Annotated in this window: 35 protein-coding genes (1 of these 35 running past the window's edge); 12 read left to right on the top strand and 23 right to left on the bottom strand. The window is 33.5% G+C overall.

The genetic code is table 11. The features are described from left to right. From atwA to ACJMML_RS00605, 11 genes are all read right to left on the bottom strand, one after another. A protein-coding gene (gene atwA / locus ACJMML_RS00655; protein ID WP_405305511.1) for a methyl coenzyme M reductase system, component A2 crosses the window boundary here: on the bottom strand, positions 1-1,095 show its 5' portion. It extends 504 nt beyond the left edge of the window; only the first 1,095 of its 1,599 coding nucleotides appear in the window; it begins with the start codon at positions 1,093-1,095; its stop codon lies beyond the left edge, outside the window. Between the two features lie 73 nt (positions 1,096-1,168). Next, a complete protein-coding gene (locus tag ACJMML_RS00650; protein ID WP_405305528.1) occupies positions 1,169-1,879 on the bottom strand; it encodes an MJ0144 family RNA dihydrouridine synthase-like protein in 711 nt (236 codons plus the stop codon). 29 nt (positions 1,880-1,908) lie between these two features. Then, positions 1,909-2,670, bottom strand: coding sequence for a GTP cyclohydrolase III (locus tag ACJMML_RS00645; RefSeq protein WP_405305510.1), 762 nt, complete (start codon positions 2,668-2,670; stop codon positions 1,909-1,911). Positions 2,671-2,690: 20 nt separating this feature from the next. Continuing rightward, entirely contained in the window at positions 2,691-3,596 is a 906-nt protein-coding gene (gene cofD, locus ACJMML_RS00640; RefSeq protein ID WP_405305509.1) for a 2-phospho-L-lactate transferase, read from the bottom strand. An 8-nt stretch (positions 3,597-3,604) separates the two neighbouring features. Continuing rightward, entirely contained in the window at positions 3,605-4,378 is a 774-nt protein-coding gene (locus ACJMML_RS00635) for a coenzyme F420-0:L-glutamate ligase (RefSeq protein WP_405305508.1), read from the bottom strand. A 27-nt stretch (positions 4,379-4,405) separates the two neighbouring features. Beyond that, positions 4,406-5,032, bottom strand: a complete 627-nt coding sequence (locus tag ACJMML_RS00630) for an IMP cyclohydrolase (RefSeq protein ID WP_303738473.1) — start codon at positions 5,030-5,032, stop codon at positions 4,406-4,408. Positions 5,033-5,043: 11 nt separating this feature from the next. Then, on the bottom strand, positions 5,044-5,457 hold the full coding sequence (locus tag ACJMML_RS00625) for an ExbD/TolR family protein (protein WP_405305507.1): 414 nt from the start codon (positions 5,455-5,457) through the stop codon (positions 5,044-5,046). 9 nt (positions 5,458-5,466) lie between these two features. Next, positions 5,467-6,306, bottom strand: coding sequence for a MotA/TolQ/ExbB proton channel family protein (locus tag ACJMML_RS00620; protein ID WP_405305506.1), 840 nt, complete (start codon positions 6,304-6,306; stop codon positions 5,467-5,469). Between the two features lie 91 nt (positions 6,307-6,397). Then, positions 6,398-7,012 (bottom strand): ribonuclease HII, encoded by a 615-nt coding sequence (gene rnhB, locus ACJMML_RS00615; RefSeq protein ID WP_405305505.1) that lies wholly within the window; start codon positions 7,010-7,012, stop codon positions 6,398-6,400. A gap of 46 nt (positions 7,013-7,058) precedes the next feature. Beyond that, on the bottom strand, positions 7,059-8,132 hold the full coding sequence (locus ACJMML_RS00610) for a rod shape-determining protein (RefSeq protein ID WP_405305504.1): 1,074 nt from the start codon (positions 8,130-8,132) through the stop codon (positions 7,059-7,061). After that, complete coding sequence (locus ACJMML_RS00605; RefSeq protein ID WP_405305503.1) at positions 8,129-8,773, bottom strand: hypothetical protein; 645 nt, start codon at positions 8,771-8,773, stop codon at positions 8,129-8,131. Before ACJMML_RS00605 ends, ACJMML_RS00610 begins: the two co-directional genes overlap by 4 nt. A 424-nt stretch (positions 8,774-9,197) precedes the next feature. On the opposite strand from ACJMML_RS00605, the gene ACJMML_RS00600 reads away from it, so the two are divergent. The 4 genes from ACJMML_RS00600 (at position 9,198) to ACJMML_RS00585 (ending at position 12,258) form a co-directional block, all read left to right on the top strand. After that, positions 9,198-9,893, top strand: a complete 696-nt coding sequence (locus ACJMML_RS00600; RefSeq protein ID WP_405305502.1) for an archaetidylserine synthase — start codon at positions 9,198-9,200, stop codon at positions 9,891-9,893. 62 nt (positions 9,894-9,955) lie between these two features. After that, complete coding sequence (locus ACJMML_RS00595; protein WP_405305501.1) at positions 9,956-11,125, top strand: DUF515 domain-containing protein; 1,170 nt, start codon at positions 9,956-9,958, stop codon at positions 11,123-11,125. A 36-nt stretch (positions 11,126-11,161) separates the two neighbouring features. Then, positions 11,162-11,887 carry a sortase gene (locus ACJMML_RS00590; RefSeq protein ID WP_405305500.1) on the top strand — a complete coding sequence of 242 codons (726 nt, stop codon included), beginning with the start codon at positions 11,162-11,164 and terminating at the stop codon, positions 11,885-11,887. Continuing rightward, a complete protein-coding gene (locus ACJMML_RS00585; protein WP_405305499.1) occupies positions 11,887-12,258 on the top strand; it encodes a dihydroneopterin aldolase family protein in 372 nt (123 codons plus the stop codon). Before ACJMML_RS00590 ends, ACJMML_RS00585 begins: the two co-directional genes overlap by 1 nt. Here ACJMML_RS00585 and mfnA read toward each other — a convergent pair. Both mfnA and ppsA read right to left on the bottom strand, forming a co-directional pair. Then, on the bottom strand, positions 12,255-13,412 hold the full coding sequence (gene mfnA / locus ACJMML_RS00580) for a tyrosine decarboxylase MfnA (protein WP_405305498.1): 1,158 nt from the start codon (positions 13,410-13,412) through the stop codon (positions 12,255-12,257). The two genes, ACJMML_RS00585 and mfnA, sit on opposite strands and share 4 nt — an antisense overlap. A 57-nt stretch (positions 13,413-13,469) precedes the next feature. Beyond that, positions 13,470-15,746 (bottom strand): phosphoenolpyruvate synthase, encoded by a 2,277-nt coding sequence (gene ppsA, locus ACJMML_RS00575; RefSeq protein WP_405305497.1) that lies wholly within the window; start codon positions 15,744-15,746, stop codon positions 13,470-13,472. A 417-nt stretch (positions 15,747-16,163) separates the two neighbouring features. Here ppsA and ACJMML_RS00570 point away from each other — a divergent pair, with 417 nt between their 5' ends. Next, entirely contained in the window at positions 16,164-23,000 is a 6,837-nt protein-coding gene (locus ACJMML_RS00570) for an Ig-like domain repeat protein (protein WP_405305496.1), read from the top strand. Between the two features lie 48 nt (positions 23,001-23,048). Further along, complete coding sequence (locus ACJMML_RS00565; protein WP_405305495.1) at positions 23,049-25,553, top strand: hypothetical protein; 2,505 nt, start codon at positions 23,049-23,051, stop codon at positions 25,551-25,553. A 189-nt stretch (positions 25,554-25,742) separates the two neighbouring features. Here ACJMML_RS00565 and ACJMML_RS00560 read toward each other — a convergent pair whose 3' ends face one another. Beyond that, the gene (locus tag ACJMML_RS00560) at positions 25,743-29,765 is read right to left on the bottom strand and encodes a C1 family peptidase (protein WP_405305494.1); all 4,023 of its coding nucleotides are present in this window, start codon (positions 29,763-29,765) and stop codon (positions 25,743-25,745) included. 364 nt (positions 29,766-30,129) lie between these two features. Between ACJMML_RS00560 and ACJMML_RS00555 the strand changes: the two genes are divergently transcribed. After that, on the top strand, positions 30,130-34,266 hold the full coding sequence (locus tag ACJMML_RS00555; RefSeq protein ID WP_405305493.1) for a DUF3344 domain-containing protein: 4,137 nt from the start codon (positions 30,130-30,132) through the stop codon (positions 34,264-34,266). 210 nt (positions 34,267-34,476) lie between these two features. After that, entirely contained in the window at positions 34,477-36,282 is a 1,806-nt protein-coding gene (locus ACJMML_RS00550) for a hypothetical protein (protein ID WP_405305492.1), read from the top strand. A gap of 50 nt (positions 36,283-36,332) precedes the next feature. On the opposite strand, the gene ACJMML_RS00545 is transcribed toward ACJMML_RS00550, so the two are convergent. From ACJMML_RS00545 to ACJMML_RS00520, 6 genes are read right to left on the bottom strand one after another with little or no spacing between them, the layout of a single operon-like run. Next, positions 36,333-36,821 carry a hypothetical protein gene (locus tag ACJMML_RS00545; RefSeq protein ID WP_405265109.1) on the bottom strand — a complete coding sequence of 163 codons (489 nt, stop codon included), beginning with the start codon at positions 36,819-36,821 and terminating at the stop codon, positions 36,333-36,335. 12 nt (positions 36,822-36,833) lie between these two features. Further along, a complete protein-coding gene (locus ACJMML_RS00540) occupies positions 36,834-37,457 on the bottom strand; it encodes an energy-coupling factor ABC transporter permease (protein WP_405305491.1) in 624 nt (207 codons plus the stop codon). Positions 37,458-37,461: 4 nt separating this feature from the next. Continuing rightward, positions 37,462-37,989: a hypothetical protein gene (locus ACJMML_RS00535; RefSeq protein WP_405305490.1), complete on the bottom strand. Its 528-nt coding sequence runs from the start codon at positions 37,987-37,989 to the stop codon at positions 37,462-37,464. Between the two features lie 13 nt (positions 37,990-38,002). Further along, entirely contained in the window at positions 38,003-39,835 is a 1,833-nt protein-coding gene (locus ACJMML_RS00530) for a hypothetical protein (RefSeq protein ID WP_405305489.1), read from the bottom strand. Between the two features lie 19 nt (positions 39,836-39,854). Beyond that, a complete protein-coding gene (locus tag ACJMML_RS00525) occupies positions 39,855-44,354 on the bottom strand; it encodes a C1 family peptidase (protein WP_405305488.1) in 4,500 nt (1,499 codons plus the stop codon). 24 nt (positions 44,355-44,378) lie between these two features. Next, positions 44,379-47,396 (bottom strand): hypothetical protein, encoded by a 3,018-nt coding sequence (locus ACJMML_RS00520; RefSeq protein WP_405305487.1) that lies wholly within the window; start codon positions 47,394-47,396, stop codon positions 44,379-44,381. A 308-nt stretch (positions 47,397-47,704) separates the two neighbouring features. On the opposite strand from ACJMML_RS00520, the gene ACJMML_RS00515 reads away from it, so the two are divergent. After that, positions 47,705-51,733, top strand: a complete 4,029-nt coding sequence (locus ACJMML_RS00515) for an Ig-like domain repeat protein (protein ID WP_405305486.1) — start codon at positions 47,705-47,707, stop codon at positions 51,731-51,733. A gap of 156 nt (positions 51,734-51,889) precedes the next feature. Here ACJMML_RS00515 and rplJ read toward each other — a convergent pair whose 3' ends face one another. After that, positions 51,890-52,372, bottom strand: a complete 483-nt coding sequence (gene rplJ, locus ACJMML_RS00510) for a 50S ribosomal protein L16 (RefSeq protein ID WP_405305485.1) — start codon at positions 52,370-52,372, stop codon at positions 51,890-51,892. A gap of 203 nt (positions 52,373-52,575) precedes the next feature. On the opposite strand from rplJ, the gene ACJMML_RS00505 reads away from it, so the two are divergent. Together ACJMML_RS00505 and ACJMML_RS00500 are read left to right on the top strand one after the other, a co-directional pair. Further along, positions 52,576-52,806 (top strand): KEOPS complex subunit Pcc1, encoded by a 231-nt coding sequence (locus ACJMML_RS00505; protein ID WP_405305484.1) that lies wholly within the window; start codon positions 52,576-52,578, stop codon positions 52,804-52,806. Positions 52,807-52,878: 72 nt separating this feature from the next. Further along, a complete protein-coding gene (locus ACJMML_RS00500; RefSeq protein ID WP_405305483.1) occupies positions 52,879-53,868 on the top strand; it encodes a hypothetical protein in 990 nt (329 codons plus the stop codon). Here the strand turns inward: ACJMML_RS00500 and ACJMML_RS00495 are convergent. Further along, positions 53,845-54,942: a nucleotidyltransferase family protein gene (locus tag ACJMML_RS00495; RefSeq protein ID WP_405305482.1), complete on the bottom strand. Its 1,098-nt coding sequence runs from the start codon at positions 54,940-54,942 to the stop codon at positions 53,845-53,847. The two genes, ACJMML_RS00500 and ACJMML_RS00495, sit on opposite strands and share 24 nt — an antisense overlap. Before the next feature lie 83 nt (positions 54,943-55,025). On the opposite strand from ACJMML_RS00495, the gene ACJMML_RS00490 reads away from it, so the two are divergent. Further along, the gene (locus ACJMML_RS00490; protein ID WP_405305481.1) at positions 55,026-56,282 is read left to right on the top strand and encodes a dihydroorotase; all 1,257 of its coding nucleotides are present in this window, start codon (positions 55,026-55,028) and stop codon (positions 56,280-56,282) included. 45 nt (positions 56,283-56,327) lie between these two features. Here the strand turns inward: ACJMML_RS00490 and ACJMML_RS00485 are convergent, their stop codons facing one another. Further along, positions 56,328-57,563 (bottom strand): 4Fe-4S binding protein, encoded by a 1,236-nt coding sequence (locus ACJMML_RS00485; protein ID WP_405305480.1) that lies wholly within the window; start codon positions 57,561-57,563, stop codon positions 56,328-56,330. Positions 57,564-57,671 lie beyond the last annotated feature (108 nt).

Genomic DNA, 57,671 nt, shown 5'->3' with positions numbered 1-57,671 from the left:
AACAATACGTCCACGGTTGAGAGGACCTCCTTTTGTCATGTCAATCCATTCGTCACCAAGTTTGATGTCAATTTCACCGCTACTTGGCTCAGTTAATCCGATTAGCATTCTTGTGGTAGTTGTCTTACCGGAACCACTTAATCCTACAATTCCAAAAATCTCTTCTTGGTGGATTTTTAGGTTGATTCCGTCAACCGCTTTAACTACACCACGTTCAATAGAGTAATAATGTTTTTTGAGGTCTTTAATTATTATTTCTTCCTCACCAAACTCAGGAATTTCAGGTTTTGCAGGAACAGGAACGGTTTCCATGAAATGGTCTACAACTACATGAGGATCTCCCTCTTCTTTAATTTGACCATCTTCCAACCAAATTACATTGTCTGCAAGTTCTGTCATTACTTCAGGCCAGTGAGATGTGATAAGCATGGTAATATTTTTGTCCTTAACACCTTCTTTCAAGGTATTGTGAAGCTTTACAGCAGTTTGAGGGTCTAATGTACCGGTAGGTTCATCTGCTAAAAACATCATCGGATTTTTAGCCAATTGCCTTGCAAGAACAACTCTTTGTTTTTCCCCACCACTTAAATCACGGGCAATGTGAGTAATCCTGTGGTTCATCTGAACCATTTCCAATAATTCCAAAGCAAAATATAATCCTTCTTCATACTCTACATTATCAGGCACTGCCCTCATTACATTTTCAATTACAGTTTCTTCATCATACAAAGCGAAATTACGTTGTAACATGATGGAAATTCTTCTTTTGATACTTGCAAATAATTTTCTCTCAGCATTAAAGAAATCAACTTCCCTAGCTTCATATGTTCCGCCACAGTTACATTTTTCACCTTCGTGAGATGGGGATTCAACAGCCAAACAATCTGGACAAACAGCAATATTCATTATAATATTACCTGCATCAGGGGTGTATTCCTTTGTTCCCCTAAGCATGTTGATTAAAACAGATTTTCCGCTTCCACTACGTCCCAAAATACCTAAAGTCTCTCCTTCAATAATCTTTAAATTAATATCTTTAAGAACATCAACACCATCAAAAGTTTTTGTAATATTCTTAAGAGTTATAAAATCCATGAAATCACCTATTGATTTAATCTTTATTTTAAACTATTAATAATACTTTCTAATAACAATTGTTTTAAATATTTTAAAAATCAGTAATATTAAAATCCAAATTTCCAGAAATAACTGAACGAGCTATTGAAAATCCGTCAACACCAGTATTAATCATTTTTTCAAGATTTTCCCTACTGTTAACTGAATTATTACCAATAACCTTAATATTAACATTATTAGAAATTTCACTTAAAAGTTCCCAGTCAGCTTCAAAAACACCCTTCTTCATTGCATCAATATGCAAATAGTCAGCGCCGGCATCGTCTATCAACTTTGCAATTTCCAAAGTATCAGTTCCTTCTACGTTTGCCCGAATTTTGACTGATACTTGGCTTTTTACATTATCAACGACTTGAGAAATAAAATTAGATAAATCCGGACGACTCAACATTTCCTGACCACAGCCAATAGCTAATATTTCCTCTTGGCGACAATGACAATTAATTTCAACAATATCCAAATTTTCGATATTGCCTACCTCAATAATTGGCTGTGCGGTTGTTGCCCTCACATTGGCTGAAACTTTTACATCACTGTGAACACTTTTGATTGAATTCACTTCATTTTGAATATGGGTAAAAATCTCATCTAAAGGAAAATCAAATTCTGCCCTTCCTCTCTCGATGATCTTTTTACTTGCTTCAATTGTAGGCGCATCTAAACTGTATCCGCCTAAAGTAGCTACATCAAAACCCAATGGAATAACCTTATTTAAAAAATCAGCGTTAGTTATTCCGGCCATTGGAGCAACTACTCTAATCATAATATCCCTTAATATTCTTTTTCGATTACCCAAGTCCACATTTCATTATTATTAGCTCTGATTTCTTCAAGACCAATATCTGCCATGTAAGCAGCATCTTCAGCATTTTTACCTCTACCTATACCTGCTTTGAGTTTAATGCCGATTTCTTCATCAATTTCAACCATGATATCTTCAATTTCCTTTTCGGACAAACCGTTACATGGAGACATGAAATTATCTCCACCGATGAAGAATAATAATGCTCCTTTTTTAATCAATTTGGTCATTAAATAGTGTTGAGCCTTATTGACCATGAAACTTGTATCAAAAGCGGATTCTATATCTGTTAAAGTTTCTGTAACACTGTTGATGTCAATATGAGCCGCTTGAACAAAACTGTCTTCCTCACTTACCAAACTGTCAACAGCTAAAATTTCTTTTCTTTCACCTGATTGAGCACTTCCTGCTTTTTGAAGTGCAATGGTAGCTAATTTTTGAGCTTCATGAGGAGTTTCAGCAGCACCTACACCCATACTTATAGTAATTGGGTATCTGTTTCTGATAGACCTTTGAATTCTTAAATGGTCCTCTTCATCCAAACCATTTGAAACAGCAAGTAAATTATCGAATCTGGTAAAGAATACTAAACCTTTCTTGTTTCCAAAATGATTATTTAAATCTGCAAATAAACTTGCTTGAAGCATTTGTAAGTCGGATTCAGTTCTTGGTCTTGGAGTTACGGTCCAAGGCCCATAATTGTCAATTTGTATTAATGTCATTTGTATCATTTGATAATCGCCTCTTTCTATTAAGGAATACTATCTATAATAATTTGTGCCAAATTTTTTTTGACGCCTAAATTATTCATTATTGTATTTGTAATTGTTACCTTATTAACTATTTGATTTATTTGTGATTTCAGATTAACATCCTTATCATCAATAACAATATTGTCAAGGAAATCATGGTATAGTGACGCAACACCAATAGCTGAAACATCAATATCCAAAGCTTCCATGAACTTGCTTGCAGGTCCTGAAACAGCACCTGAACCTATAATTGGTGAAACCGCAACGACATAAGTGTCTTTTAGTGCATCACGAACACCTTCAAGAGATAATATTGGTAAAATTGAAGTGATTGGATTGGATGGTCCGATAATTACTGCATCTGAATTTCTAATGGCATCAACAACTCCTTCTGCTGGATTGACATTGGAAAATTTGACATCCAACACTTCAGGTTCTGATTGGTGCTTTATTAAAAAGTCATGGAACTCAAGCTCGCCGATATCGGTGACGATTTTTATTTCAGATTCCTCTTCACTCATAGGAATGATTTTGGATTCGATTCCCATATTCCTGGCCTGGATTTCACATGCCTTTGCAAGGCCATACTTTTCCATCAGTTGGGTTTTCTGTATCTTTGTGGCACGGTCAATATCGCCTATTCTAAGCAGTTCAGGGCAACCCAACTCTTCAAGCCTGTCATGAGTTATGAATGTATCATCCTTAACCCCATACCAGAATTCATCATTTATCATGTCAGACATAGTATACAGTACAGTATCAATGTCTGCTGAGACATAAACTCCGGAAAAGTAATTGTTTTCCAAGGTATTTACAATAATTGTCAAATCCTTAGGATCAACAATTTCCTTAAGCCCTTGCAATAATTTTGGAGTACCAGTTCCTCCAGATAAAACAGTAATCATAATATCAGCTACTTTCTAAATACATCTGCCTCTTTAGGCATTAAAACAGGTTTAATATTTGAATCAACATTTCTCAATATGTCAAAACTGTCAAAGCCACGAATAATAACAACAGGAAGACCTTCATCGGCCTGCCCCATAATAAGAGATGCGGCTGCAGACAGTTCGTCACAGGTTGCAATCTCAGTTGTTTCCAATTCCCTTCCGTACAAATCCTTTTCACCAACACGTTTCCAAATAGGGGATATGCCTGAACAGCCAATTGCAGTACCTATTGCACCAAATCTGAATGCTCTTCCTTGAGTATCAGTTATAATGACTGCAATTTCTTCTCCAAAGTAATCCTCCAAATCTTCTCGAATTTCACGGGCAGATTTATCCGCATCTTTTGGCATTGGAGTGGCAAGACCATCCCCAACATTGGACTCGTCAATACCTGCATTAGCACAGACAAAACCCTGTTTTGTTTCAGTTATGATAAAATTAGGGCCAATGCGTACAACCTCATTAGATTCATTTAAAATGGCTTCAACTAATCTAGGGTCTTTGCCTGAATCATTTGAAAGTTTGATTGCAAAGTCAGACGGCACCAATTCATCTAATTTGATGAAATTTTCTTCAGCCTTTGAAATTAAAGTCTCTGCGATTAAAACAATATCACCATGATTTAAACCGCAACCCTGCTTTTCAACAGCATCTTTAATAATTTGAGAAATGTCACTATTCCCATCAACAATAGGAATATCCTCTAAACCAAACAATTCAATACTCATAATAATCATCTAAAAATACTTAAAAAAAAAGAAAAATTATGGAACATAGACCGCAGTAGTCCATTTTCCATCAAAAACAGCCGCACTGGATGTGACGGGTTTTTCGTAATTTGCAAAAGTACCTTCATCAAAAATATATTTTGCTGCCTCTTCAGAAGTCTTGGCTTCAAAATCGACTTTGTCAGGCACTTGACTGCCGTATGTTGAAATAAATGCTGCTTCACCATATGGCACCTGTTCAACTAATATCTTGTTGTCATTAACAATTCCAATATAACACTCATATTCATCTTCATTGTCGGTTGCAGTTACGGCAGCAGCAATTCTTGGAGTATTATAATCATCTTTTTCATAATCCATAGTAAGTAATGAATATGCCATTGCATCCCTGATATTCATTCCTACACGAATCTTATCCGCTATAACATCTGTTTGAGAACCATTTGATACAACTGCAACATCATTTGCAAAACAGATGCAATTGTAAGAAATATAAGTGCTCTTATAAATATCTTTTTCAAAACCTTCCTTTGGGACAACAGCCACATGGTCATCAAATTTATAGCAATCCCTATTCGGAAATGACCTGCTTGATACCCTGTAGGCTACAAAAGGTTTACCTTCACTATTCATCCCAGTTGATAAAATTCTACCAGTATACATTTTATATCTCCTTAAAGTTCAGGACGTTGTACGGCCACCTCTGGAGGCACACCTGGAGGAGTCTGTATAACAATTTCACCAGGTTTAATGGTAACTTGTCCTTCATCAATAACATTAGCTTGAACACCCACGGCACTGCCCGCTATCGCATCCGACCGATCCTGACCGTTTACAGTAACCTTATGCAGGTTGGCTACTGGCATAACATAATATTCCTGGTCCCCAGAAACATCAGTTACATTAGGTTTCCCGCCGGTATCCTCAACATCATCCGCAGCATCCGCTTGAACATCAGTAGCTGAAAAATTACTTGTAACAACTAAGAAAATCATTATGGTAAAAAGAATATCAATAAAAGGAACTAAATTGATACTTGGTTGTTGATCTAAAAACTTTTTCTTATGTTTTTTTACATCAATTGCCATTTAATCACCTTATTGTCTTAGTTTACTTTCAGTAATCTCAGCATTAACATTACATTTTTCTAAAATAATATTTGCAATACTCTTATCCAACATACTTGGCTTAAAAGAAACCTTTATGTTAGCATAAGGATCAGAAATCAGTCTAGTATTTACAACCCCATCAGCTTCCTGAAGAGCTTCAAGTGCACATTCCACATTGGAATCTACTCTGATTTTTACAACAGCATATCCCCAATTGGTCATTTTTGTAGCAAGTTCAATCTTATCCATTTCAGATTCGATAAGGCCTTGAATATAAGTATATACAGGCAATAGAACAATAGCCACTAAAAGCCCCATAATTGTGGTTGTCAAGGCAACATAAATACCTTCGGCCATTGCAGCAGAATCCGGATGAACTCCCAATGATTTAAAAGTCATCCAAATACCTATAACAGTACCGATTAAACCTAAAAATGGAGCAAGCTCTATAATGGTTTTAATAGTGCTTAAACCTTTAGTCATTTTAGCAACTTCAACAATGAAAATTTGCTCCATACTCTCTTCAACTTCAGTTTTGTTTTTATAACCAATTTTTAAAGTTTCAGAAATAATTCTAGAAATAGGATTTTTAAATCCGTTTATCTGTTTTAAAGCTTCTACAGCGCCGCCCCTTTCCATTGATGCAGTTACAACACCGAATATTTCGGTTGTATCAACTTTACTAATTCTTCTAAGATATGCAATTTTTCTCAATGCAATAATAAGACCATAAATACCAATAAAAAGAATTATATAAGTAATAATTCCACCTTGAGTAAAAATGTCAACTATTCCATCAATTAACGGCATAACATACTCAATAATCATTTTTATCCCTAAATATTTATATTGAAAAAATTGTTTATAAGAATATTTTATTAATTCCTATACTTAAATATTATTTAAAAAAAGATTGATATTATTTCATTTTAGCAACTGTATTCCAGGACCTTCTAACGAAATCCGGCATTTCATCATAAGTATAATTATTTAAGAATTCTTTAGTTTTTGGGTCAGATGGATACCCTGAACCGATTCCGCCAGATTTGATAAATTCCTTGTTAATTTCAGCAATTTGAGCATCCCTTTCAGCTTTTGCAATAATTGATGCTGCACTTACCTGAATATATTTATCATCAGCCTTGTGTTCAGCAATAACGTCAAAGCCTGTATCGTTTCTAAGGTTTTCTTGAAATCTTTCAGCTTTCACATCAACAGCATCAACAATAGCTTTTTGAGGTTTTAATCTTAAAATCAGTTCTTCCATTGCATTTTTTTCAATCTCATTAAGATTAATTCCATCGGCCCTCATCTCATCAATTTCACGGGCGGTAATTACGATAATGTCATATTCAAACATTTTCTTTAATTTGCGAGACAATATAGTGCGGCGATTTGGAGCTAATCTTTTGGAGTCCTTGACACCCATTCTTCCAAGGACTTTTTCCATCTTTTCGGGAACAATAACCCCTGCAATTACCATCGGACCTAAGACAGACCCTCTTCCAGCTTCATCAATACCTAAAATATCCATAAAAATCAGAAAAAATAATAAAAAAAAGAAATGAAATAAAATAAATTTATTTCATAGCCCTAAGACGGACTTCAGGTTCTAATGCAAGAGGTTCAGCAGCAACAATTGCAGTACCTTTTGCTACAACAGTCATAGGATCTTCAGAAATTTCTATTGGTATTCCAATTTCATCGAAAATTCTGTTTTTAATTCCACGAAGTCTTGAAGTTCCACCAACAGCAACGGCATTATTGTAAACGCCCATCATCAATTCTGGAGATAACCTTTCTAAAATCACATTTAATCCGTCCACGATTTGTTGCATAAATGGTTCTACTGCATCTGCAACGAGCATTGAATCAATTACAACTTTTTTAGGCCTATTAGTTTCAAGAGATTTACCGATTACTTCAACACTTAAGTTTTCAAGTTGTTCGGAACAATGTACCATACCAACTTCAATTTTTGCAGCCTCTGCATCATGAATACCAATTGCTACATCATATTTTTCTGCTACAAGTTCAACTATTTTAGTATCGATATCATCTCCACCACATCTAACGGTTTCAATATCATTGATACCACCAAGGGAAATGATTACAATATCAGTTGAACCAGCACCAATATCAACAACCATTGTGCCGTTTGGTTCTGCAATAGGCAAACCTGCACCAATAGCTGCAGCCAATCCTTCGCTAATCACTAAAATGTTTTGAGCACCAGCTTTTCTTCCTATTTCTTCAGCAGCGTTTTTCTCTACTTCAGAAGCATCACCAGGAATACCAATGACGATTCTACCTACAGTTTCACCTTCATTAATACCGATTTGCATTGCTTTAATAAGTAATGCTTGTGCTTGTACAACGTTTTCTATAACTCCTTTTTTCAAAGGTCTTACTGCAAGAATATCTTCAGGAGTTCTACCGAGCATTTTTTTAGCTTCTTCACCAACAGCCAATACTTCTGCAGGATCATCTTTTTTAACTGCAACAACAGATGGAATTTGGTATAAATCAAATTTATCACCTGAAGGCTTTGCAATTACAGTGTTTAAAGTTCCTAAATCAATTCCTAAACTGTTACTAATAACTTTAGTATTTTCAGTTTGTGGTTCTTCCTCTTCATTTCCAAAAATATTCATGATTTATCCTCCGTTACAACGTCTCTAAAATCGATAACGAAAACCTTATTAGATGTAGCTATACTTTGAACTTTATTTACTGCCTCTTTTTCTTCAACAGAGATTAAAACTGTTGATAAAACAACCTCATTCGCATTATAAAATGGTTTGAGGAGAGATTTAATAAAGTTTGGCAATTTAACTTCGTTACTTATATCAATATCTATGAATCCAGTAGTTTGAGATTCCTGTAAGATTGCACAGGAAATCTTTGATTTTTCAATGGTGGACACAATATTCCTAATTACATCATCAGGAGCAACCAATACCATCAAGTTGGGCTCGTTTGATAGATGATTTTTAGAAACCTTGATATATGCTCCGCCCTCTTTTTGGGTTTCAGCTTTAAATTCATTTAATTTAAGAGCATTACCATGAAGCATGATAAAATCAAATTTCTTATCAATCTTACCGCTAGTCAATATAACATGCTCTCTGAACAGTATTTTAATTTGATGATTAGATGCAATGGCCTTATATGCCATATCATCAACCAAATCCACATTACCTGCAATAATACCCCAAGCCTTTTCAATTTCATAGTTTTCACTTGATGTAGCCATTGCAGCTTGTCTGAGCATGCGTATATTATCTTCTATCATTTAACTACTCGCAATATATTGATATAAATTAGTCGTTTAAACAAACAAGAAATATTATTTAAGAATTCGAAATTTAGGAAAGCAACTTCCAAATTCAATACCTAAATAAAGAAATTTATTGATGTTTATAAAGTCTAACAATTAATATTTATTAAAAACATTATTATATATATTTTATCGTTTATTGGACTTTTTTTAAAAAAAATTGGAAAAAACTTGATTTTAACACGAAGGGGCGAAAACAATAACCTTCAAACAAAATAACTATATAATACAAAGTTAATAATTATAAGTGAAAACAATTTTTCAAACTGGATAAAAATAACATATCTACATTAATAAATGAGGATATAAGTAAAAATTAAGTGAATTAGAAGGTAAGATTAATAAGAAATGAAGTAGAAAGTAATACTGGAGTTAAATTATGAGTAGCATGAACACAGAGATGAAAAGTTTTATAGCAATATCTGACATCATATCCCTATTAAATATGAGTTCAGGATTTTTATCAGTCATCAGTTCGATTAATCATAATTTTGAACTTGCTGCAATCCTTATGATTATTGCAATCATATTTGACTCCTCAGATGGTTGGGTAGCACGCAAAACAAATAGACAGGACGATTTAGGCTTCGGGAAAAATATCGATTCCTTATCTGATATCATTTCATTCGGAGTTGCACCTGCAATATTTATTTACAGTTGCATTAACACCACCCCAGGCATATTTCAAGCAATAGTAATCCTCATTAGCTTATTTATTGTAATTTGTGGAGTTTTAAGATTAACCAGATACAATGTAATTGCAGATAAACTGGATACAAAAGGTTTCATAGGATTTCCAATTCCAGGAATCTCATTTGTAATTGCCACATTTTATCTGAGCGGATTGTTCAACCCATACATTGCATTAATACTGAGTGTCATCATTTCATTACTTATGATAAGCAACATCAAATATCCAAAATTCGACAACATCCCAGTGATTGCAATATCAGCGGTTTTGATATTGATTTTGATTCTTCCAATTAACATCATAATCTTCAATATCAACGTGCCTGCATTAATATTACTATTATTCTGTCTTTACTACCTAATAATTAATTTAATTAAAATGTAAGGAATTATTACTCCTATTTAATTAAGTTAACCATCATATAATTGAATTTAGGAGTATTGAAAATGAATACCAAAAAACCACGTGATCCACTTTATCCGAGAGGTTTTAAAGAAACACAGGAATTGAAAAAGCAAATTTCTAGCGAACTTCAAAAACCCTCAAAAAAAGAAGAAAATGAATTAACACCACTAAAAAAGTTAAATCGAAAAATTGGAATCTATCTCTCTCCAAAATCAATCGATATAACTGATGATGAGAAAAAAAGGAAAATTGGCGTGATTATTACAACACTAGTTCTGCTGACATTAATAATCACTGCATATTATTTCATAATTTATGAGCCTAATCAGGAGGCATTGTCCCTTGCAAAGACAACAAAACTAAACGAACTTCATGACCTATATTCAGGAGCATTGGCAACCTCCCCAAATTCATTATTACTTGAAAACCAAATCAATGATGCAAGAGACGCACATGAAGTCGAATCAATAAACGTTTTAACCCCCGCAACAAAAGACTGGAAGGAACATCATAAAAAATCCATAAATCTCCATCAGGACAAATACAATCGGACAATGGCAGTCTATGAAAACGAAAGCAAAAGCACTATCATTCCAACATATGAAGCTATGGAAATTGTGAATGAAAATGACGCGACAATACTTTCGCAGGTCAAGTTTGAAGAACCGAATACCGTTTCAGTTCCAATTCTCGTTTCACGCCTTCAGGCAGGTGCAGGCCTTGTAAAGGAAGGCAGCGTTGTCGACATATATGCAACTTCAAATTCAACATTTGAGAATACTACAAACTCCACTTCTCCTGAAATCAGAGGATGCACAGTAATATCAATAATGAGATATGAAGAAAATGGAGAAATCGATTCGGAATATTCAAAATCCAAAATGACTGTAAGGGGAAACACGACCAACCCCCACGAAAATACAAAGGCATTCTCATCTGATGTCCTGGAAATGATTAAAGGATCAATCATAAATGGATATGATGAAAAGAAAACTTTCAAAATGCTTGAGGATTATGGGGTGAAGCTATCCAATTACGAGAGGGAAATCAACCTGGGCGATTTAGATGCACAGTATATGCTATTAATTGAAACACCCCAGGACAAGGTTAATTTCATATTGAATAATATGGAAAATATTGTCCTGACAATTCCCACTTCAGAGGCTCCCGATTGGATGGTGAAAGAACTCAGCGAAACATATCAAGATTAATATAATATTAATAGTAGATGCGACAAAGTTGATATTATGAACAAACCTAGCATTTCAACAATAGTTATTATTATCTGCCTATTGATAATTGGATTATATGCAATGGGGGAAGTGAATTACTTTTCAACAAAGGTCGCTGTTGAAAAAAGTGTCAATGTTGATTCTCCCAAAATCATAATCCCCTCAATCGGAGTCAATGAGAGAATAAATATGGAATCATTAGATTATGGGGTTTTAAGTGATCCGGCAGAGAATATTCCGACTGAAAGTTCTGTTGCGTTATATGGGCATAGGACACTTCAGGGGTCACCATTTTTAAGACTGAATGAACTGGGCGCAGGAGATACGTTCATGCTTGAATGGCCGGGAATTGGAGAGCTAAAATATAATGTAGTGAATTCAACAATTGTGCCTGCAACATATGACTTTTATCCTGAAGGAGATAATTCTACTTATCTGATTACCTGCGATCCAATCGGCTCAACTGAAAACAGAATGATTGTTCAGGGAGATTTGGTTAGCCAAGGCCCAGTAAATGTACAAATTCTGGAAGACAACCCACAGGAATCAAATGCATGGATAATTACTGCAATATTTTTAGTAGCGGGAATGATATTCAGTTTCTTTTATCCAAAGGACAACAGGATATACATCTTAGCGACAGTGTTAATCATTTCAGCCGTGCTGTTATATTGCTGCATTAATCCAATACCGTCCGGATGGATATATGACAAGATAATATTTTTAAATGGAGGATTATAATGGATGTTGATAAAGAGTACTTTTCAAATATAACAACACGTGAACGTGCCATATTTGAAGGTGCAATCAGTATGGGAGCATTATTCCACCAGTTTGTAGGAACACCTGTAAATAAGAACACAAAAGGAAGCTTGGAAAAGGCCATGGAAGAATCACTAAGCTTACAGCCTGCAATTGAAAAAGTAGAAGTTGAAATCAGATTTGATAAGCTAGAGGAATCAATGACCGAATTTGACTACACTTCACTTACCGGGGACATGCTTGACGTTAAAATCCATACAAAAGTAGATGATATTGTTGCAATAATCAGAATTGAATTTATTGAAGAGCTGAATTATCCTTTAATGTATGTTGAAAGTATTGAAGATTAATATATATCTTCCAAATCTTTCAATAGCTCTTCCAAATGATTTCTTTTAATATGATTCATTAAGACTACCCTGATTGCAACAGGGCATTTGGCAACAGAGACCTTCCAGCCCAAATCTTCTAATTTTCGGGCCAAAACATGGGCATTCATATCCGGATGGTTAAACGCCACAATGTTTAATTCAGGCTCACAAATAATCTCATAACCTAATTTTTTTAATTTTTCTGCAAAAAATTTAGTATTTTCCATCTGATTTTGAGCAAGTTTGGAATATCCTTCCTTTCCAAAATATTTCATTATTGCATAGGTTGCGGCAGATGAAGCGCCCAATCGAGTTCCAACAATAGTGGATTGTGTTTTAACAGTCAGATATGGTGAATCGACCGCCATCACATCAAGATACTCTTCCCGTCTGAAAATGATTCCGCCAGCAGGGATTGGAGCCAAACCCATCTTGTGAGGATCAACAGTTATGGAGCATACCCCCTCAAGTGAAAAATCAAAAACAGGCAAATCATAACCTGCTTGCCTTAAAAACGGAATTGAAAATCCTCCAAAAGCGGCATCAACATGGAAATAAATATTATTTTCCAAAGCAATATTGGAAATCTCTTCAATTGGGTCAATCAATCCCAATTCAGTAGTTCCTGCAATTGCCACGATTGCCACAGTTTTATCAGAAATCACCTCTTTAACAGATTCGACATCTATCTTGTAATTTTCATCGATTTTTGCTTCGACAATCTTTAAATTTAGCATGTCTGCAGCTTTCTTGAATGAAAAATGAGCAGACTCGGGAATGATTATTTCACCATCAGTTATTCCCTTATATTTTCTTGCATGATTTCTTGCAGCCCTCATTGCCATTAAATTAGCTTCAGTTCCGCCAGTAACAATATTGCCGTAAGCTTCATCAAGAGACAATAATTCCCCAATAGATTTGATGACATTATTTTCAATTTGTTTAGTGCCTCTAAAAAGACCTGGATCTCCCAAATTAGTGTCTAAAAATTTGCAAAATACTTCTTTTGCAAAAGGATGTGCCTCAGTACACATTGACCCCAATATTCTGCCATCAGCATAGTTATGGTCCAATTTGTGAAGTTCATCCAATTCATTCAATATATCCTGCTTATCTATTGGCTTATCGTCCATAAAGTAACCTATCTAAGAATAATTAATAAAAATAAAAATAAAAAAAGAATAAAAAGATTATTCTAGACGTTTACGAGCAGCGTCGAGAATAATTTTTTGTTCAGCACGTGCAACAGTTTTTCTCACATCAGCAATAGCATCGGTATTTGATGATACACTTGTAATTCCATATTCAACAAGTTTTTCAACAATGTGAGGTACACTACCTGCTTGACCACAGATACTGCATGTAACACCTGCTTCAGCACATTTTCTAATTGTTCTTTCAATCAGTTTCATTACTGCAGGGTGTTCTTCAGTGTAGTGTTTTGCTACAAACTCGTTGTTTCTGTCAACAGCGAGAGTGTATTGGGTCAAGTCGTTGGTTCCTAAACTTACAAAGTCTATTCCAACTTTAATGTATTCATCAATCATTATTGCAGCTGCTGGAATTTCCACCATCATACCAAAGTCCACATCTTTGTGAGGTTCAAATCCTACTTCAGAACAAAGTGCCTTAGCTTGTTTAAGTTCTTCTGGACTTTGTGATAATGGAATCATAATACCAATGTTTGTGTATCCTTTTTCGTGCAATTTTTTGATTGCTCTGAATTCACATTTAAGGATTTCAGGTTGATCGAGTTCTCTTCTGATTCCTCTCCAACCAAGCATTGGGTTATGTTCTCTAGGTTCGTTTTCACCACCTTCTAATGTGATGAACTCATCGGTTGGTGCATCCAAAGTTCTGTACCATACTGGTTTTGGATAGAAAGCATCAGCTACAATTTGAACATTGTCCGCAATTGTATCAATCAATTCATCTTCCCTTCCATCAGCAATGAATTTACCAGGGTGAACACCAGAGGTTAACATTAAATGTTCAGTTCTTAAAAGTCCAACACCATCTGCACCGGTTGCCGCTGCTTTTTCAGCTGCTTCAGGCATACTTACATTAGCTTTAACTTCAGTTACAGTTATGATAGGAGCTGCTTCAACGGTTCCTGCAACAACAGTTGCCTCTTCTTTAGTTTCAGAAATTCCATCAAATACTAATCCTTTTTTACCGTCTAAGGTAACGCCGGAATTTTCTTCCAATACGGTTGTAGCATCACCGGTTCCTACAACACAAGGAATTCCAAGTTCTCTTGAGATAATTGAAGCGTGACAGGTTACTCCACCTTCATCAGTTACGATACCGCTTGCTCTTCTCATAGCAGGCACCATATCAGGAGTGGTCATTGTTGTAACCATGATGTCTCCATCTTTGATTTTATCCAATTCATCAATGTCCAAGATGATTTTAACTGTACCGGAAGCCATACCTGGGCTTGCTCCAAGACCTCTTACTAAAACATCACCTAAATCAGAGGAAGCATCTCCTGCAACTTCATCAGCATTGCCTAAGGTAGTGATTGGCCTTGCCTGCAATAAGAATAACATGTCTTTTTCAAATGCCCATTCGGTATCCATTGGTTCGCCATAGTGAGCTTGAACCCTTTTACCCATTTCGGTCAATTCAATGAGTTCCTCATCAGACAATACCCTTTCTTTCCTTTTGTCTTCAGGAACATCGACTTTTACACTGGTACCGGCTTCATCATTGGTGTACATTACCTTTTTGTCACTGATTGTAACATTGATGATTTCGTTGTCCTTTTTGTCAACCTGATAGTTATCAGGGGTTACGTCACCTGATACTACTGATTCTCCAAGTCCCCAGGATCCTTCAATTAATGCAATTTCTTCACCAGTGGATGGATTTACAGTAAACATTACTCCTGCCTTATCAGCATTTGCCATTTTTTGAACAACTACTGCAATGTAAACTTTTGAATGTTCAAAGTCATTTTCTTCTCTGTAAAAGATTGCCCTTGCTTCAAATAGTGATGCCCAACATTTTCTGATGTATTCAATTACTTCATCATCACCGGATACATGCAGGAAAGTGTCTTGTTGGCCCGCAAAAGATGCTTCAGGCAAATCTTCAGCAGTTGCGGATGACCTGATTGCTACATCGGTGTCATCTTCGCCAACCCTTTGACAAAGTTCATTATAATATTCACGAATGAATAAAACTAAATCATCTGGAATAGGGGATTCGATAATGAGCGCTTTGATTTCTTCAGCAGCAGCCTGAAGAGCTTTGGTATCGTTGATGTCGATTGCATCAAGGATTTCCATTACCTGATCGTTAATTCCAGCTTCGTCCATGAAATATTTATAAGCTTGTGCAGTTACTACAAAACCTGGTGGTACTGGAATGCCCGCTTGAGTCAATTCACCCAAATTAGCACCTTTTCCACCTGCAATTCCAATATCGGATTTGCTTAACTCCTCAAATTTTTTTACATACATAAAATATAACCTCTTGGTTTGAAAATATCTTACATTGACTAAGTCAATATTATATTTAATTATGATTTTTAATGTTTAAATACTTAAGTAATTGTAAAAAACAAAGGATAATTTGCAAAAAATTGAGTAATAAATTATAAAAAAATACTATTTAAAACAATGCTAAAAATCAACCATACCGCCAATTAACAATAATATATTATTTTAATCTCAAATAAACTAATAATATCCAACCAATATTATAAATAACTGATTTAAACCCCCATTATTAAAAATTAATACTTTAAAGAGTAATACTTAAAAAAGGTTTAAATAAATCATGCCCCTATATATAATAATTGTATTAATAATTTATATTTTTTTATTAATTAAATTAATACAAAATAATTAAAAAATATTACATTTTGGAGGAATGAAATGAATACCAAAGTAAAGAAATCAAGTATAATTCTTATGATTTTACTGATATTCACAATTTCTCTAGGAGCAATATCTGCAGCGGACAGTGATTCAGCCGATGAATCGCTAAACCAAGCAGAAGATATTGGCCTTGAGGAAGCTCAAAGCGATATTGATGAATCACAGGACATACTTACAGCAACTGACGTGAATAAGACATTCACCGATTTCAATACTGACATAACTGACAAGACAGAAGTCGACTTGGAATCCAACTATGTCTATTCAGATGGAGACACAGCATATAAAAACGGATTTGCTATTGATCGTGAGCTAACCATCAATGGTAATGGGCAAACCTTAAATCCGAACGGAAACCTATTGTTCAATATAGGTTCAAGTGGAAAACTAACTTTGAATGATTTGACCATTGTAAACAGCTACACCAGTACCGATGCAATGATTAAGAATAGTGGAAATTTAATTTTAAACAACATCACTTTTACTGTTGAAAGACACATATTATCATCTGCAACCTCTGGAGCTAAATTTATCACAATACAGAACGATGGTGAAATGACTGTAAACAATTCTAATTTTATAAATTCTCTCATTTACAGCGATCATATTTCTTCAACATCAAAACAAATTAATATTTACGGATTAATTTACAACAACAATAAAATAACTATTGAAAACACAGTTTTTGATGGCAATAAGCTTGTCAATCCTTCCGAAAATAAATTAGGAAGAACAATTGACATCTGTGCAGTATTGCACAATACAAACAACATGTTATTAAACAATGTAGTGATAAGCAACACAAATGTCAACTATGTACCTTCCGGAAATCCTCATTTTGAAGGAATAATCTTCAATGAAAAAGGAAAACTGGAAATTAATGGAAGTACAATAAAAAATAATCATATATCTTTCAGTTCAACAAATTCTAACTTTAAAGGCGTAATTTATAGTGAAGCGACAACCAGCGAACTTATTATGTCCAATTCCATAATTGTAGACAATGAAAATACCAATGATGGAACAGGAAAACAAATTGTTGAATACAAAGGAACTGCAGACATCAACAATAACTACTGGGGAACCAACAATCCAAATTTCAATGATTTAGTTACTGGAACTGCACCTGCATCTTATGTTAGTTTAACATTCAACCCTGAAGAAGCAACAGCCGGAGAAGAAAAAACCTTCGACATTGCATTTAAGGTAAATGATGAGACTATCACTACTTTACCTAATTATACTGTTGCCGTAAACTCAAACAAATTAGGACCACAGGATGTTGAAATTAAAAACGGTGTTGGCCAATACAAATACTTGCCAATAATTGCCGGAGAAGATACAATAACCATTAATGGTGAAGAATACACCATTACTGTTAATGCAGGCCCAGCAGGAACTTTCACTGACTTAAATAATTTGATTATTGCAAACGATGAATTAGAATTATACAGAGACTATGTTTACCAATCAAGCGACAGCGCATTGCAGACTGGAATTCCAATCAACAAAAATGTAACCATTAATGGTAACGGCTACACAATTAACAGTACCAATCTTGCAAGACTATTCACTGTTGCAGCAAATTGTAACCTAACTTTAAGAAATGTAACCTTAATAACTGATTTCGTAATAGCTTCCAGTGCTACTTCAAATGGAAATATCCTCAACAAAGGTAACATCACTTTCGAGGATGTTACATTTACAAGTAAAAGAGTGAGTAGGCCAACTGGAGATAATGCACTTGCACCTGCAATACTTAATGATGCTGCGGGCATAATAACCATTAAAAACAGCAGGTTCATTGATTCCATCTCCAATTATACAGGCACATCAACAGTAATGCCATATGGTTTAATATATAACAAGGGAACCATGATAATCCAAGACTCATTATTTGCAAATAACGGAGTTTATTCAAAAGGAAGTTCATTAAGCACACAAAATGGAATTCTCTACAATACCAAAATTTTGAACATGACCAATACAACATTTGAGAATAACTTCATAACCTACGAAGGTACAGGAAATTCGATGATAAACGGTATTGTATATGCTGCTGTTGGAACAATTGCATCAATTGACAACTGTACTTTTAAGGAAAATGTTGTATCAAGCAAATCTATAGGAACCGGAGTAACTTACCTTGCTTTTGGAACCCTATGTATTAAAGGCGGAACAGTAACTGTAACAAATTGTGATTTCATTAAAAACTCCGCTTGGACAGGTTCTGCAATCGCCGCAACACCAACCAGCACACTTACATTCACTTCCGAAAATAACACATTCATAGAAAACAACAACAATTATGAAGGTGCCAATCCTGAAGGAGGCTGCGGTGGTGCGATTTATGTCAACTACAAAGTAATTTTTAACAGCGTAAATGATAAATTCATTAATAACAGCGCAGTTAAGGGCGGAGCAATATATGCAAGAACATATGTTTCAGGCACAACAGCCACACCTGCAGATGTGACCGTTACAAACGCTATTTTCGAAGGAAATACCGCAACTACCGGCTCTGCAATTTACAGATCAGACAAAACAACCGCAAATAACAATTATTGGGGAACAAACAGTCCAGAATTTAATGTTTTAATTAGTGATGGAACTGACAGTTTAACACCTGACAATTATGTGATCATGAAAATTGAAGGTCAGAGTGTTGTTCTTCCTGAATCACAAGCAACATACACCATCAACTTCAAATCTAATGACACAGATGCAATTTGTGAATTACCAGATTATACTGTTGACTTATCTGCAACCAATGCATTATCCGACTATACTGTTACAATCTCAAAAGGTAGTGCATCATTCACTTACTTTGCAACATTGAATGAAATTGAGGACACAATAAAAGCTTCATCAGATTCAGTTGAAAAAGCAAGCTTAGATGTAATCGTTAGTGAAGACCCAACTGCAGAAGGAACATTTAAAGAATTAGACAGATTCATAAGAAAAGCAGATAGCGAACTTGATTTAATTAAAGATTACACTTTCGATGCAATAATCGATGCAGGACTAGAAAATGGAATTGTCATTGATAAAACCTTAACTATTAACGGACACGGATTTAAAATTAACAGTACCGATTTAGCTAAGTTGTTCTCAATAACCTCCACCGGCAATTTAACATTGAAAGATGTAACTATTGTAACCGATTATGCTGCTACCGGAACCTATAGTAGCACTCGTGCGGAAGCCAGCATTAAAAACTTAGGAATCCTTAATTTCGATAATGTTACATTTACACTTAATCAAAATGTGACCAGCACTGCTGGCGCTTTAGCTGCCGGAATATATAACACCAACACATTCAATATCGTTAACAGTAAATTTGTAGACTCAAATGTTTATACAACCACCTCACACTGCCTCGGTTTAATTGATAACAATGGAGGTACCCTGACTGTTGAAAACACTATTTTCAATGGAAATTCATTTATAGACAATTCCACATCATCTTCCCTTTACTTTGATGGATTAATCTATAACATGGGTACATTAACATTTGAAAACGTGAATGTCACAAACAATTACATGGAAACACCATCAAACTCACGTGGACTTATTAGAACATACACAAATAGTAAAAACACAATTAACAACAGTCGTTTCGAAAACAATACACTAAATTCAACCGCCAATAATGCACAGGGAACAGTAATATTTGCTGAAGCTGGAACATTGACCATTACAAACTCCGAATTTATAAACAACACTGGAGCCAGAAGTGGTGGAGCATTATACATTGCCATTAATCCAACTCTTGTTAACAACACTTTTGAGAAAAACGTTGCAACTGAAAGTGGTGGAGCAATATATCTTGCTTCCGGAGCATCTCAACCAGTATTTATAAACAATACATTTAAAGAAAACAAAGCTATGACCGGTGGAGCAATCTATTCCGGATACAGTTTACAATCCAGTAAATCATATAACTTCACTGCAAATACATTTATTGCAAATGAAGCTACCAAAAATGGTGGTGCGGTATATGCTGCTTCAATTGGATCCAATACTTATCCAGTTGAAAACAATGTCTTCATAAACAATAAGGCCGGTGAAAAAGGAGGAGCAATCTACTCCACAGGAACCTTAAAAATAACTAAAACAATATTCCAAGGAAATGAAGCTGGTGAAGGTGCTGTAATCTACACTACTAAAACTACTGTATCCACCATCACATATTCAATATTTGACAACAATGTTGTAAACACCCCTACCGGAACATTGATTTATTATTATGGAAGCTCAACTGCAGATTATAACTATTGGGGAACAAACACCCCTGATTTCGATGCAATTATTGCAGTGAACGGAGGAACAAAAACCATTCCAACAAACATTGTTATAATAACCATTGAGGGAAATGAAATCATATCCAGTAGCGACAATTATATCATCAATTTCAAAGACAATGTAACTGGAGATATAGTGCAGTTACACAATTATGAGGTAAACATAACCTCTGATTTGAATACTGTAACCCCTACATCAGTCGTGATTGCTGATGGAGAAGCTACTTTCACATACAATGCTGAAAATCACGGTACAGATACAATCAGAGTTATGAAAGACAATGTTGAAATCACAAGTTTCGATGTTACCGTTTCATCATCAAAACAAACACCGGAATTTACTATTGTTGCAAATGATGTAAACTACGGAGATGCATTAAACCTAACATTCACAGTAATAGCCGGACCAACCGGAGAAAACATCTACAAATGGACAATCTTCAGCAAAAACGGACTATTACTCGAAACCGGAAATGTAACCGCAGACAACAAAATCATAACCACAAACACCTACAACGCCGGAAACTACACAATTGAAGTAGCACTAACCAACGTTGAAGGATGGAATGATTTAACCGTAAACGACACATTCGAAATCAAAGCATTGCAAAGCGAAATAAAACCGACAGTCACCATCAACGATGATGACACCGTCACAATTGACTTAAACATAACCTCAAACGACCAACCAATCAACGTTGGAGGCGAAATCAGCTTTGAAATAGATACAACATACAATAAAGCAGTTGAAAATGGACAAGCAACCATAACAACAAACAAACTAACTCCTGGAAACTACACAATTGTAATTTCATACACAGGAGATGGAAACTATGCTACAAGCGCAACAGAAATCAAATTCACCATCAAAGAAACAGTTGTTATAGATGATGTATTAAACATCACCCCATCTGACGACAATAAAACCTACACTTACACAATAAAATTGCCTCAAGACGCAACAGGTAACTTAACCGTAAGTGTTGGAAACATAACAGAAAGCAAAAAACTAGAAAATGGTGAAGCAACAATAATTCTTGATGGATTAACCCCTGGAGTACAAGAAGTAACAATTACATACACTGGTGACGACAACTACAAACCGGTTACAAAAATTGATACCATCAATGTCCCAGAGGAACCTAAACAAAACCCAGAATTCACTATTGTTGCAAATGATATAACCTACGGGAATCCATTAAACCTAACATTCACAGTAATAGCCGGACCAACCGGAGAAAACATCTACAAATGGACAATCTTCAGCAAGTTCGGATTATTACTCGAAACCGGAAATGTAACCGCAGACAACAAAATCATAACCACAAACACCTACAACATCGGAAACTACACAATTGAAGTAGCACTAACCAACGTTGAAGGATGGAATGATTTAACCGTAAACGACACATTCGAAATCAAGAATGTTACCGATGCCAGATCTGAAATTCCGGATGATGAAATTAATGTTACCATGAGCATTCCTGAAGGAACAACAAGCCCTAGTTTCAACATCACATTACCTAAAGATGCAAATGGTACCTTCACTGTTTATGTGGATGGTAAAGCATACGAAAAGCAATTGGTGAACGGTAGTGCAATAATTACTGTTGAAAACTTGACTGTTGGAGATCACAATATTTCAACTGCATACAGCGGAGATGACAACTATAAAGGATTTACAACTGAAAATCAAACTGTAAACATACCTAAAGCTGTTATTCCTGGTGGAGATAGTGTATTAAACCCAACTACTCCTGAAGGATCAGATTCCCCATCATACAGCATTAACCTGCCTAGCGATGCTACAGGTAACTTGACCGCAACCGTTGATGGCGTGAACTACACTGCTCCGTTAGTTAACGGTAGTGCAACTGTAACTGTTCCTAAATTAGCTCCGGGCAACCACAACATTACTGTTGCATACACTGGTGATGAAAAATACTCAAGCATTTCTAAAACCTCCACATACACTGTAAAAGAACCAGTTGTTAAAATTACTGAAAATAAGGATGTGACAATGCTATACACTGCAAAAACTCCTTATAAAGTACTCATAACAGTTGACGGTAAAGCAGTTGGTGCAGGAGAAGTTGTAAAAATGACATTCAATGGCAAAACATACAATGTTAACACCGATAAAAACGGTTACGCAACACTCAAGTTACCAGATGTAAAACCTAAGAAAGCAAAATATACAATAACAGCAGAATATAAAGGTGTGAAAGTATCTAACAAAGTAAAAGTGAATAGTATTATAAAAGCTAAAAACAAAAAGGTTAAAAAATCCAAAAAAGTCAACAAAATCAAAGTTACCTTGAAAAAAGTGAACGGCAAATTCCTCAAAGGCAAAAAGCTCACTTTAAAAATCAAAGGTAAAAAGATTAAAGCTAAAACCAACAAGAAAGGTGTTGCAACATTCAAAGTCAAAAAGAATGTTCTCAAAAAACTTAAAGTTGGCAAAAAATACAAATACACTGTAACCTTTGGAAAAGATACTGTAACCAAAAAATTAACCATTAAAAAATAGGGATTGAATTCTCTATTTTTTCTTTTTTTATTTTATCCGAGGATTAGTATGAATAAAAAAATAATATTTGTCCTGATGATTTTTTTTGCACTTATATTTACATGCGGAGCAATATCTGCAGCTGACAATGACACTATAACCTCAGACAATACACAATTAGAAGAATCATCGATGGATTTGAATTCAAATGTTGAAATCAAAACGTTTAAAGATTTGAATGACGAAATAAGCACAAAAACAGAAATAGATTTAGATTCAGATTATATCTACAATTCATCTTCCGACAATGATTATAATGATGGAATAGCCATTGATAAGACTGTAGTCATTAATGGACACGGATTTAAAATCAACAGTACAAACGAATCCCGATTATTTGATGTTAAAACCAATGGTAATCTGACTTTAAACGATCTGGTTTTATTAAGCGATTACGGAAATACCAAAAAAATTGAGGCAAGCTTTAAAAATGCAGGAACCGTGACATTGAATAATGTAACATTCATTACAACACAGACCAAAATTGATGAAGGAAGCTTTTTATCAGCTTCATTCTACAACAGCGGAGTGCTAAATATTTTTGATAGCAAATTCGTTAATTCCACCGTAACAACAAACAGGCAAACATATTTAGGATTAATTTGCAATTTAGGTACTTTAAATATTGAAAATACCATTTTTGATAATAACAAACTCATTGAAAGTTCAAGATACGCAAGCACAATATCTGCAACCAATTTGATATGCAATGAAAAAAGACTAACATTAAATCAGGTCAATGTTACCAATAACTATATGAAGACCCCCGGAACAATACTTGGCCTAATAAGGGGAGTGGAATCTTCATCCAGTGAAATTACCATCAACAATAGTTTATTTAAAAATAATAAGGCAGATGCTACCGATAATAATGTGCAGGGAACAGTAATATGGACCAAAGCGGGAACCCTCAATATCTATAACTCCCAATTCATCAATACAACCGGAGCAGCAAGTGCCGGAGTAATTTACTCACTGATTCCAAATATTTTTATTAACAATACCTTTGAAAAAAATATTGTGGCAGATAGGGGAAACGGAGGAGCAATATACACTCAAGGAGTTTCCACATTCATAAACAATAGATTTGAAGACAATTCTGCATACAATGGTGGAGCAATATATTGCACCGAAGATTTGCAGTCCAGCACTTCCAATTTATTTAAAGGAAATGTATTCATTAATAATAAAGCGAGCAATCAGGGAGGAGCAATATACTCAGCCGGGAATATAGGAAGTAAAACATGCCCAATCGAGGATAATATATTTATAAATAATGAAGCCGGAATGGGTGGAGCAATATTTTTAAGAGGGTCTTGGGCATCCAAATCAATATATGCTACAAAAGGAATATTTGAACAAAATTATGCTCCTCAAGGAGGGTCTGCAATTTATAACTATATGGCAACTGGAAGTTACATTGCAAATATAACTTATTCCATATTTTATGACAATTACAATAATGTAATCAATGCAGGAAGCGGATCCAGTGCGGAATATAATTATTGGGGAACAAATACTCCTGATTTCAGCAAAGCAACAAAAACATTCACTCCGACCCATATTGCAGCAATAACAATTTCCGGAGATGAAAATTTAAAATACCGTGGAGAGTACAGCGTTAATTTCAAGGACAATGTGACAGATGAAACACTCAACAAACTACCGGATTATGCTGTTGATTTAAAGTCCAATTTAAATCCAGTCACACCAAAATCAGTTGTAATCAGCAATGGTGAAGCTACAACTGAATATATCGCTGAAAAAACTGGAAATGACATTATTAAGGTCATGAAAGATGGTGAAGAGTTAGCTAAAATCAACATTAATGTTTTGGATATTGTTAAAACACCATCGTTCAGCATCACTGCAAACGATGTCAATTACGGAGATAAACTAAATCTGAAATTTAGCGTGACTTCCGGTCCCGAAGGCGATGAATTTTATAAATGGTCCATATTTGATGAAAACAATACATTAATCGAAATAGGTTATGTAAAAAACAATCAAATCGAATATAATAAAACTTATTCCGAAGGACGATATTCAATCAGTATTAAGCTGAGCGGTGCTGAAGGCTGGAAAGATTTAGAGGTCAATGATACTTTTGAAATCAAAAAAGTCAATATAGACCCATCAACTAATTCAACAGGAAATGAAAACAATACCCACACACCTGATCAAAGCACAGCAGGAAAACCAACAAATACCCAAACACAAAGCAATAAAAAAGCAACCCCAAAAATAACTGCAAAAAAGAAAACATTTAAAGCAAAAACCAAAGTTAAAAAATATACTATAACTTTAAAAGCAGGCAAAAAACCTGTTAAAAAAGTTCGAGTCATATTAAAAATTAAAGGAAAAACCTATAAAGCTAAAACAAATGCCAAAGGTAAAGCAACCTTTAAGATTAAAAAATTAACTAAAAAAGGCAAATTTAAAGCAGTTATTACTTTTAAAGGCAACAAGAATTACAAACCTGCCACCAAAAAAGTGAAAATTAAAATTAAATAGAGATTAACTATCTCTATTAATTTTTTATTTTTAATGTATCTGAATAGATAATTGAAGACTGATTTTTTACAAAGAGTGCTTTATTTTAAACAGAAATGCCATTATTTTTATGAATTGTTTCTGCAAGACAAAATTATGCTAGCTAAAATTAAAATAAATAAAGATGATGGTTGGTTGAAAAATTGTTTTTTATTTTATTCTGATTGTGTTTTTAACTGTCAATCCTGCATATGTTGTGTAAATTTTATTTTTACCTACTTTCAGATTTTTCAAATTAACTTTTGCAATCCCTTTTTTATTGGTTTTTGCAACATATATTTTGCCGTTGATTTTAAAAGTTATTTTCTTTTTAGATAATGCCTTTTTACCCTGTTTTAGTGTTGCTTTGAATTTGATTTTTTTGGATTTTTTCTTGGAAATGTTCTTTGTGAATAACACTTTTTTCACGATAATCTTATTTGAAACTTTAATACCTCCATAAAAAGCATTCACAGTATATTTTCCAGGTTTTAAGTTAATTTTTAGAGAAGCATAACCTTTACCATTAGTTTCTCCGTAAAATACTTTAGATCCGATTTTGAATTTGACAATTTCTCCAGATCCTGCATTATCCACCTTTACTTTATATACACCATTCTTGTAATACATATTTACATTACTGCCGGACAATCCTGCAATTTTAATAGTGTCTTTGAAATATTCGCCTGTTTGCGGATTGACAATGCTTACAGGATAATTCTTATTGGATTCCAAATCATTTAACTTTAAAGAGATTCTTCCAAAATTATCGGTAGTTACCTTGTAGTTAACTCCGTTGAAATTAATATCAACAGCAGTTCCAGCTAAAGGAACACCATTTTGGGTTAATAAAACCGCCTCATATTTTCCGCCGTTAAGTGAATTTGAACTTAAAATACTTGATTCAACCTTAATCTTCTTATTGTCTGAAATGTCAAAGTAGTTTTCATCACCATAAAAATTGATTGAAACATCATATTTTGCAATATCACCCAATCTTGCAGTTACTGTGGCCCTTCCTTCAAAATTAGTTGTTCCAATGTACTGTTTTCCATCGACAATGAAAAATACCTGGCGATTGACAATCGGATTTTCATAAATGTCCTTTAAGATTATGGAATATGAAACATCCCCTGTCGAATAAACGGTCAAATCATCTGCAATGAGCTTTGTTTTGTTTATTATGATATCAAAGCTGGATTCATATATGCTGCCATAATATGAATCATTGAGACTTGCAGTTAAAATATAATTACCATAAAGCAACTCTTTTAAATCAAGTACTCCTTGACCGCCTGTAAGATTAACTGCATAATTTTCATCATTTATTGTAACATTTAATGTTGCATCGATAACATATGGACTCTCAAATGTGATTTTAACATTGTTCTTATCTTCGATTATTTTAACATCAATGTCGGCATCTATAATTATGATGTTGACAGTATAGTTTGAAATGGCATTTTTATAGGATGCATCAATTTCAAATGACCCCTTATCAGCAAATTTGTAGCTTAGAGTAGCTATACCATTTTCAATGTTTGAAATTATATCCTCACCATCAACATGGAAGGTCAGGTTACCTGACTTCACAATATTTTTAAACTGGTCAGTGACAAATGCAGTTACATTTACCCTATTGAAAGTGTTCTCGACATTTAGGGAAATTATATGCTGGAGCTCATATGAAATTGTAAACGCCTTTATCGCAGCCACCTGTGAAATGTATTCATGACCCTCATTCAATAGGGTGGTATATTCATAATCATACAAGTCGATCCATTCAATGCCATCCTTACTGAAAAATGAAACACCAGTTGTATTTAAATTCTGATTTGCAAAACGGCCTTCTGAAATTGCAAATTCAGCACCGTTTTTATTTGTTAATTTAAATCTTATTTTGAATGAATCGTTAGGCTGTAATGGAATATAATCTCCCAAATTAATTGTAGTGTAACCTGGGTCACATGTGCCTGATTTGGTTAATCTCAAATCATCATTTACATAAATAAACAAATCCCAATCAGTTGTCTTTCTAAAGTATGTTGAAACACCTGCCAACATGTCATATCCTGTTGCATTAAACATGTTTTCAACCCAAATTGTGTTTCTGCCAGTTACAAAATAATCTGTTTTTCCAATATAATCGTACTGATAATTCTTGTCATATTTTGCAGTATCATTAAATACAAATGCATAAGTCATATCAGGAATTCCCACCTCTGCCAATACCTTATCATAGTATGACACATAGAAATAACCATCCTCACCCCAATCAGAGCTCCAGCTGTTTTTAACAATCCAAGCCCCATCACCAGCGGGAGTTGTTAAAAAGTTATCCCTAGAATAGTAGTCATCCCATCCGACAATCGCCACGCCGTGATTTGCATAGGATTGAGCAGGGAAAAAGTATGCATTCTTATCTTCATTGAAGTAATAATATGAAAAGTAAATGCCTGTTGAAACTGCACCATATTTCATTATTGCCTCTTTGATTTGGTCATTGTCAGTATAACTGTCGCGTTTCAAATAAATTATATTCTGAACATGAGTGATTGGATTTAAAAGTGGAGACAACATGCTGTAATCATCATAATAATCATCAAACTCGCTTACTGGACCCAACCAATTTACAAGGTATCCAATGGCCATATTATCATTGCCTCCTCCATTAGTTTCGGTTTTTGCCCATCCATAATTAGAATACAATTGCATCAAATTCTTCATATTCTCTTCAGACAGATCCAATAATTCACCGGATGCCTTTAAAATTGCAGACTCCAAGGAGGCGATAGTTGCAAATGCCCAACAATTTCCACCGCTTTGCTGATCTTTAACTGGAGTGACCATTTGAAAATCCCTCAAATCATATGAAGTTGGAATGAATCCCTGATAATCGTATGTTGAGAAAAATGTTGTACAATTCCCATCACCATTTATTACAAATGTGAAATTGGACTCGAAAAAGTCATTTTCAATCTTTGCATGATTGTCCTGATAAGTATTGAAAAATACTTTTTCATCGGTGTTCAGCATTGAATAAACCGCACCGGCATAATCTGATGCGACATTAGCAATAAAATTGTTGTTTTCAAGTTCAAATAATTTTAAATCATCACCATAAATTGCTCCTCCGTTACGTGCATGATTATTTTTGAATGTGGATTCTATGCAGGTCAATGAATTATACATTGAATAAATGGCACCGCCTTCATAAGCTGCGGTATTATTTTCCAAAAGGCAATTGTTTAATGTGATTTTAGAGTTTAAAGAAGTTATTGCCGCACCGAATGTTGATGAGGAATTATAAATTTCTAAAAGAGAGGCTCTAAGTTCTGATTTTAAAAGGTAAATTGCACCACCCGCATCGTTGATTGAGTATTCATTTGTAAAAATACTGTCTTCAATATTAATTACAGAAGAATACAGTGCTGCAATTGCACCACCATAATTATAAGCAAAATTATCCCTGAATTTAGTCTTTCTGATATTTAAGTTACCATTATTGATATAAATGGCCCCACCATATTCTGCCGTATTGTTAAATAATGTACAATTAATTAATGTTACAGTCGGAGACACTGATTCAGATTTGTAAGCAATTATTGCTCCTCCAAAGGAATTTGTTGCCGAATTTACCAAATCTGTTGCTTCGGAATATGTGGCAATTCCAACTGCATCTTTGAGAATGACATTTCTCGCATAAAAAGTACCTCCTGCAACTTCAACATTGAAATTAGCCAAAGTCACATTCTCAACAATGAATGTCTTTCCATTGGTCACCATCAATATCCCTGTACCTTCATTTCCAGAATAGCTCAATACTGTTTTTTCTGGACTTTCACCAATTAAAGTGATGCCGTTCACAACCCTATCCTGAGATAGATTATACTCCCCATCTGCAAGATATATAGTTGATGACTGAACCAATCTTGAAGGTTCCATTGTATTGTAGGGATTGTCTGCAGATCCATCCCCATCAGTATCTGATGAACTATTAAAATAATAACTTGCACCCTTTAAATCAGATTGCTGTGGCACTGTTAAAACATCTTGAATTTCATGTGATGATTCCAAATAATCAGAGGAACTGTTTACGGCAATATTATCGTGAGCAAAACTCTGTGGAACCATCAAGATGATAAACATGAACAATAAAAATAGGAATACAATTTTACTTTTATAAATTGACAAAATTAAGCCCCCTTAAACATTACTGATAATTATGATTTATAAGTATTAAAAGTTATTTAATACTTTTTTTAAAAAAACAATGGATTTGGTAATACTACAAATAAAATAAGTCAAAAAGTATTACTTAAATTTGAATAAAACACCAATTAAGAGAAAAATTAATTAGTTTAAAAATTAATTACATTAAAAATTTAAAATCAAAATCCTTGATTAATTCAATTATGTACAAAAAATGAATATTATCTAAATTAATCTTCAATTAATCCAAATTACCGGAAAATAATCAATTAATTATTCAATTAAAATATTATATATAGTGTATTACTACAAAGCATATCTCATATAAAATTTGTAGGCGAAAAAAATGAAAAAATACATTTACATAATCTCTTTGATAGTGATACTCATTATATTTTCAGGCATAGCATTCGCACATGAGGACACTTCCAATGAAACATCCATCATAAGTGAAGACATCGTTGATGAAGATATAATCAGTACCCCCAATACATATTACGCTGAAAACTCAGCAAACTTTAACCAATTAAATTCAGAAATTGAAAGTAAAAATGAAGTCACACTAATGAAAAATTACACATACCAATACAAATATGACTCCTCACTAAAAAATGGAATAACAATCAATAAGGATGTTACAATCAACGGAAATAATTTCACAATTGATGGAAACGGCATTAATTCAATATTTAATGTCCAAAATAATGGAAAATTAACTTTAAACAATGTATGCATCATTAATAGTTTTACAGGAGCCTCATCAATAATAAACAATCATGGAACACTGACTTTCAATAATGTTAATTTCACATCCCACAGAAGCATTTCAAAAGCAGACACCGGCCTTTTCAGAGATATTTACAATGCAGGAAACTTAACAATTAAAAACAGTAACTTCATAGATTCAACATTCGAGATTACCTCAAACCAATACACCAACTTAAATGATTTAAAAATCAGAGGATTCATTGATAATGCTGGAGAATTATCAATTGAAAACACCATATTCAACAACAATCAATTTAAACCAACTAACAAACTTGGAAGATCCCATGAAGTGAGCCCTATTTTATTCAATAACAATCCAGGACTTACTTTAATATTGAACAACATCAGTGTCATCAACAATAAAATACAATTCACCTCCTCTGCCCAGGAAGTCTTTAAAGGATTAATCAAACACGAAAACGGTACTTTAATAATAAACAACAGTCTATTTGAAAACAATACCGGATTATTCTCAAACAGTAATTCCGATTGTTTTGGAGTTTTGACAGGAAGTGGAAACAACATCTTAATAGAAAATACAATATTTAAAACTAATGAATTTGAGGATGCTTTAATAACCACATATGCAGATAATTTGACAATTAGGAAATGTGTGTTTGATTCAAATACCCTTGCAAGAAATATTGTCCTCAATAAAGGAACCGGAAATATTAATATAACCCACAACCTATTTCTTGAAAATGATGCGAAAAAAATTATAGAATCCTCAAGTTTCCTAATAAAAATTGATGAGAATTACTGGGGAACTAATGATCCTAATTTCAGAGACATCGCCTCACTTAACTATGAGCCTACATACATAATTTTAAACTTTACAGGACCTGTCGAAGTTGTGAATCCTGAAACAGTTTATACACTTGATTTGAATCATCTAAACAATAATGAATATGTGAATGGAAACATATACGATTACTATATCAATGTACATTCAAATAATCTCAGAACAACAACACCTGTGGATATCACAAACGGAACGGGCCAATATATTTATGCCCCAATTGATATGGGCAGAGATGTTCTTACTGCAGGCAACATCAAGTTAGAAGTAACGGTTGCACAGATTTTTTTAACCGCAAAAATTGAAATCATCAATGAATATACAAATAATGTATTTGCAGGAACTAACAACATAATTGATGCAAAAGTATTCGTTAACCGGGATTTTGGAACATATACAATCAAATTGTTTGCAGATGGCGTGAAAATCGGAGAATATGTCGAACAATTAAGTAGAACACCTAAAGAAATATTTTTTACAGACAATACAATCAGACCAATAACCCCGACAACAGTTGCCGGAGCTGCAAATACCCAAATAAACTACACAGTTCAAGTTTTTGCAAACGATAATCTGATTGGGCGGGAAACAAAATTTACACCATTATTATATAACGGATATCTGGGCAAAGATTATGGTTATCCAATTAATGATATCGAATTTAACTACAATACAACTATAACTGGAGACATCATAATCCAAATACAACCAGATACAGTTTATGCAGGAGCATCAGACACTTCAAAAGACTACGAATGGAGAACAGTCCTGTCAACAGACTCAACATTTACATCAGGATTCTTATATATCCCATACAACTGGGACAAAACCACAAGCGGAGCATATCCTGAATTTAATCTAATATTCAATAATAAAAACATAAACAGCAAAATCATCGGAAAATATCGTGATCAGGCCAACATTGGAGATTACGGCAGATTAGGATATGGAGTGTTGATTTATAATGTTACCGATTGTCTTCAAAACGGTAGAAACACTCTTATACTTGAAAAAGAAAAGGGATTAACAGCAGTTTATCCACCAACATTAATTACCCTGTATAACAAAACAAAAAGCGAATTTTCAAAAAGCATTTTTATTAAAAATGGTGCGGATCTGTTATACAATGCATATAATCTGGCAAACAGGGCTGTAGAATCCAATACAATTTTTAACGTTGAAAACCTTGAAAACATTACTTCCGCAAAAATATACGTTTTTGGAGCAGGCGCAGGCAATGAAGAGGCTGATGCCAGCTTTAACGATAAGATTTATTTAAACATTTGGGAAAACTCAACCGGTACCAACTATCATGGAGCATTTGAAGCAGACGTCTTAAACTTACTTAAAAATAATAATCAATTGAAGTTCATTTCAACTGGAGGAACAATACTTGCCTTGCAGAATATTTTAGTTCTTGAATATCCAATCATTAAAGAGAAAACACGAATTGAAATTAAAACCGAATATGAAAATACTGCGTATGCAGGAACCAATAACACATTGACAGTCAACATTAAAGTAACTGAAAGAGGATTATACACCATTAAACTGCTTACAGACGGCGTTGAAACAACCGCCACAACACAAGAACTGCCTGAATCATGGATAAGGATATTATTAACCGACCCCACAATTTATGCAATCGATAAAACAACTGTTTCCGGTGAAGAAAATAAAAAAATCAATTATACCATACAAATATATAAAAATAATACAGTCATTGAATCCGAATCAATAATTGTTCCTTTACTTTATAACGGATATCTCGGAAAGGATTATGCTTACCCAAGCGATAATCTTGAATTCACATACAATAAAACAATTAGTGGAGACATCTTGATTCAAATTAATGATGATTCAAGTTATATGGGTCTTAAAGACACCTCAAGAATTGACAATTGGGAAATTGAATTACCTCAAAACTCAAAAATCATCAATAGTTTCCTATACATATCATATAATTGGGATAAAACTTCAACAAGAGATTATCCCATATTTGATTTGAAATTCAACGGAAGAAACATTAATGAGAAAATTATTGGCCGATATAAGGACCAATCCAACTTGGGAACAAGCGGAAGATATGGTTATGGTTTAATGATTTATGACGTCAGCGATCTAATTTATGAAGGCCAAAATTCACTAACTCTTAAAAAGGAAAGTGGGTTAACTGCCGTTTATCCTTCAACCTTGATTACATTATACAATACAACAAAAAGCAACAATGTAAAACAGGTATTTATTAAAAATGAAGCGGACTTGCTTTATAACAATTACAATCTGGCCAATAGAATTATCTCTTCCAATGATTTGATCAATATAGATTTAACTAATGTCACCAACTCAACATTATATGTTTTTGCGGCCAGTGCCAATAATGGAGACAGCGACTTAAAAGTGAATGACAATTATTATTCAAACATTTGGGAAAATTATTCAAGCACCAACCACAATGGAATGTTTAAAATTGATTCAACAGACATCTTAAAAGAAGACAACTTAATATCATTCATTTCAACTGGAGGAACCATTCTTGCACTTCAAAAAATCATTGTAACTGAAACATTAAAAGAAGAGCCAACACCAACTGCAGACAATACTCCTGTAACACCTCCACAAAATACAAAAACAGCTCCAAAATTAACTGCAAAAAAGAAAACATATAAATCCAAAACAAAAAATAAAAAATTCACAGCAACACTTAAAAACAATAAAGGAAATGCAATAAAAGGTGCCAAAATCATCTTCAAAATCAAGGGTAAAAAATACACTGCCAAAACCAATAAAAAAGGTATTGCATCCATAAAAATAAAAATTAATAAAAAAGGAAAATACACCATTACTATTTCATATAAAGGAAGTAAACTATACACTTTCAAAACCATCAAAAGCAAATTAATAATCAAAAAATAATGATTCAAAATCATTATTTTATTACTTTTTTAAATATGTGAAAAGTTAATTAAAATATTTTAAAATTACTAATTAAACATTAAACTTGATAATTTTAAAAAATAAGAATTTTTAATAAGTAATAACTAAATAAACTTTATATACTTATTCTTTCAAAGATATAACTGTATTAATTAATCTTAATACGCAACAAAAGGAGATTTAAAAATAATGAATACGAACCTAAAAAAATCATTGATAATCATTTCAATAACATTAATAACACTTATTTTAGCTTCAACTGTTGTTTGCGCCAATGATATAGATTCAAATAACGAAAATATAACTGCAGATGAAATTGAAGTTGAAACAAGCAATGATTGGGATGAATTATATGTGAATAATGAAATAGACGAGTCAGGAGATGGAAGTCAAGATCATCCCTTTAAAACAGTGAAAGAAGCGATTAATTTTGGAAATTCCAAAGAAAATCCTGTGACAATTAATATTCATTCTGGAACATACAAGGAAAAAGAAATGAAAATTACCAACAACATGATTATTCAATCATACGATGGAGAGGTCACATTCGATGCAAACAATAGAGGATGGTTCTTATATTCTACTAATCCTAAAAATAACTTAACTTTAATAGGTTTAATATTCAAAAATGGAATCCGATACGATTATGATGATTCCACACAGGGAGGCGTTGTTAAAACAGAAGGACATATTGATGTTGTAAATTGTACATTCGAACATAATTTCGGCGGAACAGGAGGTGGAATCAATTCACACAATGGGGCAAACATCATTAATTCAACTTTCAGATACAACAAGGCAGAATATAATGGTGCTGGAATTTACGTAATCGATGGACAAACAAATATCATCAATTGTGTATTTCATGATAATTATGCAAAAAGACAAGGCGGAGCCATAAGAATTCAAGGATCCACATATATTGAAAACTCAACATTTTACGACAATACCGCAAGTTTAACAGAAGGTAATGGATACACAGGATTTGCAGGCAACGGAGGAGCAGTTAGAGTAACAGATGGTGATTTAAATATTGAATCATCCATCTTTAAGAATAATTCTGCTCATTTTGCCGGAGGCGCCATATCAGTTGGTGACGATAGCCAATATTCAACAACACATTACCAACTTAACATTAACAATTCCACTTTTGATGGAAACAGTGCAATATTTGGTGCGGGAATTGAAGCTAATGACGGAATAAACATGACAAACAGTGTTTTAACCAATAATTCAGTTCCATACACAGTTAGCGCCAAACATGGTTTGGGTTCTGGAGTATATGTATTAAATGGAGATAGTATTCTAAGTGGAAATACCATTAAAGATAATACAAACTCCTACAACAGTTATTGCCCAACCATTTATTCACATGGTGGAAATGTTGCTGAAGACAATAATGAATGGGGATTAAATGACAACCGCCGTATTGAAACCAATAATGGAAAAACAACCAATGAAATAGCAACACAACCAACCGTTAACAAACCAACCATTAGCATTCAAAGTAATAATGCTAATAAAAATACACAAACATCTGATAATATTCCTATTTCACAGGATTCCCCTAAAGACAATGATGCCAATCAACAAACTACTACAAATGACCACACCAATCAACAGACTTCTGCTAATGATAATTTAATTAATAAAATTACCAAAAGTAGTCTAAGTGGCCAAAATAGTAATTTCACATCAGATACTACAAATCAGAATAGTGAAAATAATCATGATTCCAATAACATGGTAAAAACAAATAATACTAATGAGTTAAATAATGCAAATCCTAAAAATGGTGAAAATACAGATATTGGTGAAAGTTCAGAAAGTCTTAATGTAGAACCTGAACCATATAGTCAATCTTCAAATGCTCATGAAATATCTGCTTTAAAATCTATTACTCAAAACCAATTTACACTACCATCCATAATAGTAATCTTGATTATGGTTTTAGCATTCATTATAGGGTATAAACGGAAACAAAATGAATATTAAACTTAAAATCAACCATCACCAAAAAAAATTAAAAAAAAACTAGATTAATTCTAGTTTTTTTGTTTCATGATAAAAACACCTGCAATCAAACCAATTAAAATACCTATTACCAATCCCACAATCAATGGAGTTGTAAAATCTCCTGAAGAGCTGGCATTTGTGTCGATTGAAAGCAATTTTTCACAATTGGATGTTATTGAACTATTATCATCATCACTGACAATGACCCTATTTTTTAAATCGGGATGTTCATCAAGATACTTGTTTACAGTATCCTGGTAAGATACTGCTAGAATTCTCTTGTTAGGATTTGTTAAAGCATGCTCAAGTTGATGTTCAACATCACCTTCGGATTCAAAATTGTAAACCTTTATATCAAATCCATTATCATCAACAATGGATTTTGCAAGTATTCCACTTGATTTATTTGCCATAATCATTGTATCCTCAGTTAAATCAGCACCATGTGCACTGACGGCTGAAATTCCGACAAATAGAATCAAAAATAAAATTAATAATCCGCAAACTTTCATTTTCATACGATTATCCTCCTATACTTTTTCGATTTCCAAAATATTATTGTTAGTTCTTGAAATAAACTCTAAAATTATAACATTTGCTATACCTTCGATTATACCAATCATCAAATAATATGGCAGCAAACTTCCAAGTAAAACTTCCAAACTTGTGGTATTGGCTAAAACCAAAATTAATATCTGAATTAAGGTAGCTGCAAGAATCCCTGCAACAGTGGATGAAAATACTGCAAATCTTTCATTGATGCTTGAAAATAGTTTATATACAAAATAAACTACACAACTCAAAATTATTCCCATATCCAAAACATTAATTCCCAATGTAGTGATGCCGCCTTCACCAATGCCTAAAGCCTGCACCAATAAAGATAGAAATGATACTAAAATCGCATTAAACGGACCCAATATCAAAACTACAAGAGGAATGATGAAAAAATGCATTGGTATGCCCATTGGAGAAGGAATTGTAACTGAAGTTGCAACAACTGTTATTGCAGTTAAAACTCCAGACAACACCAAGCGCCTTTCCATGTCGGTTTTTTTAGAGACATAATAAAATGAAACAGCAACAATGATTAAGCTTACTACCAGATATACCATAGCTTGTTCAAAAGGTATTAAACCATCAGGAATATGCATTTCCTCACCTAAATTTGAAGTATGCTAAAATAATAGCCAACACTACAATAATGGATGCTACAACGATTAAAACCAATGACGAATTATCACCAGACCCATCAACCTGTGAAACATTAGTATTATTTGCAGTAGCATTTGTTGCATTATTTGTTTGATTTGTTGCATTTACAGTACTGCCGGTTGAATCATCCTCAACAGTTGAGTGATCATCAGATGCATCATAATATTGTTGAGATTGATAATTGGAACTTGAACTTTTACTACTTACCGAACCGGAATCTGAACTTGAATCTGCTTTTTTTGAAGAATCAAAACTACTAGATGTATCTTTATTGTCATTGCCAAAGTTATCACTAGAAAAACCTATGGATGAACTTGAAGAATCGGATGATGATGCTTCTGAAACATCTTCTGTTGTTATCTCATCAGGAGCGTGGCCCCCTTCATGACCAGGATGTGCGAAAACCGGCCCACAGGCAGAGACAATGAACACCAGTGCCAAAAACAGACATAAAAATTTATTTAATCTCATTTTACCACCAACATTATCTAATTTTAATTGTATTTTTTACAGTTGACTTGCCATAACTTGTATAAATAACGAATTTGCCTTTCTTTAATTTTTTGAGAGACAATGTAGCAATTCCTTTTTTATTTGTTTTGACTTTGTATTTCTTGCCTTTAACTTTAAAAGTGACTTTCTTATTTTTAACTACTTTTCCTTTATTGTTTAAAACTTTAGCTGTAAATTTAATTACTTTAGTCTTTTTCTTAGATAAGTCTTTAGTAATAATCAATGGTTTTATGACAATTTTATTTGAAAGGGACATCTTATTACATGTTATTTTAACATCGTATGTTCCCACTTTAAGGTTTACAGCCAATTCAACAAAGCCACCCATATTTGTTTTAAGATTAAGTACCTGCTTATTGACAGCTATTTTAATATTTGCTCCGGAAATGGCATTACCCTCCTGATTATATAAGTAAACCCTATATTTTTCAGATCCTGTGAAATATTTAATTAAACCATTGGATTTTAGCCTATAGCTATTTGCAGTTATGAATCTGGTAGGAACTGCATTGTCTATAGATTTATCATAAGTGTCAGTGGACAATACTCCCGCCAAATTACTTTTACCTGCAGATTCTATTTGAAAAATTATTTCAGCATTTTGATTTCCAATATTGAGTTCTCCAATATCCCATGTCAGCTCATTTGAATTGACAGTTATTTTTCCTTTGGAGGTACTGGATGAAACATATTTTAGGGATTTTGGAATGTTATATCTGTAAATAGTATTCACCGCACTGTCAGGACCGTCATTGTTAATTGTATATGTAACCTTAAACTGATTTCCCACGGTAAATATTCCATCCACAGAATATGTGACTGCACTCATAGTCATGTAAAGCTGAGATTCAGGAACATATAATGAAGCATAATCAGTGAAATTCGTATTATTCTCATTTTGATATTTTACAGTATAAAGATATGTTCCAGAAGTTTCATTTACAATATATTCCAATTGTGCATCCCCTTTTTCATTAGTCAATGCACTTCCAACTAAATTTCCATTGATATAGAATTCAATTTTCTTATTAAAAATTGCTGTATAAAACCCTGGAGCTACCAAATTCGCATTTAATAGGATTTTTTGTTTATAATTGCCTGTAATATCCTGAGTTGTTAAAATTGTTGCATTAACGTTTGAGCTGACCTTGATTATTGATTCCATTTGAGACAATAAAAATTTATTATCTCCTCCAAATTTAACAAGAACAGTGTAATCCTTAATTTCCCTTGGAGTAAATGGAAGGGACGCTACACCACTGGAAGTTGTTTTCACATTTCCATAATTCACTCCATCAACAATGAATGTGAGGTCCTTATTTGAAATTGGAGTGTTATTGGCATCCAACATCGTAGCCACAATATTTGTAGATTTGTTTACAACAGTTGTGGTGTTTTCCAAAATTATATGAGACTCCTTTGGAATATTATTTAAGATTAGTTTCATCTCAGATTTTCCTTCCAATCCTTTCACATCCACCGCCTTTGCAGTAATCCAGTATTCCCCATTGGGTGCATCTGAAGTATCCCATGACACTGACCACCCATCAGCACGATTTGAATCCTGCTTATTGAAATAAACTTTATGAGATTCCATATTTTCGGCTGTAACATTAACATATTTTGCTTCATTGTGCTCATGCACATTTATCTGAAAATTGACATTACCCGAAACTTCACTTCCCGGTGTCAAATTCTCAATTGTAACAATAGGATTTTCCATTCCTTCATGTGCTGAAACAGCACTTATTGAACAGATAATCCCTATTACAACTAATGAGATTAATATATATCTCCTAATCATTTTATCACCAATAACCTCCTTATTTTTTAACTTTGATTACTTTTTTAATTGTATCCTTCAGATAGACAATTTGTAAGCCATATTTTTTATTAACTTTAAGTTTTTTAAGAGCATTTTTCTTGATAGTTACCTTGGCAATGCCTTTTTTATTTGTTTTAGTAGCGTAAGTTTTGCCGTTGAATTTGAATGTGATTTTTTTGCCTTTAAGATATTTTCCGTTTATTTTGCTTAAGGATGCCTTTAAAACTATTTTTTTAGCTGATTTTTTAACGTTATAATTTTTAGATTTTAAAATTGATTTGACTACAATCTTATTTGAGACTTTAACCCCCTCATATTCTGCAGTGACGGTATAAGTTTTAGGGCTTAGATTAATCTTAAATGAGGCAACACCATTTTTGATATTTGCTTTATAAGATCTGCCATCGATTCTTATCAATACAACCCCTTCACTTACAGCATCCCCATTTGAATAGGTCACTTTGACATCATAACTGGATCCATCATCATAATTCATTGAAAATCCATTGGCCTGTAATTTAAATTCATATCCCGCATTGAAAGATAAAGTATTTTCAACAGGAAGATAGTTTTTATCCCCATCATAGCTGTAGGCTAATCTATTTTCACCTAAAATCAGATTGTTAATCTTGAAGACAGCATTGCCTTCATTTATTTGAGAATAATAATTATTGCCATTTATATCAATGAAAACATATCCTGTCAATAGAATTGGAAATTTGAATGTGATTGTAGCTATTTTGCCATAATAAACATTATCGCATTTAACTTCAACTACTGGAATAGCTTTGTTTACCTGAACTCTTAGTTCATTAAAGTATGTGTATCCTTCAATTCCAGTATAATTAACAGTCATTACATGATTTCCAACAGTTAAATTAGACAATGATATGTCAAATTGATTAGAAACTAAATGTTCATCAACATATTGATTCCCATCAACTGAAACTATCAAAATGCCATCGGCATTATCTGAGAAAGTTAATGTAATGTATCTATCATCATGAACATTAATTTCAGATGGCGCACTGATATTTAGAATGACAACCATCTTTCTATCAACGACCAATTCGTGATTCAGTGCAGAACTTCCTATATCTTCAAATCCTGCAAAGGAAACTGAAATATTGTACCTGCCATTGATTAAATTTAAAAGAACTCCAACATTACCCTCTTCATCGGTGATGTTTTCATAAGTAATGTCATTTAATGTGAATTGCACCATCCTTCCACCAATTGGAGTGTTATTTAAAGTAGATACATTGAATAGACAGAAAACTCCTTCATTTGTATAAATAACTCCAACTGGAGCAATTTTAGTTTTATGAGCGTTTCTTTGAAAAGTGAAATTTTTATAGATGGGATTGTAATTCCTATTTTCAAAAGTTACATTAACTTCATAAGTTCCATAATCCAAATCATCAATGAATAAAGTACCTCTTCCAAATGTAGCATTAATTGAATAAGGTTTGCCAGAAACAGAAATGTTCACCATTTCATTAATCATTTTTGAAAATATCACATTAATTGTGACATTGTCTCTTTTTTCATTAAAGTACACATTCATATCAACGGTGGCTTTGGAAATATTGGCCAAACAAGATTTGCTCAATGAATCATCATATTTTAAATCAATGTTATGCTGCCCCACATCTAAAGAAACGGGAATTCTATAGTATGTTTTTCCATTGACATGAACTTTATAGGTAGTGCCGTTCACTGTCAGGAATACATCATCATTTAACAAATCACCATTGATATCCATTAAAGTAATGTTTGCAATCAGATTTTCACCATAAGTGATGCTCTTTACATTGAAAAGAATATTAGCGTCATAAAACCGAATTTCACAACTATCTGACGACAAATTATAATTTTCACCATCAAATATTGCTGAAATCATATAATTTGTCTTATTTTTAAAGAAATGAGTTATATTAGTTACACCATCAGTTACATTAACTGTGTATTGACTTTCTTCAATTGTAAAAATGACCTTACCGGAATTTATCGGATTCCCATATTGGTCACGGACAAATGCTTTAATGTTTGCAGATTCTATTCCCTTATCTGAAACATCCAGCTTCAATGTGGAATTTAAAGTATTGAATATTGTAAATGCCTTAATAGATGCTATTTGAGAACTATATCTATGGTTAAAATCAGAAAAGGAGTAATCATATAAATCAATCCAATTTTCACCATCTTTACTGAAAAAAGATACTCCATAAGAACATGGAATCTTATTAATATATTGGGTTTCAACAATTGGGACATTTGCATAATTATCACAATTGAGTTTGAATACGATTTTAAAGATATCCCCTGGATTTAAATGAATCAAATCGCCTAAATTGATAGTGTGATATCCTGGTAGAGATTTACCACTTTTTGTTAACTTAAATATATCATTGACATAAACTGAAACATCCCAATTAGTTTCTGCATTGAAATATGTTGAAACAGCTGCCAAATATTCATTATCAGTTGCATTGAAGATATTCTGATACCATATTGTATCCATACCTGTAATCAGATAATCAGTTTTTCCCGAAAGGTCATATTGATAATTCTTATCGAATTTCATTGTGTCATTTAAGACAAATGTGTATGAAACTTCATCTTTTCCTACCTGGGCAAATTTTGTATCATAATAAGATACATAGAAATATCCATTATCACACCAGTCTTCACCCCAGCTGTTTTTAACGATGAATGCACCATCACCTTCAGGAATATGATTAAAATTATATTTTGAATAACTGTCATCCCATCCGACAATTGTCACTGCATGATTTGAAGGCATTATGACATCATAGTAATAATAACTGTTATCCAAAAGATATAATCCGGAATAATAAATTCCAGTTGCAACAGCACCATATTTTAAAATAGCTTCTTTGATCCCATCATTATCCCAATAATTATTTCTTTTAATATAAACAACATCTTGAACATGCAATATTGAGTTTGATAATGGAGATAATGCACTTCTATCATCAAATAAATCATCAGATTCAAGAATAGGTCCTAACCATCCTGTAAGATATCCTACTCCCATATCATCGTAACCCCCATCATTCACATCAATCTGCCATCCGTAATCTGAAAATGATGCCATTAAATTTTTCATGTTTTCTTCAGACAAATCATAAACTTCACCAGTTGATTTTAAAATGCAGGACTCCAATGCAGCCATGACCGCAAAAGCCCAGCAGTTTCCACTGTCCTGTTGGTCTTTAACCGGAGTTACATATCCATCATCTACCAAATTATAATATGCCGGCAGAATGTCTATTTCACATGGAACATAATTAAAAGTTCTATAATCCGAAGAGTATATGAAAGGATTGATTGTTGAAGCAGTGTAAACATCATTGCTGTTTAAAGCCCTGTTATTCTCAAAGACATTGCCCGTGTTTTGATATTCAATATTGAAAAAAGAATATATTGCTCCTGCACAAATCTTTGCAGAATTGTTTATGAAATTATTTGAAATCAAGAACAGTGAAGTTACATTGTCTAAAAATAAAGCCCCACCATTATTAGCGGAATTATTTACAAAATCTGATGAAGTTATTAATGAAGTGCCATACATCTGATAAATTGCACCCCCATCATATTTTGCATTATTGTTGGATGCAAATAAGTTATTTATATCCAATTTAGCATTTAGACCTGTAATTGCTGGCCCAAAAGTTGCTGAACAATTCAGGATATCCAAATCCTCCGCAAATAAACTTGAAGATAAAATATAAATTGCTCCTCCTGCATCATTTACTGAATAATCCTTTATGAATCTGGACTTTTTAATGGTTAATTTATCTGCATTTAAAGTGGCTATTGCCCCACCATAATTATATGCATAATTGTTAACAAATGAGCAGTTGTTTATTTCAAGACATCCTTCATCAAAATAAATAGCTCCCCCATATTCAGCAGTATTGTTGATAAACTCACAATTAGTTAAGGAAATTAAGTGCTTCTGCTCTTCTGACTTATAGGATGTATAGATACATCCCCCATAAGAGTTACCGTATTCATCTAAAGCATGACCAACACTATCTTTGAAAATAACATTTTCAGCAGCAAAATCCCCTTGATTTTTAAATGTGGCCCCAATAATTGTTAAATTTTTTAGAATAACATTATTTGAAGTTATTTCCAATCGATTGCATTTGATAATAGTATTGTCAACACTTTCACCTATAAATGTTACATTATTCAAAGAACGAAATGATTTATACCCATATTCCCCATCATTTATATGAACCACAATGTCATTTTCAATTTTAACATCCTCCAAATTCTTATAAGGATTATCGACTGATCCATTTCCAGAATTTTCATTGGAAACATCGACATAGATGTCAGTTGTTGATAAAATCTCCCCCGCAGAAATTTCGTCGGTTTGATTATCTAAAGCAAAATTTGGAGACAACACAATTAAAACTAAAAGCATCAACAATAACGGAACACACTTATTATATTTAAACATGATACCCCTCCAAAGTGAAAACCTCTATTTTTTAATTTTGATTGATTTAGTCACCTTAGTTTTTGCATATTGTACAACTATTTTATTTTTGCCAACTTTTAAATTCTTAAGATAAACAGTTGCAACCCCTTTTTTATTTGTTTTTGCAACATATTTTTTTCCATTAACTTTAAATGTTACTTTTTTGCCTTTAAAAGCCTTTTTACCTTTTACAGTGGCAGCGTACTTTATTTTTTTAGCTTTTTTCTTGGAGATATTTTTTGCAAACAATACCTTTTTAACAGTGACTGTATTTTTAACTTCAGCATCCCCATATTGGGTAATTATTGTATATTTTTTAGGAATTTGAGTTATTTTGAATGAAGCATATCCGTTCTTGTCTGTTTTGGAGGTTACAGTCTTTCCATTGATATTAAATGAAACAACTTTACCTTCACCTACAACATTGCCATTATCCCAAATACGAACCTTATATACTGAACCATCAGTATAATAAACCACCCTATTCCTGTTATTGGTGATTTTTGATTTGGGAGGAATATTAATGGATATTTCTCCGCTCATCTCGGAATAATTCCCATCGCCAACATATTTCCAAGAGATTTTCCTGACACCGCTGTCTAATGAAGAAATGTCCAAACTAGCAACACCATTTTTAATATTTGAATAATAACTTTTTTCATCTACATCAAACAGTACTCTGCCTGTAGCATCACTAGGGAAATTAATTGACACGGAATGTGAGTTTATATTGTCAGGAGTGGATATATCAATGACCGGAACATATTTTTCTATAATTATATCTTCATCAAGTGAAACTGAGTTGTATTTGCCATCCCCCTCATGAAAAATTGTTACTTTATTTAGTCCTTTATCAAATTTAGGAAGTTCAATGACAACTCTTCCATTTTCGTTAGGTGCACTGTAAACATTATCCTTGAATCTGATTGAAACGATGCCAGTCAAATCTTCAGATACAGTTATTTTAAATAGGGTGTCCTCATTTGAACAATTATATGAATATGTCAAGTTTGAATCATATTTAACAACTGAAAACTCTTTTTTGAATAATTTTTTATTAACTGAAAGTGTTTCCATTCCAACGTTTGTCGCATTGTATGTGAAAGTTGCTTCGCTGTTTTTAACTAGCAAGGCATTATCGGAAAGTTGGTTTAAAACGGAAGTGATATTGAATTCATAATCCGGTAAAAATCCTTCCAATTCCTTAATTGTACCATTCTCATTGACTTTGTTTAGTGTGAGCTTGAATATATTGGAAGACCCGATATATATTGAATCATCCATTTCAATATCCATTATGAGGAAATTATCCGGGAACACAACATCACTAAGCTGATATTTTCCTATTAATTCTTTGAAAAACGGACTGTTTGATCCCCAATAATTGTTATTTGAAATAAAATCACATGGGATGTCCTGATATGGGACTGAATATAATGCTGAACCTGCAATACCGATATTGCTGTCAAAAATTGAATATTCAATGTTGAATGTTGCTAAATTATCTTCATCGACCATTTCTGTTTGAGGGATTAAAATTGCACCGCCCAAACCAGACGCATGAGTCCATATGTCCCATCGTGTGGCTTCATTTTCTTTGAATATACAGTGAGTCACATTTAACCAACTGCTTAGATAATTTGCAATAGCTCCCCCATCACCCATCAAAGCCTTATTTCTGTAAAATGTATCATTTTCCAAATAGACATTACCTGCTTTGGAGCAGATTGCACCACCCCATGACAAAATTGAAGCCTGACCATAAGCGTCAGGAGATGATTCTACCCAATTATATTCATAAAAATCATTTGTACTTATTAAATTGCCCAAATCAGGGTTTCCAGTATCATAATACCCGTAAACATATATTGCACCACCATTACGTCCTGCAAAATTATTTCTAAATGTATTGTTGTTTGATTTGAAATTACCTGAAACAAATATTGCTCCGCCTTGGATTGTCACCGAATTTGAGTCAAATAAAGAATTTTCAACAATCATTTCATTTTGGGCATAATAACCTATTGCACCACCATCCAATGACCCTGTATTGTTAATGAATTTAGAGTTGTAAACATTTAGATTACCATTAGCAACACGGATAACATTAGTCATTGCGGAATTGGTTTTTGCGTCATTCACAATAGTATTATTTTCAAAATGAGAATTTTTAACAGATATGTCCGAGTTATCATTTGTTCCCAAAATAAATCCAAATACCATGGAAATTGATGCTTTTACATTACTGAAACTATTGCTCATATTTACATTATCCAAAGACAATTTTCCCGAGTTGTAAATCATACCCCCTTGAATTTGGACAGTACTTGCTTTTGCCAATATTCCATTATTTGTGATATTTGTATTTTCTATTATCAGATTTTTTGAATTTTTAATCAACAGCCCATAAACGTACAATATGCCGTTGCCACTGCAGTTGATGATTGAGTTTGCAAAATTACTGTTTTTCACGTTGAATGTGCCGTCATTTATAATTGCCGCTTGAATATTGCCCGCACTAACTTCCTTTTGAGTTGTGAAAGTGACATTGTCAAATGTCAATTTTCCGATGTTGTTAATCGCTGAAGCGGAAGTCGGATTATAATTCAGCAAAACAATATTTTTTAATGTCAAATCGCCTTTTGAATTTACATCAAAAAGTTTTGCCTCATCTGTACTGTTTATTGCAAAACCCTTACCGTCGATTACAACCGTCTTTTTGATTTGAATACCCTCCTTCAGTTTAAAATCGGTGTTTGAATTATAGGAATAGTCCTTATCCAACTCGATTACGCTATTCGTATTGATTAATTCTTCTAAAGAAGAGTATGATCCCTCATCATTACTCTCATATATTATATTATCATATCCCTCTTGAATCTCATTTATTTCATCATATTGCTGTTCAATTAATGTATTATTTTCAGATATCCTCTCTGCTGCCCAAAGAGGTTGTGAAAAAATCATTAGCACAACAAAAAGTAAAGTAATGAAATAAATATCCCTTTTTAAACTTTTCATCATTTCTCACTCAAATTATTACTTAAAATTAAAAAAATATTATGCTAATAATACTATTAATAAATATATGATTATTAATTAATAAAATTAACCAATTATTACCCCATATCCCTTGAAAGTAATACTAAGAAGCTTTTAATAAAAAATAGTAATACAAAATAGATATAATTTTAAAATAAGTAATACTGATGCGTTTTTTAGAAAAATTTTATTATAGATTAAAATAAAAATATAATTGTAATAATAATAGAATATTTTTTATTATTTATTATTACAAAATTTATTTTTATCAATAAAGGAGAAATAGAATGAAAAACATGAAAAAATCATTTATATTCATCCTATTAGTTATGATGATTATTTCAATTTCGGCTGTTTGCGCAACAGAAGATGCTGACAATCTTCAATCTACAAATGATGAGATGAATGATGTTAAAACTTTAAATATTAATGATATTGACGAAACATCACTTGAAGAGGCCTCCTCAAATGCAAGTGAAGTGCTCAGTACCGACAGCCACAAAAGTGGTGAAGGATATATCGAATTTGAAAACGACGAATATGAAATAGATGAAGGACAACAGAACATCAATATTAAAGGAACTGTATATTGCTACGATTATGGATACTATGAGTATGACTGGGAGGACGTGAATTTATATTGCAATTATACTGATGGAAATAATGTAGCAAGAAGTTATACATTAACTGCTAAGAGTAGTGAATTCAACTTTGATTTAAGTCAATGCGAAGGATTAATTGCATCCCAATCACCATATACATTAATGTTCAGTCCAGTTGAAGACAATTATTATGATGTATTTTTGGATTATAATGACTATAATCCTCTTGCAAACTCTTGGGTCACCCTGACCGTCAAAGAATCCCAGATTACACCAGTAGTCGAACCAAAAACAATATACGTAGGACCTAACGGTGTAGATAGTGAAGGATATGGAATCGAGGGCAATCCTTACAAGACAATTGCATATGCAGTTTCACAGGCATTGGACAATGACATAATCTACGTTTATGAAGGAACCTATGATGAGAATTCCATAAACTTAAACAAAACCCTAACGGTGATTGGTCAAAACAGGAACGTCATTATAGGATCAACTAAAACCGCACAAGGCCAAAAGATATTCGATGACTCCAACAGGGGAGCTTCATCATACAGATTTGTTAACTTAACATTTAAGGACGTTAGTTTCGGATCAAATAGCCTAATTTTCAACCTCCAAAACACCGGAAGTAATGAAATCACCAACTGTACTTTTGAAGGATTAACTCTAAGAATAGTTATCAACAGTTTATCCAATGAAACAAGTATTTCAAATTGTGAATTCAAGGATGTGGGAATCAACCAAGTTATGACCGGCGCTATGGCATATTTAGGTGGAAAATCCTCCATTAAAGACACTAAATTCACTGGAAGCCTAAACAAAGCTGCAATGAGTTATGTTAATTTGATCCAAACAACTCAAGGCACACAACTAATTATGGACAATGTTACCATTTCAGGCACCACTGGAAAATATAATTTAGTTAATGTTAACAAAGACACCACTACAACAATTAAAAACTCAAAAATTATCAATAACGACATCAAATCACAAAGTGCTTCAATGGGAGGTATTTTATTCAGTGCAACAGGTAGCAACTTATTCTTTAATGTCACCCAATCAGTCATTGCAAACAACACTCCCCAAAATGGATTTTTCTATGGCCTATCAGATACTATGAATTTCATTGCTAATTACAACATCATTTACAACAACAGTGGAAAAATCATGATTAATGCAAACCCTAAATACAATTTAGACTACAACTATTGGGGATTGAATAAAGCAATAGACATAACCCTCAACAATTGGATTGTCGTTGAGCCAACAGTCAATCCTAGTGAAGTGATGGACGGCGAAGATTTCAAAGTCACTGCCACTTTAAAAGTCACAGACAGTGAAGGAAATGTGAATGACCTTGAAAAAAGCATTCCTCAATTGACTGCAACATTTGAATACAATAATAATGAAATCACAAAAGACATTGCTCAAAACACCGTAGAAACCACATTTACTTTTGACAAAACTGCAAAAGAAATCAAAATTAAGGTTTTAGACGAAACTCTCACAGCCAATATTGCTGAAAAAGAATTTAAAGTATATGTCGGACCGGAAGGTGTGGATGCTGAAGGATACGGAACAAAAGACAAGCCATACAAAACCATCAAATATGCAGTTTCAAAAGCAGACCCAAATTATACCGTTTACATATATGAAGGAAGATATGACGAAAACTCCATTACATTAAACAAGAACCTGACAATTCTTGGTGAAAATAAAAACGTTATAATTACATCTTCCAGAGATAATGTAAAAATCTTTGAAGCAGCATACAACAGCAACGGGAATCACATCTCCTTAAGATTTGAAAACCTAACATTCGATACAATCAAACCTGGAATGTTCAATGCAATTTTAAATCTCAGAAACGACGACAGAAACGAGATAGTGAACTGCGTATTCACAAACACCGACAACCAATATAACATTTGGAGCGCATCAAAAGAAACATTAATTGAAAACTGCGAGTTCAAAGACATAACATTCACATCTGCAGGATATATTGTTTATATATCCGGACCGGGAAAACACGATTTAATCAACAACACTTTCGATAAAATCTCAAGCAACGCCGCAGGAGTTGTAAGTCTCATTAACATAATGAACAGACCACACAACATAAGTATCGAAAACATCACAATAACCAATGTCACTGGAAACATATATGGCATAAACATTAACAATAACGGTTATGGAGATGTGAACAATAGCGTATCTATTAAAAATGCCCTTATTGAAGACAATGAACTTAAAAAAACAACAAGCAATCAAGGAGGAGCAATATTTATAACTGCAGGATCCCCAACACTCACTGTTACCAACTCAACAATTAAGAACAATTATGCGGCAAGAGGAATATTTGCAGGAACCAGCAGTGAAACAAAAATCAATGCAAATTACAATTTGATAGAAAATAACGATGGAGCCATAATATTCAGTGTAAGTGAAGGAAGTCCCGTAACTGATTATAATGTTGATTATAACTATTGGGGAAGCGAAAACCCTAACTTAGATGACTTAAAAGTTAACAATTACTTCGCAAATGAAGATTTAACAGAACTAATAACAATAAAACAACCTGTTGAGCCAAATATGGAAGTTAAGGTTGATGAAGAGATTACCGAAGGGAAAACATTAACAATTGAGGTTACATTAAATGAAGATGCAACTGGAACAGTCACAATAACCGGAATCGAAGGAGTCATCCCACAAACACTTGAAAACGGAAAAACAACCTTTGAAATACAAAACCTCAAAGCAAACCAATACCCAATAACAATCACATACAGCGGAGATGAAAGCTACACAGAAAGGGACTACGAAACAACAATCACCGTGAAAGAACCCAAAGCAGACATACCTGATGATGCGAAAAATGTTTCAATGAGTATTCCTGAAGGGACAACAAGCCCTAATTTCACTATCAACTTGCCAGAAAATGCAACCGGCACATTCAGCATTTATGTAGACGGAAAGGAATACCTCAAAGAATTAGTTAACGGTAGTGCCACCATTACAGTTGAAGATTTGGCTGTAGGAGACCACAACATCTCCATCAAATACAGCGGAGATGAAAAATTCAACGGATTTGAAACAGAAAACAAAACTGTAACCATTCCTAAAGCAACAATCCCTGGTGGGGAAAATGCAATAAACACAACAACCCCTGAAGGATCAGATTCACCATCATACACAATTAGCCTACCTCCTGATGCAACAGGTAACTTAACCGTAACTGTTGATGGTGTAAACTACAGTGCTCCCCTAATAAATGGTAGTGCGACTGTAAATATACCTAAATTAGCTCCAGGTAACCACAACATTGCTATAACATACTCTGGTGACGATAAATACACAGGCATTTCCAAAAACACTACATTGTATGTTCCGGCTAAAACCACCCCCAAAACCCCAACAACCAAAAAAGTAGCTACTAAAATAACTGCTAAAAAGAAAACCTTCAAAGCTAAGAAAAAAGTTAAAAAATACACCATAACTCTAAAAGCAGGCAAAAAACCAGTTAAAAAAGTATGGGTAACTCTTAAAATTAAAGGTAAAAAATTACTTAAAGCAAAAACCAATGCCAAAGGTAAAGCAACCTTTAAAATTAAGAAATTAACTAAAAAAGGTAAATACAAAGCAACAATAAAATTCAAAGGAAACAAAAACTACAAAACAAGTAGTAAAAAAGTAAAAATAACCATTAAATAGAGATTAATTTCTCTATTTTTCTTTTTTTATTTTATAAAATTAAACACCACAAAATCTGAATTTTTCAAAAAATATTAAAAATAATTGCAAAAACTGCAATAAACTTAAAAATGATAAAAATTCAAAAAAAGAGTAAAAAAAGATTAATTAAATAATTTATTTAATTAATTCTTCGCCTTTGTCGACAACGATTTTACATGGAACCGGTAATTTCATACCTGCTCTTTTAAGTGCAACTTTAGCTTCTTCAAAGTTTTTAGCGTTACAATCAATGGTAATAATCCTTTGATCTTTTTTAACGATAGCTTCAACAGAAATAGGTTTACCGAAAGCGTTTCTCATACCGCTTTGTACCCTATCTGCTCCTGCACCAGTTGCCATTGGGTTTTCTCTTACGATTTGGTGTGGGTATACTCTTAATTTTAAGTGGTATCCCATTCTACCAGCAGCTCTTTGCATCAATCTGTTAGAAGCAATCCTTGCTGCTTCTAAAGAGTTGTGTCTAATTTGAGCTGGTTTTTTAACAGCTAAACTCAAAGATACAGGGAATTCTTCTTTTAAGTTTCCCATATCGTATTGTACGATTCTTGAATTTGGGGTTTTTCTAATATAATCTCTTCTTGTGTAAGCACGAACCATTACTATTCCTCCGAAATAAATATAAATTGTTTTTAATTAAAAATAGCTAAAAATAGTGAATTTTCAACAATAGCTATATAAAAATTATATCGTAATATAATAGAATACTTAAATATATTGATTAAGTTATTAATAAAGGTTACCCTATTTTTGAAATTTTTGCCCCTAAAATATTTTAGGTAATAAATTATATAATATAACTTATGAAAATAAATGGAGATCTTACTTTCATATATAAAACTGCAGACGATGCAAAGGTGGTTTTTGATTCCCTTGAAGTCGATAATAAAAATTATCTAAAATCAAAATTAAACGACAACACCATTGAATATGAAGTGAACAGCGAGAAACTAGGAACATTTCTTGCAACTGTAGATGACCTAATAGCTTCAGAGATAGTTGTCGAAAAAATCGTCGAAAAAACTAAACAATAAAAAGTTTTATATAAATAAAAAAAACATATATAAAATTATTATATATTATTAATCGTTATGAGAGTGTAATTTATGGAATGCTATTATCATCCTGAAAGAGAAAGCACAGATACATGTGCAATATGCGGAAAATCAATTTGTAAAGAATGTGGTTTAGAAATTGCCGGTAAAATTTATTGTAAAGAATGTTTAGAAAAAATTGTAGGTCTTGGAATTGAAAATACAGCAAGTCAACCTGCACAAAGTGAAGTTGTTCAAGAACCTGCAAGACTTGATAAAAAACCTGATGAAGGAAGTATCTACCAAACACAAAATGTGGTTGAGGAAGTGCCTCCTGCACCAGAAGTTCATGAAATCAAACAAATTCGTGACGATTCCCCATATAATATAAAGGACAATATTGAATATAGCGGAGGCATTGAAAGCAAATATGAAAATGAACCTGTTCAGCCTCAAGTAGAACAACGTCCTATCTCTCAGGAACCACAAATTGCACAAAATGAAATTCCACAACAGGCACCTAGAGAATCAGAGGAATTCATTTATCCTGATCATTCATACGAACCAGAACCAACCAGTGCCAGAGTGGACTTGGAAGACAGGTATGAAAAATATTTAGATGACTTATACTTCGATGATAATGTTCCTTTAGGAGAACAATTAGCAAAAGATGAAGAACAATATGGCTCTTTAACTAGAAAAGAATATCCTGAAAGAGAAGAAACCCTCTTAAAAAGCAAAAAACAACCACCTAAAAATGAAACTCCAGAAGAAATGGAAGCAAGAATTAGAGCTGAAATCTTAGCTGAAAAAGAAGGTGGCAAAAAAGGTAGGGATAAAAACATCCACAATCTAAATTATCAAGAAGAAAAAGAGCCTATGAGCGTGATTGACATTCTGTTAACTGTATTATTGGTAATAATAATTTTGGTTGTTATTTACTACATAATATACGTATTAGTATTACATGCATCTTATCCAACATTTATGGATGCTATATATGGACTTTCAAATCCACAAAATGTAGCTAACAATATTTTAAGTCCGCCTCCAACCGTATAATGAAATTTTTTCATTGCGGACTTTTTCTTTAAATTTTTTTAAACTTTTTTTATCTTTACAACCCAATATCCTAATATTTGAAGGATAGTTATCGATATATTGGGATATTACTTTTTTTGGTATCGGATTTTCCATTATGCTTATGATTCTCTGCTTGAAATGGGAAGAAAACCCTTGGAGTATTGATTTTTCCAATGCAGCCAAATCATCATAAGGCCTATTTGCAATGATGTTTTCAGCCAATTTCTCATTAAACATGTTTAAGCTTGACAAATCATCAAATGAATAATTGTTTGCAGTGTTTAATATGGACTCTTCATCCCTGATTCCATATATTATCCCATCATTTTTAATTTCCCGTTTTAATACTTCTATTGTCTTTTGAGGCATCATGTCCAAAACTTTATCAAAATTGTCCTCCAAAATACTTTCGCGAATTAATGTGCCGCTCACGCCTTCAATCCGCTCGACAAAAATGAATTTATCCTTATAGTCAAAGCCTATTTTTGACAGAGAATTCGAAAATGAAGTAATCACATAATTATCTTCCTCAAGCTTGCCCTTCAAAAGAGTTTCATGGGTTGTCTTATCCACAATCTTATAAGGTTTTGAAGCAATATGATGACCCATATTAATCCTTTTCAATATCTCATCCATTCCATCAACTGGCTTGTATCCTCGAGGAATATAATCAGTGTTCAATGCCTGAAACATCTTGCACAGACATAAGGAATATTGGCCGGAGCCCATCACTCCCATTGGAGGACCCTCCACTACAATATCTGCCCCAACCGAAATTGCAATTTCAGCTCTGATTTCACGGGGCAATATATAGGGTATGCCTCTTCCGCTCCTTTCAAATAATCCCGGCACAATAGCTACAAATAATGACTCATCAAACATGGCCTTTGCTGTTTTCATGCAATGAAAATGACCATTATGCAAAGGATTGTACTCAGTGAAATCGGACACCAAAATCGTATCGCTGGTGGAATCTGAAATTTCACACTCGACATCCAAATCATTATAGAATAACCCCTTATCCCTCTTGAGAATATTTGAAATTTGAGACATAATTAAAAATTTGGTTTTAAGATTAAAAAAAGTTATCTTTTAAAATTAGAAATGACAAATATTGAAACAACAAGGTGATAATCATGGATTTAGTTTTAAAAAATTGCAGATTAGTTGATGAAATCGGAGAGTATTTTATAAAAATTGATGATGGAAAAATAACCGACATATCAAAAACACCTCTGAAGGCAAGCGAAATAATTGACATCAAAAGCAATTACGTGCTTCCAGGTTTTATCGACCCACATATACATTTTAGAGATCCAGGATTAACCCAAAAAGAAGACTTTAAAACAGGCAGTTTAGCTGCAGCAAATGGAGGATTTGCAACCGTAATCGATATGCCAAATACTCTTCCAAAGACAAACACCCTAAAAGCTCTCAAAGAAAAAATCAAAATAGCACAAAAAAAGTCAGTCGTAAACTTTGAACTCCAAATCGGCCACAGCGATTTGGAAGAAATGAAAAAAATGATTGAACTAAATCCTATTTCCGTCAAAGTTTTCATGGACCTTGAAAGCGATGAAAGTTTGGAAAGGATATTCCATGACTTATCAGTTTTAAAAGAAACTACCAATTACAACGGACTTGTTGCAACCCATTGTGAAAAAAAATCAATTGTTGAAGAAGAAACTAAAAGATTAAAGCAGAATAAGGAAAACACCGCCATTGACTACACCTATGCAAGACCTACCCGATCTGAGGACGAATCAGTAAGGCAAGCAATTGAGCTTGCAAGGGCCAATGACTTACGTTTACATATATGCCATTTAAGCTCAAGCAAATCACTAAGTATGGCAAAAAGTGCAAGCAAAAGTATGCCTGTAAGCTGGGAATTTACACCTCATCATTTATTACTTGATAATTCAGCATACAATATATATGACACATTCATAAAAACCAATCCTCCACTAAGACCTAAGGAAGATAGTGTAAGGATCAGTGATTTGGACGAAAATTCAATAATCGGAACCGACCATGCACCCCACACCCTGGAAGATAAAACAAAAGGAGTCTGGGAATCATCACCTGGAATACCCAACCTTGAAACAGTAGTGCCCCTCCTTTTAACTGAAGTTAATAACGGCAATCTTGATTTTAAATTAATTCCTAAAATTTTCAGCGAAAATGCATCCAAAGTCTATGACCTGAAAACCAAAGGAAAAATAGACATCGGCTATGATGCTGATTTTACAGTAATAGATTTGAAGCAGGAAGGCAAATTTGACATTAGCGAATTCAAAACAAAAGCGGAATACTCTCCGTTTGACGGTTGGAAATATAAAGGTCTGCCAGTAATGACAATCGTTAATGGAAAAACAGTAATGAATAAATTATAACTAATTTTTTAAAAAAAAGAAAAAAAGTAAGGTGTGTTAACACACCTATTTGTAACATAATGCGTCTTCAGGACATGCCTCAATACATTGACCACATAAGGTACAGAATCCTGCAATTGGTAATTTAGGATTGTCTGTTTTGTGAATCATGTCATAAGGACAAGCTTCGATACAGTCACCACATTGATCACATTTAGATGGGTTGAATGCAATTCTGTCTCTTAAGACAGGTTCGCCGTCAATGGTTACTTCATATTGTTCTACTTTTAATGCATCGTTAGAACACATTGAAGCACAAGCTCCACATCTAATACAGCTAGCAAATGATGGCTCTAAATCAGTTTCCTCTAAAGCAGGGCAGCACATACCAGTTTTGGTAACTACACGAATAGCTTCAGTAGGACATTTGTTAGCACATGCACCGATGAAGTCACATTTTTCTACATCTCTTCCAATACCTTCTGCATCTACAGGAGCACCTTCACCCCATTCCACATCAATTTCTAATGCGTCAACAGGACAAAGTTTTACACATAATCCACATGCAGCACAGACGCTAGGAATTGCAACAGTTAAACTAGCACTGTTTGCAGCGATGAAATCACCAGGACATGCTTCAACACAAGTGTTACATCCAATACATTTAGCTGAATCGAAAGTGAAAGATTTGATTTCTTTAGTACGTTTGACAGGTTTTTTCTCAGCAATGAATATTGCATTCCAAGGACAGGTTTGAGAACATAAACCACATCTGATACAATCATCACCTACGGTTACAGGACTGCCAACTTCTTCAAGAGTAATTGCGTTTACAGGACAAGGTTCTACACAAGTTCCACATCCAACACAATCTTTGATGTAAACAGGTCCTTTACCTTTAAGATCTAATTCATATTCAGCAGGTTCTTTAATGCCTGGAACACCAATTACATCAACTGGGCAAATGTCAACACATTTTTGACACATTACACAGAAACCTTCAACTTCTTTTAATTTTTCACCAGTGACTTTAATAGTTTCTTGTGGGCAGACTTCTTCACATTTGCCACAGGAGTCACATAAAATAGAATTGAATACTAATCTTGGTACAACAATACCTTCAGCGATTTCGAATTCTTCTACTTTTAATGCACCTTGTGGACAAGCGTCAGCACATTTAGGTTCTTCACCACAAGTGTCACAGTGAATAATAGCACTAGGTGTTACTTCAATAGCTGATGTAGGACAAGTACCTTGACAAGCACCACATTTTATACAGCCATCTTCGTTAAATACAATCATTTATAAAAAACCCCCTTAAACTTAGAATTTTTTAATGAGGTTTCCTTCACTGTCTACAATATCTACTTCAGCTAATCTCATTTGACTATCCATTGAGTGGGTAGCACA

The organism is Methanobrevibacter sp. (assembly GCF_045130115.1).
In the GTDB taxonomy this organism is placed as follows: Archaea; Methanobacteriota; Methanobacteria; order Methanobacteriales; family Methanobacteriaceae; genus Methanocatella.
The sequence above is the reverse complement of the archived record's forward strand: the minus strand, read 5'-3'. Positions and strand labels throughout refer to the sequence as shown.

What these genes read in the sequence shown, in the direction of transcription:
- ACJMML_RS00555 (WP_405305493.1), top strand. Translation starts at nt 30,130, where the DNA reads ATGAAAAAATACATTTACATAATCTCTTTGATAGTGATACTCATTATA.
- ACJMML_RS00620 (WP_405305506.1), bottom strand. Translation starts at nt 6,306, where the DNA reads ATGATTATTGAGTATGTTATGCCGTTAATTGATGGAATAGTTGACATT.
- ACJMML_RS00650 (WP_405305528.1), bottom strand. Translation starts at nt 1,879, where the DNA reads ATGGCCGGAATAACTAACGCTGATTTTTTAAATAAGGTTATTCCATTG.
- ACJMML_RS00595 (WP_405305501.1), top strand. Translation starts at nt 9,956, where the DNA reads ATGAATACCAAAAAACCACGTGATCCACTTTATCCGAGAGGTTTTAAA.
- ACJMML_RS00605 (WP_405305503.1), bottom strand. Translation starts at nt 8,773, where the DNA reads ATGATAGAAGATAATATACGCATGCTCAGACAAGCTGCAATGGCTACA.
- ACJMML_RS00600 (WP_405305502.1), top strand. Translation starts at nt 9,198, where the DNA reads ATGAGTAGCATGAACACAGAGATGAAAAGTTTTATAGCAATATCTGAC.
- ACJMML_RS00485 (WP_405305480.1), bottom strand. Translation starts at nt 57,563, where the DNA reads ATGATTGTATTTAACGAAGATGGCTGTATAAAATGTGGTGCTTGTCAA.
- ACJMML_RS00590 (WP_405305500.1), top strand. Translation starts at nt 11,162, where the DNA reads ATGAACAAACCTAGCATTTCAACAATAGTTATTATTATCTGCCTATTG.
- ACJMML_RS00515 (WP_405305486.1), top strand. Translation starts at nt 47,705, where the DNA reads ATGAAAAACATGAAAAAATCATTTATATTCATCCTATTAGTTATGATG.
- ACJMML_RS00530 (WP_405305489.1), bottom strand. Translation starts at nt 39,835, where the DNA reads ATGATTAGGAGATATATATTAATCTCATTAGTTGTAATAGGGATTATC.
- ACJMML_RS00570 (WP_405305496.1), top strand. Translation starts at nt 16,164, where the DNA reads ATGAATACCAAAGTAAAGAAATCAAGTATAATTCTTATGATTTTACTG.
- ACJMML_RS00630 (WP_303738473.1), bottom strand. Translation starts at nt 5,032, where the DNA reads ATGTATACTGGTAGAATTTTATCAACTGGGATGAATAGTGAAGGTAAA.
- rplJ (WP_405305485.1), bottom strand. Translation starts at nt 52,372, where the DNA reads ATGGTTCGTGCTTACACAAGAAGAGATTATATTAGAAAAACCCCAAAT.
- ACJMML_RS00520 (WP_405305487.1), bottom strand. Translation starts at nt 47,396, where the DNA reads ATGAAAAGTTTAAAAAGGGATATTTATTTCATTACTTTACTTTTTGTT.
- ACJMML_RS00505 (WP_405305484.1), top strand. Translation starts at nt 52,576, where the DNA reads ATGAAAATAAATGGAGATCTTACTTTCATATATAAAACTGCAGACGAT.
- ACJMML_RS00645 (WP_405305510.1), bottom strand. Translation starts at nt 2,670, where the DNA reads ATGATACAAATGACATTAATACAAATTGACAATTATGGGCCTTGGACC.
- ppsA (WP_405305497.1), bottom strand. Translation starts at nt 15,746, where the DNA reads ATGTATGTAAAAAAATTTGAGGAGTTAAGCAAATCCGATATTGGAATT.
- ACJMML_RS00500 (WP_405305483.1), top strand. Translation starts at nt 52,879, where the DNA reads ATGGAATGCTATTATCATCCTGAAAGAGAAAGCACAGATACATGTGCA.
- ACJMML_RS00495 (WP_405305482.1), bottom strand. Translation starts at nt 54,942, where the DNA reads ATGTCTCAAATTTCAAATATTCTCAAGAGGGATAAGGGGTTATTCTAT.
- ACJMML_RS00535 (WP_405305490.1), bottom strand. Translation starts at nt 37,989, where the DNA reads ATGAGATTAAATAAATTTTTATGTCTGTTTTTGGCACTGGTGTTCATT.
- ACJMML_RS00545 (WP_405265109.1), bottom strand. Translation starts at nt 36,821, where the DNA reads ATGAAAATGAAAGTTTGCGGATTATTAATTTTATTTTTGATTCTATTT.
- cofD (WP_405305509.1), bottom strand. Translation starts at nt 3,596, where the DNA reads ATGATTACTGTTTTATCTGGAGGAACTGGTACTCCAAAATTATTGCAA.
- ACJMML_RS00490 (WP_405305481.1), top strand. Translation starts at nt 55,026, where the DNA reads ATGGATTTAGTTTTAAAAAATTGCAGATTAGTTGATGAAATCGGAGAG.
- rnhB (WP_405305505.1), bottom strand. Translation starts at nt 7,012, where the DNA reads ATGGATATTTTAGGTATTGATGAAGCTGGAAGAGGGTCTGTCTTAGGT.
- ACJMML_RS00525 (WP_405305488.1), bottom strand. Translation starts at nt 44,354, where the DNA reads ATGTTTAAATATAATAAGTGTGTTCCGTTATTGTTGATGCTTTTAGTT.
- ACJMML_RS00635 (WP_405305508.1), bottom strand. Translation starts at nt 4,378, where the DNA reads ATGATTATTATGAGTATTGAATTGTTTGGTTTAGAGGATATTCCTATT.
- ACJMML_RS00610 (WP_405305504.1), bottom strand. Translation starts at nt 8,132, where the DNA reads ATGAATATTTTTGGAAATGAAGAGGAAGAACCACAAACTGAAAATACT.
- ACJMML_RS00565 (WP_405305495.1), top strand. Translation starts at nt 23,049, where the DNA reads ATGAATAAAAAAATAATATTTGTCCTGATGATTTTTTTTGCACTTATA.
- mfnA (WP_405305498.1), bottom strand. Translation starts at nt 13,412, where the DNA reads ATGGACGATAAGCCAATAGATAAGCAGGATATATTGAATGAATTGGAT.
- ACJMML_RS00540 (WP_405305491.1), bottom strand. Translation starts at nt 37,457, where the DNA reads ATGCATATTCCTGATGGTTTAATACCTTTTGAACAAGCTATGGTATAT.
- ACJMML_RS00585 (WP_405305499.1), top strand. Translation starts at nt 11,887, where the DNA reads ATGGATGTTGATAAAGAGTACTTTTCAAATATAACAACACGTGAACGT.
- ACJMML_RS00625 (WP_405305507.1), bottom strand. Translation starts at nt 5,457, where the DNA reads ATGGCAATTGATGTAAAAAAACATAAGAAAAAGTTTTTAGATCAACAA.
- ACJMML_RS00550 (WP_405305492.1), top strand. Translation starts at nt 34,477, where the DNA reads ATGAATACGAACCTAAAAAAATCATTGATAATCATTTCAATAACATTA.